Here is a 57,671-nt window from a genome sequence, read left to right as displayed (position 1 = left end):
GGCATCCGCGATCAGCTGCTCGCCTTCACCCTGGTCGGCAGCGGTGGCGCGCTGTGCGGCGCCGCGCTGGCCTGCTTCGTCCCGCTCCCGGCCGCCGGGGCCTGGCCGCCGCTGCTGTTCTCGGCGGCGCTGCACGTCGTCTACCAGGCGCTGCTGATGCGCTCCTTCCGGATGGGCGAGTTCGGGCAGATGTACCCCATCGCGCGGGGTACGGCGCCGCTGGTGGTGACGGTGCTGGCGGCCGTCTTCGTGCACGAGATGCCCGACGGATGGCAACTGGCCGGGGTGCTGCTGGCCTCCGCCGGACTGGTCGGGGTGGCGCTGTGGGGACTGCGCGGCGCGGGGCGCTCTCCGCACGCGGGGTCCGGCTCGGCCGCCGACTCCGGCGGAGCGGCTTCCGACGTCGACGACGCGGTCTCCGACGTCGACGACGCGGTCTCCGGCTCCGGCGATGCCGTCTCCGGCTCCGACGGCGTGCCCTCCGGCTCCGGCACGAGTGCCGGGCCGCAGTGGCCCGCGCTGACCGCCGCGGTGTGCACGGGCCTGGCCATCGCCTCGTACACCGTCGTGGACGGGGTGGGCGTGCGGGCCGCCGGCAGCCCGCTGGGCTACATCGCGTGGCTGATGCTGCTGGAGGGGCTGGCGATCCCGGTCTGGGCCCTGCTCACCCGCCGCCGCGCCCTGGTCGCGGAGCTGCGCCCGATGGCCCTGCGCGGGCTGCTGGGCGGGGCGCTGTCGGTGCTGGCCTACGGACTGGTGCTGTGGGCGCAGACCCGGGCACCGCTGGCACCGGTGGCGGCGCTGCGGGAGTCCTCGATCATCGCCGGGGCCGCGATAGGCGCTCTCTTCTTCAAGGAGCGGTTCGGCTGGCCCAGGACCGCCGCGAGCGTGCTCATGGTGGGCGGCATAGCGCTGATGCTGCACGGCACCTGAGCCTCCCGGGGGACGGCGCGCGGGTCCGTACCCGGCGGTCCGCCCGCGGAGGACCCGGCCGCCGGCCGGCGGCTGCCGGGGCAGAGCTACCCTGGGGGTCGGCCCCCAACAGGAGAGAGATGGCTGGCAACCGCGTCAACCTCGTCAACATGGAAACCGTCGACAAGGTGCACGGCACCCGCGCCCTCCTCGACACCGTCTCGCTGGGCGTCAACGAGGCGGACAAGATCGGAGTCGTGGGCCGCAACGGCGACGGCAAGACCACCCTGATCAAGGTGCTGGCCCGCGAGGAGGAACCGGACGCGGGCCGGGTCACCCATGCGGGAGGGCTGCGTGTCGGCGTGCTGACGCAGCACGACTCCCTCGACCCGCAGGCCACCGTCCGGCACGAAGTGGTCGGCGACCTGGCCGACCACGAGTGGGCGGGTGTCCCGCAGATCCGCGACGTGCTCACCGGGCTGTTCGGCGGCCTGGACCTGCCCGGCTTCCCGCAGGGCCTGGACACCGTGATCGGTCCGCTCTCCGGCGGCGAGCGCCGCCGGATCGCGCTCGCCAAGCTGCTCATCGCCGAGCAGGACCTGATCGTGCTGGACGAGCCGACCAACCACCTCGACGTGGAGGGCATCTCCTGGCTCGCCGGGCACCTGCGCGCCCGCCGCTCCGCGCTGGTGTGCGTCACCCACGACCGCTGGTTCCTCGACCAGGTCGCCACCCGCATGTGGGACGTGCAGCGCGGTGCGGTGCACGAGTACGAGGGCGGCTACTCGGACTACGTCTTCGCCCGCGCCGAGCGGGAGCGCATCGCCGCGCAGGAGGAGTCCAAGCGGCAGAATCTGATGCGCAAGGAACTGGCCTGGCTGCGGCGCGGCGCCCCGGCCCGCACCAGCAAGCCGCGCTTCCGGATCGAGGCGGCGAACGCGCTGATCGAGGGCGAGCCGCCGCCCCGGGACAGCCAGGAGCTGATGCGCTTCGCCAACTCCCGGCTGGGCAAGACGGTCTTCGACCTGGAGGGCGTCACCGTGCAGGCCGGGCCGAAGCTGTTGCTCAAACAGCTCACCTGGCAGCTGGGTCCCGGTGACCGGATCGCCTTGGTGGGCGTCAACGGCGCGGGCAAGACCTCGCTGCTGCGCGCCCTGGCCGACACCGCCGCCACCGGAGGCGAACAGCTCTCGCCGCTGGTCACCGAGGGGCGGATCAAGGTCGGCAGGACGGTGAAGCTGGCCTACCTCTCCCAGGAGGTCGCCGAACTGGGCCCGGCGCTGCGGGTCCTGGAGGCGGTGGAAGCCGTCCGCTCCCGCATCGACCTGGGCAAGGGCCGGGAGATGACGGCCTCGCAGCTGTGCGAGCGGTTCGGCTTCGCCAAGGAGAAGCAGTGGACGCCGGTGGGCGACCTCTCCGGCGGCGAGCGGCGGCGGCTGCAGATCCTGCGGCTGCTGATGGACGAGCCCAACGTCCTCTTCCTGGACGAGCCGACCAACGACCTGGACATCGAGACCCTCACCCAGCTCGAGGACCTGCTGGACGGCTGGCCCGGCTCGCTGGTGGTCATCTCGCACGACCGGTACTTCGTCGAGCGCACCACCGACCGCGTCTACGCGCTGCTGGGCGACGCCACTCTGCGGATGCTGCCGCGGGGCATCGACGAATACCTGGAGCGCCGGGCCCGGATGGAGGCCGCGGCCGCCGCGTCGGCGCCCGCCGCCGCGGCGGACCGGACTGCGGGCGGGTCGGACCGGTCGGCCAAGGAGCCGGCCAAGCCCGCGGCGCTCTCCCGCGCGGCGCACAAGGAGATGCAGCGGATCGAGCGCCAACTGGAGAAGACCGAGCAGCGCGAGGCGACCCTGCACGCCGAAATGGCCGAGCACGCGACCGACTTCGAGCGGGTGGCGGGGCTGGACGGCGAACTGCGCGAGGTGCGCGAGAAGCGCGAGGAGTTGGAGATGCGCTGGCTGGAACTGGCCGATACCGAGGGTGCATGACAACCCCTTCGGGGGTGGTGGTAGAAAGGGGCGCCCTGCTCCTTCCTGAGGAACTGCGATGACACAGCCGCCGCCCCCGCCGCCCGGTCAGCCTCCCCAGGGTGGCTGGAATCCACCCGTGCAGCCGCCACCGCAGCAGCAGGCACCGGCACCGCAGCAGCCGCCGGCACCTCCCGCCGCGCCGCCCTCGGCGCCGCCGTCCGGGCCGGGCTTCGGCCAGGCGCCGTACGGCGGTTACCCGTCCGCTCCGCAACTGCCGCCTCCGCCGTCCGGCGCCGGCGGATCGTTCGCGCCGCGCGGCCGCAGCCCCAAGGCAGTCCGCATCCTCGCGGCGGTGGTCGCCGTGGTGCTGGTCGCGGGCGGCATATGGCTGTTCTCCGTCGGCGGCGAGGACGGCGACGGCCCCCGGGGCTCCGAGGCGGGTGTCCCCGGCGGCAGCCACGCGAAGCAGCTCTTCTCTCTCGAACAGCCGGACACCCATGTCAAGGACGCCCAGGGCGCCGACGGGAGCTGGGCGACCGAGAAGATCTACGCCAAGTCCTCGATCAACGCGATCGAGGGATACCGGATGAACGGCAAACGCGCCTGGCGCATCCCGCTGGGCGGCCCGGTCTGTGCGGCGTCGCCGCACATGACCGACGACCACCGCACGGCCGTCGCCTTCGAGAAGGGGAGCGGCGGTTGCAACTCCGTCGCCGTCTTCGACGTCGACACCGGCAAGAAGCTGTGGGACCAGCCCATCCCCATCGGCAGGACCATCTTCGGCGGCGGCGACGTGAACCTGACCGTCGCCCAGGACACCGTCGCGCTCTCCTGGATCGGCGGCTTCGCCGCCTTCCCGATCGAGGGCGGTGACCCGCTGTGGAAGAGCAAGGAGACCGGGGAGACCTGCGAGCACAGCCGGTACGGCGGTGGCGCCCGGCTGCTGGTGGTCCTGGAGTGCGACGAGTCGCTGACGCTCAACCAGCTCGACCCGAAGACCGGCCACTCCACCTGGGACATGCGGCTGCCCCACAACCTCAAGGACGGGCGTGCCGTCCGCATCGTGGACACCGATCCGATCGTGTTGGTGCTGGGCATCGGCGACGCATCGGAGTCGGAGGTCATGACGATCGACGACGACGGCTCGATCGCCGCCACCTTCAGCCTCGGCGACCGTTACGAACCGGGCTGCGGCATCGGCAATCTGGGCAGTGAGGCGTGCTTCAACGTCGTGGCGACCGAGGACATGGTCTACATCGCGACCAAGGAGCACTCGGGCAAGAGCGACGACTCCCTGTCCCGCACCAACGAGGTCATGGGTTTCGGCTTCCACAGCGGCGAGCCGAAGTGGAAGTCCAGCGCGGGCGAGGGCCGCACGGTGTTCCCCATCGGGACGCAGGGCGACAAGGCGATCGCGTACGTGACCCCCGCCTACGACAAGGGCGGCCAGGTCGTCAGCGTGTCCCCGGGGGACGGGGAGCAGCGCGGGCTGCTGCGGCTGCCGGACAAGACCGCCGAGCAGCAGAGCCGCTTCCGGGTGCCGACGATGAGCGGGAGCGCCCCCGCGCTCTACGTGGGCGGCCGGCTCTTCCTGCAGCGGAGCCTGCTGTACGGGAAGAACGACACCGACGCCAAGGAGAAGGCTCCGTTGGCCATGGGGTTCGGTACCGGACGGTGACGGAACCGGGATCCGGGTCCCGGGAGTCCGGTGGTAGAAAGAATGTCCGCTCAGCAGTCTGCCGATGGTGGGCCATGATGTCCGATTCGCTCGGCCCTACGGGGGTTTGAGGCGCCGGGCGCGCGGTCTGCCCGTATCAAGGGAATGTCATGTCGCAGCCGCCTCCGCCGCCGAGCCAGCCGCCGCCCGGGGGCTACGGCGCACCGCAGGAGCCCCCGCGCGATCCGCAGGGGCAGCCGGCCTACGGCTATCCGCAGCAGCCCGGACAGCCGCCTCAGCAGCCGCCGCAGCCCCCGCAGTCGCCACCGCCGGGCGGCTACGGCTATCCGCAGCAGCAGGGCCCGCCCGGTCCGCCGGGACCGCCGCCGGGGCCTCCCGGGGCCGCCGGTCCGCCGCCCGGCGGCCAGCACAGCGCGCCCACGATGGCCTACGGCCAGCCCGCGGCGCCCTACGGCCAGCCCGCGGCGCCCTACGGTCAGTCCGGCCCCTACGGTCAGCAGCCGCCGCCCGGATACCAGGGGCCTGGGGGTCCCGGAGGCCCCGGTGTTCCCGGAGGTCCCGGGGGCGGCAAGAAGAACACCAAGCTCATGGCCCTGATCGCGGCTGCCGTCGCGGTGGTGCTGGTCGCCGGTGCGGGCGTGTTCCTGCTCACCCGCGGCGACGACGAGGGCGGGAAGAAGGACGAGTCCAAGGGCAGTTCGCAGAAGTCCGAGGGCAACGGCGGTCTGGAGACCAAGCCCAAGAGCACCAAGGGCGACGAACTGTTCAACATCCAGGACCCCAAGGTCAAGGACCACACCACGGTTCCCGGAGCCTGGGCCACGGACAAGGTGTTCGCCAAGGTCTCCGTCAAGGAACTCCTGATCGTGGACCTCAAGACCGACGAGCAGAAGTCGCCGGTCTCGCTGAAGGGCGAGGTGTGCAGCGCCTCGAACGGCATGACGAAGCGCCACGAGGTGGCCATGGTCGTGCGCGAGACGATCTCCAGCAACGCCTCCTGCAACCGGATGGTCGCGGTCGACCTGGACACCGGGAAGATCGTCATGGACGAGAAGATGTCCGGCGCCAAGGACGAGTCGTCCAACGACAACGTGGCCATCAGCGGCGACACCGTGGCCACCGCGTGGATCGGCGGTTCCGCCGCCTACGACATCCCCTCGGGCAAGCAGTTGTGGAAGAGCAAGTCGAGCAACTGCCGCGACGAGGGGTACTCGGGCGGCAAGGAGCTGTACGCGGTCACCGAGTGCGGCAGCTTCTCCGAGCCGCAGATCAGCGTGCAGCGGCTCGATCCGAAGAACAAGGGGAAGGCCACCTGGAAGTTCGACGTGCCCAAGGGCGCGAAGAACGTGCGGATCGCCTCCACCGATCCGCTCGTCCTGGTGGTCGGCGCCGGAAGCGAACTCACCAGCGACGTCATGACGGTCGGTGAGGACAAGAAGCTCAAAGCCCGGATCTCGATCGACGACAACTACGTCCGCCCCTGCGGCGTCGAGGTCGACAGCTGCTACAACATCGCGGTGGGCAAGGACACCGTCTACCTCGCCACGGAGGAGCACAGCGGCAAGGCCGAGTACGGCCGGACGAACGAGATCATGGCGTTCGACTTCGACAGCGGGAACACCAAGTGGAAGGCCGAGGCCGGGGAGAAGCGCAGCTTCGTGCCGATCCGGATGGACGGCCCCAACCTCCTCGCCTACAAGCTGCCGGACTACGACGCGGGCGGCGAGGTCGTCAGCATCGAGCCCGGCAAGGGGAAGCAGACGCTGCTGCTGAAGATGCCGCGGGTCGAGCAGGGCGAGGGCGAGCAGGCGTTCAACATCAGCGCGAGCAGCCTTCGGGAGCCGGTGCGCTTCAAGAACGGCAAGCTCTTCCTGAGCTCCTCGACCGTCTCGAAGCCCGACAGCGACTACGACGACCCCTTCGACAAGCTGGCGGCCGGTTTCGGACCGCAGTGAGCCCGCCGGACCCCCGCGCGGCGGCCCAGCCGCGGTGCGGGGCCGGGGAACCGTCCCCGTCCTGACCGACCCCCGACGGCCCGCCACGGCACACCGTGGCGGGCCGTCGGCCGTTCCGGGGGCCGTCTTCAAGCCCTCCCTTGGGGATTTCAGCCCGTAAGGGGCGCGGAACGCCGAGTGAGCGTGTAGCTTCCCGGGGAACAAGAGACGGGCTGCGCAGGGGGGTGCGGGGCCATCCATAGCGTGTGTGGGGGGAGCGAGCTTGATGAGCGTGCGGCTCATGGTGGTCGACGACCACCGCCTGCTCGCCGAGGCCCTTGCCTCGGCACTGAAGCTGCGCGGGCACCGCGTGCTCGCGGCGGCCGCGCCCAGTGGCGGTGCGGCCGAGTTGGTGATCAGCAGGGCACCGGAGGTGTGTCTGCTGGGTACGGCGACGCCCGCAGAGCCGGGTGCCTTCGATCCGGTGGTGCGGATCAAGAGAGAGAAACCGCAGATCGCGGTGGTGGTGCTCGGCCCGGTGCCGAGCCCGCGCGGGATCGCCTCCGCCTTCGCGGCGGGGGCGTCCGGCTATGTGCGGCACGACGAGCGGATCGAGGGCGTCGAGCGGGCCATGGTCAAGGCGCGGGCCGGTGAGGCGGCCGTGGCGCCGCAGTTGCTGAGCCAGTCGTTCGCCGAGTTGCTCAACCCGGCCGCCGAGCCGGACGACGAGGGGGCCCGGCTGCTGCAGATGCTCACCCCGCGGGAGGTGGAGGTGCTGGTGCGGGTCGCCGAGGGCGAGGACACCCGGCTGATCGCGGCCGGGATGCGGATCGCCCCCAGTACGGCACGCACCCACGTGCAGCGGGTGCTGATGAAGCTGGGCGTCGGTTCGCGCCTGGAGGCCGCCGCGCTCGCCGCCCGCACGGGGCTGCTGGAGCGGGTCGGGGGCGCGGGCGGCTGAACCCGGCGCACGCGCTGCGCACGCCGGGGCCGGGTGCCGCCCGCGCTTCGACGGCCGGCGGCTCCGGTTGTCCGCGGTTCCGGGCCGCCGACGGGACCGGGCGGCCGTCTACTCCTCGTCCTCCGGCGCCGGCGGCGGGATGGTGGGGCTGAGGCGGAGCCAGAGCAGGAAGCCCAGGCCCAGGAGCAGCATGGCGAGTCCGGTCCACAGGTTGATGTTGATGTCCTGGGCCTTCTTCAGGTCCTCGTCCGAGGCGAAGACCCCCGCGAGGGTGACCAGCACGCCGTAGACCACGAACAGGCCGCCGATGATGCGCCGTACGTCGAAGAGGCGGGCCGCGGTGCGGGAGCGCCGCTCCAGCTCCTCGACGTTCGTGGCCACCTGCTGGGCGGCGGGCTTTTCGGTGCTGTTGTCGTTCATTGCGCTTCAGTGTCCTTCGCGTCGGGGCTCAGAAGGAGAAGGGGATGTAGCAGAGGGCCGCGAGGATCACCGCGCCCCAGCCCAGCAGCGCGGGCCTGCGGTACCACGCGTCGTCGCCCTCGCCGGGCGGCTCCTCCGCACCGGGCGACCGGGTGCCGTACACCAGCCCCGCGAGCTCCTCGACCGGCTTGGACCGGGTGAACAGCGTGACCACCACCATCACCGCGGCGCCCAGCACGAAGGCGACGATCGAGGAGACGAAGTTGGCTCCCTGGTCGCTGGGGATGTCGATGACGCCGTGCTTGTAGAACCAGAAGTAGTTCACCATCGCGCCGGCGGTGCCGCTCAGCAGGCCCCAGAACCCGGCGGCCGGCGTGGTCTTCTTCCAGAACATGCCGATGATGAACACGACGAACAGCGGCACGTTGAAGAAGGAGAACAGCGTCTGCAGGTAGTTCATGATGTTGCTGAACGAGGAGGCGATGAACGCGGTCCCCATGCCGATCAGCACGCCGACGACGGTGACCCAGCGGGCCGTCCTGACGTAGTACTCGTCCGGCTGGTCCTTCTTCAGGTACGCGGCCCAGATGTCGTTGGTGAAGACGGTGTTGAAGGAGGAGATGTTGGCGGCCATGCCGGCCATGAACGCCGCCAGCAGACCGGTGACCGCGATGCCCAGCACCCCGTTGGGCAGCAGGTCGCGCATCAGCACCGGGATGGCGTCGTTGTACTGCAGCCCGTCCTCGTGCTTGCCCAGGGTCGGCTCCATCACGAGCGCGATCAGGCCGGGGATGACCACGACCGCCGGGATGAAGATCTTGGGGAAGGCGGCGATCAGCGGGGTGCGCTTGGCGGCCGAGAGGTTCTTGGCGGACAGCGCGCGCTGCACCTCGGCGAAGTTGGTCGTCCAGTAGCCGAAGCTCATCACGAAGCCCAGGCCCAGCACGATGGTCAGCCAGTTGGCGCCCAGCGGGTTGGCGGAGCCGATGCCGGTGCCGTCCCAGGCGGTCATGAAGGCGCCGCCCTTCTCGCCGGAGAGGGTGTCGCTTATGCCGCCCCAGCCGCCGACCCGCTTGAGGCCCACGACGGTGAGCGGGATCAGCGCGGCGAGGATGACGAAGAACTGCAGCACCTCGGTGTAGATCGCCGAGGAGAGGCCGCCGAGCGTGATGTAGGCGAGCACGAAGAAGCCCGCCACCACGATGGAGATCCACAGCTCCCAGCCCAGCAGCGCCTTCAGCACGAGCGCGAGCGCGTAGAGGTTCACGCCCGCGATCAGCACGGAGGAGACCGCGAAGATGATCGAGCTGAGCAGATGCGAGGAGGGGCCGAACCGGTGCAGCAGGAACTCGGGCACCGAGCGGACCTTGGAGCCGTAGTAGAACGGCATCATCACCAGGCCCAGGAAGACCATGGCCGGGATGGCGCCGATCCAGTACCAGTGCACGGTGTAGACGCCGTACTGGGCGCCGTTGGCGGCCATGCCGAGGATCTCGGTGGCGCCGAGGTTGGCCGCCACGAAGGCGAGGCCGGTGATCCACGCGGGGAGCGACCGGCCGGAGAGGAAGAAGTCGAGGCTGGTCTTCACACTGCGCCGGGCGGCGAAGCCGATCCCGAGCACGACGGCGAAGTAGATGCCGAGGAGTGTGTAGTCGAGTCCGTTGGTGGGGAGCCGTAGCCCTTCGGCCAAGTGCAACATGGGTCACTCGCTTCATTGCGCGATCGGAACGCACGTGAACGTACCGCCGAGGTTTCAGTTTTTGAAAGGTCCTGTTGCGGGAGTTTGTTTGATTGTGATGAATCTCGACGGTTGAGCTCGCCGCTTTGTCCTGCTTCGTCTGGCCTGTTCCTCGTCGTCGCCCGCCGTTGCTCGCCGCCGCCCCCGTCGTACGCCCGTCGAGGACGGGCGGGGATCCGACGCTGCTCGGCGTTGAAGGTTCTGTTGGCTCGTGGTTCCTTGTGTGTGATTATGTTTGAGGTCCAGGAACGAGGAGCCACCCGGTGAAGAAGACCTCAGGCCGTCTGGCCGACGGCCGCGAGATCGTTTACTACGACCTCCACGACGACGCCGTCCGCACCACCGCCGACCGGCGCCCGATGCCCGCCATGGAGGCCCACGCCCAGGCCCGGCACGATCCGCTGCTGGACGAATGGGTCGGCGTCACCGCGCACCGCAACGCCCGCACCTACCACCCCCCGGCCGACGAGTGCCCGCTGTGCCCCTCCCGCGACGGGCGGATGAGCGAGATCCCGGAGTCCGACTACGACGTCGCCGTCTTCGAGAACCGCTTCCCCTCCTTCCACGGGGCGCCCGGCCCGCCGCAGGCCGACGGCCCCGCCGGACTCTTCCGGCAGATGCCCGGCGCCGGCCGCTGCGAGGTCGTCAGCTTCACCTCCGACCACCGCGCCTCCTTCGCCGACCTGGACGAGGAGCAGGCCCGCCTCGTCCTGGACGTGTGGACCGACCGCACCGCCGAGCTCTCCCACGTCCCCGGCGTCGAGCAGGTGTACTGCTTCGAGAACCGCGGCGAGGAGATCGGGGTGACCCTCTCCCACCCGCACGGCCAGATCTACGGCTACCCGTTCACCACCCCGCGGACCGCCCGGATGCTGCGCTCCCTGGCCGAACACGCCGCGGGCCCCGGCGGCAACCTCTTCGAGAGCGTGGTGGCCGCCGAACGCGCCGCCGGGGAGCGGATCGTCCTGGAGGGCGAACACTGGATCGCCTTCGTCCCGCACGCCGCGCGCTGGCCCTACGAGGTGCACCTGCACCCCACCTCCCGGGTGCCCGACCTGCTCGGGCTGAGCGAGCCGGCCCGCGCCGAGTTCCCCGGGATCTACCTGGAGCTGCTGCGCCGCTTCGACCGTCTCTTCGGCGAACCCGCGGCCCGCACCCCCTACATCGCCGCCTGGCACCAGGCGCCGTTCGGCACCGACCCGGGCCCGCGGCTGGCGAGCCGCGAGGAGTTCGCCCTCCACCTGGAGCTCTTCACCATCCGCCGGGCCCCGGGGAAGCTGAAGTTCCTCGCCGGGTCCGAGTCCGGGATGGACGTGTTCATCAACGACGTGCCGCCGGAGGCCGCGGCCGAGCGGCTCCGCGAGGTGGCGTCGTGAAGCGCACAGCAAGAGGTGGTTTCGTGTGCGGTGCACCCGGCGCACCCGGCGCCCGCGTGCGCGCGGAAGCGACCCGAGCAAAGGACAGGCGCAATGGCTAAGTACCTGGTGACCGGCGGGGCCGGCTATGTGGGCAGCGTCGTGGCGGCCCACCTGCTGGAGGCGGGGCACACCGTCACGGTCCTGGACGACCTCGACACCGGCTTCGCGCGGGCCGTCCCCGGCGACGCCGAGTTCGTCGACGGCGGCCTGGGTGACGCGGCCCGGGTGCTGGACTCCTCCTACGACGGCGTCCTGCACTTCGCCGCGCACTCCCGGGTGGGCGAGTCGGTCGAGCAGCCCGAGAAGTACTGGCGCAACAACGTCGGCGGCACCGTCGAGCTGCTGGCCGCCATGCGCGCGGCGGGCGTGCGTACGCTCGTCTTCTCCTCCACCGCCGCCGTCTACGGCGAACCCGAGCGCACCCCGATCACCGAGACCGACCCCGCGGCGCCCACCAGCCCCTACGGCGCGTCCAAGCTGGCCGTCGACCACATGATCGGCGGCGAGTGCCGGGCGCACGGCCTGGCCGCGGTCTCGCTGCGCTATTTCAACGTCGCGGGCGCCTACTTCGCCGCCGACGGCACCGCCTACGGCGAGCGCCACGACCCCGAGTCGCACCTGATCCCGCTGGTGCTCCAGGTCGCGCAGGGACGGCGCCCGGCGATCTCGGTGTACGGCGACGACTACCCGACCCCCGACGGCACCTGCGTGCGCGACTACATCCACGTCGCCGATCTCGCCGACGCGCATCTGCTGGCCCTCGACCGGGCCGCACCGGGCGAGCACCTGGTCTGCAACCTCGGCAACGGCAGCGGCTTCTCCGTCCGAGAGGTCGTCCAGACCGTCCGCAAGGTCACCGGGCACGAGGTGACCGAGCAGGTCGCTGCCCGGCGCGGCGGCGACCCGGCGGTGCTGGTCGCCTCCGCCGAGCGGGCCCACCGGGAACTGGGCTGGCAGCCCCGGCGCGCCGGACTGGACGAGATCGTGTCCGACGCCTGGCGGTTCGCGCGGCACACCGAGCGGCAGCGGGCGCCGGAGGCCACGGCGTGAGCGGTGACACCGGTCGGCACACCCGGGACGTGCGGGACGGGTTCCGGGAGATCTACGGCACCGCGCCCGAAGGCGCCTGGGCGGCACCGGGCCGGGTCAACCTCATCGGCGAACACACGGACTACAACGACGGTTTCGTGATGCCGCTCGCCCTCCCGCACACCGTGCACGCCGCCGCCGCGCGGCGCGACGACGGCGTGCTGCGGCTGCACTCGGCCGACGTGCCCGGGGCCGCCTACCGGCTTCGGCCGGACGAACTGACGCCCGGCGCGGACGGCGGCTGGGCCGCCTACCCGGCCGGTGTCGGCTGGGCCCTGCGGGAGGCCGGGCTGCCGGTCGGCGGTGCGGACGTGCACCTGACCAGCACCGTGCCGACCGGTGCCGGGCTCTCCTCGTCGGCCGCCCTGGAGGTGGTCACCGGGCTCGCGCTGACCGAGCTGTACGGACTGGAGCTGTCCCGGCAGCAGTTGGCGCGGCTGTGCCAGCGCGCTGAGAACGACTTCGTGGGCATGCCCTGCGGAATCATGGACCAGACGGCCTCGGCCTGCTGCACCGCGGGCCATGTGCTGCACCTGGACACCCGCACGCAGGACCGGCGGCAGATACCCTTCGACCTCGCCGCCGAGGGGCTGCGGCTGCTCGTCGTCGACACCCGCGTCAAGCACACCCTGGCCGACGGCGCCTACGCGGAACGCCGCCGGGCGTGCGAGACGGGCGCGGCGGCCCTCGGTGTGCGGGCGCTGCGCGACATCCCGCACGGGGAACTCGGCGCCGCGCTCGCCCGGCTGCCCGACCCCGGGGTGCGCGCCTGTGTCCGGCACGTCGTCACCGAGAACCGGCGGGTCGAGGAGGTGGTCGCGCTGCTGGAACAGGGCGACCCGCGTGCGGTGGGCCCGGTGCTGACCGCCGGACACGCCTCCCTGCGGGACGACTTCCGGGTCTCCTGCGCCGAACTGGACCTGGTGGTGGACACCGCACTCGCCGCGGGCGCGCTCGGCGCCCGGATGACCGGCGGCGGCTTCGGCGGCTCGGCGGTCGTCCTGGCCGAGGACTCCCGCAGCGGCGCCGTCGGGGAGGCCGTGACCGCCGCGTTCGAGGCGGCGGGCCATGCGGTGCCGCACCTGTTCGAGGCGGTGCCGAGCGCGGGCGCGCGCCGCCTGTGAGACCGCCGCGCCGGGCCGCAGGCCACCGCGCCGGGCGGAGCCGCGGCCCGGTTTCCCGTGTGCGGCGCGGTCGCGCGGGTGCGCTCCGCACGCGCCCTGGCGCGCCCCGGGGAGGTACGAGTACAACGACTTTTGTCAATTGCCTTCCGTTGTCACAGCTCGCCCGTACTCTGAACCTTGTGCACAGCACCGGTGGGGGCCGGTGCTGATCAGGGGGCGAGTCAGCCGGGTACGACGTCCGGGGGCGGGGTAGACAGCGAACACGGCGGCGGCCGTGTCGATGGCGCGCTTTCCCGCGCATGGGCGCCGTGCCCGCACTGCCAGGGGGTTCCATGCAACGTATTCGCGTGCTGGTGGTCGACGACCACCGCATTTTCGCCGAGTCCTTGGCCGCCGCGCTCGCGGCCGAACAGGATGTCGAAGTCGGCGCGGCGGGCAGCGGACCGGCCGCGCTGCGCCATCTGGAGCGCGGCGCCGCCGAGGGCCGCCGGTTCGACATCCTGCTCGTGGACGCCGATCTGGGCGCACCGCTGAACGGGTCGGCGCAGCCCGGCAACGGCGCGGTGGCCGCTCCGGTCCCGGTCCCGATCCCGGCCCAGGCCGGCCCGCTCGGGCCGGGCACGGCGCGGACCAACGGCGAGAAGCCCGCCTCCGGCGCCCCGCTCGGTGCCCCGGACGAGGCCCCGACGGCTCCGGCCGGCGGCCCGGGCGCCGCCCCCGGCAGCTCCGGCGGCACCGCGGATCCGCCGTCCCCGGCGACCACCGTGGGCGGATTACCCCTGGTGGCACGCGTCCGGGCCGACTACCCGGCGGTGCGCACCGTCGTCCTGGCCGAGCGCGACGACCCCCGGCACGCCGCTGCGGCGCTCCAGGCGGGCGCGGGCGGCTGGGTCGCCAAGGACTGTTCCCTCTCCCGGCTCCTGCAGGTGATCCGCGGCGTCCTCAAGGACGAGACCCATCTGCCGCCCGCCCTCCTCACCGGCGTCCTGCGGGAGTTGACGGCCAGCCGCAAGCACCGCACCGAGAGCGAACGCCTCGTGGAGTCGCTGACCCCGCGCGAGCGGGAGGTGCTGCGGTGCATGGTGGCGGGCCTGGGCCGGAAGGCCGTCGCCGAGCGGCTGTATCTCTCGCCGCACACGGTCCGCACCCATATGCAGAACGTCCTGGGCAAGCTGGGCGTCCATTCCACGCTGCAGGCGGTGGCCCTGGCCCGGCGTGCCGGGGTGGGCCCGGCCGAACTGGAGCCGGCGGGGGCGCGCTGACCCGGCCACGCGCCGTCCGGTCCCGTCCCGTCCGGTCCCGTCCGGTCCCGTCTCGTCCCGCCTCGCCTCGCCTCGCCGAGAAGGTGAGCGGCGGGTCGCTGTCAGTGCCCCGTCCTAGGCTGACGTCCGCTCATCACCCGAGAGCGACGGACGGCTGTGGAGGACGGAAGAATGCAGCGGATGACCGAGGCCCAGTGGCGGGACTTCGTCCTGACCGGCACCCGCACCGGCAAGCTGGCGACCACCCGCAAGGACGGCCGCCCCCATGTCACCCCGGTGTGGTTCCTGCTGGACGACGCGGACCGGCTGCTGTTCACGGTGGACAGCGCCTCGCTCAAGTACCGCTCCCTGCGCCGGGATCCCCGCTTCTCGCTCTGCGTGGACGACCAGGAGCCGCCGTACAACTTCGTGATGCTGGAGTGCGTGGCGGCCGAGTTCCTCGACGACCTCGAACTGATGCGCTCCTGGGCCACCCGGCTCGGCAACCGTTACATGGGGGCCGACCGCGCGGACGAGTACGGCAGGCGCAACGCCGTCCCGGGCGAGTACCTGGTGCGGGCCCGCGTCGAGCGGGCCGTCGCCTTCTCGGGCATCGCCGACTGAGGGACCGCGGGCGCCGGCCGGGGCGGCGAGAAGGCCCGGGGGCCGGCTGCGGGGCTGCGGGCCCGCGCGCTGCCGGAACCCGGTGACGGTGCCGACGAGCGGCGCGGCGGCCGCCGTCGCTCACTCCGCGTTCCTGGCGGCGCTCCAGCCCCCGTCCACCACCAGCTCGGCGCCGGTCACGAAGGACGCGTCCGCCGAGAGCAGGAAGGCGACGGCGGCGGCGACCTCGTCGGGGCGCCCGTGCCGGCCGATCACCGTCTCCCCGGCGGCCTGCCGCCGGTCCTCCTCCTCGACCCCGTCCCAGGCGGGCGTCATGATCGGGCCGGGCAGCACGGAGTTGACCCGCACCCGGGGGCCGAACTCCGCGGCGAGCTGGCGGCCGAGCCCGGTCAGCCCGGCCTTGGCGGCGGCGTAGGCGGGGCGTCCGGGCAGTCCGGCGAGAGCCTGCGCCGAGGAGGTCAGCACCACGGCGCCGGCCTGCTCGCGCAGGTCCGGGAGGCAGGCGCGCACCCCGAGGAAGGCTCCGGTCAGGTTCACCCCGAGCTGGGCCTCCCACACGGGAACGGAGATCCGGTCCGCGGCCCCCTCATGCAGCAGCGACGCGTTGCACACGAGCCCGTCCACCGGGCCGAAGCCCGCGTGCGCGGTCTCCACGGCGCGCCTCCAGGCCGGTTCGTCCGTGACGTCCCCGAGGACGAACGCGGCCCGCCCGCCGGAGGCCGTGATCTCCCGTGCCGTGCGGTGCGCCCCGTCCTCCTCCTTGTCGAGGAGGACCACCGCCGCTCCCTCGTCCGACAGCCGGTGCGCCGTCGCGGCACCGATGCCGCGGCCGCCTCCGGAGATGACGACCGTACGTCCCTCGAACCGCGCGCCCATGGCCATGCGCGTGATCGTACGGGCCGGGTACCCGCGGGGGTAGAGCGCTCGGGAGTGCGCTCAGCCGGGAATGTTGTCGAACGGAGCCGTCAGTTGCCGCAGCAGTGCGGCGAGTTCGCCGCGCTGCAGGGGGGAGAGTTCGGCGAGGATGGCACGCTCCTGGTCGAGCAGTCCGGCCAGGGCGCTGTCGGCCCGGTCCTGCCCCTCGACCGTGAGCCGGACCAGGACGCCGCGCCGGTCGCTCGGGTCGGGCAGCCGTTCGACGAGCCCCTTCTTGGCGAGGCGGTCGATGCGGTTGGTCATCGTGCCCGAAGTGACCAGGGTCTGGGTGAGCAGTTGACCGGGGGAGAGCTGGTAGGGGGTGCCCGCCCGGCGCAGCGCGGTCAGCACGTCGAACTCCCACGGCTCCAGGCCGTGCTCGGAGAAGGCGATACGCCGGGCGCGATCCAGGTGCCGGGCCAGTCTGCTGACCCGGCTGAGCACCTCGAGCGGCTCAACGTCGAGGTCAGGGCGCTCCCGGCGCCAAGCTGCCACCAAACGGTCGACCTCGTCCTCCATGGGATCAGTGTAGAGGTTGTGTCGACGTGAAGTCTCTTGACGTCAAGAGACGGCCGGGGGCACCCTGCTGCCATGTGGGACCCCCAGCAGTATCTCCGGCACTCCGGACCCCGGCTGCGCCCCGTCCGCGATCTCCTGGCCCAGGTACCCGAGCGGCTGCCCGGCCTGCCACACGCCAGGATCGCCGATCTCGGCTGCGGTCCCGGCGGCCCCAGCCTCCCGCTGGCCGAGCGCTGGCCCGAGGCGCACATCACCGGGTACGACAACGCACCCGAGATGCTACGGGAGGCCGGGAAGCACGCCCGCCCCGGCCGCCTCGACTTCGCCCGCGCCGACCTCGCCCACTGGCGCCCCGACCCCGACGCACACTTCGGGCTGCTCTTCTCCAACGCGGCGCTCCAGTGGGTGCCGGGGCACCAGCACGCCTTCCCCGACTGGCTCGCGGCCCTGCCGTCCGGCGGCACCCTGGCCTTCCAGGTGCCCGGCAACGTCGAAGCCCCCAGCCACACCCTGCTGAGCGCACTGCGCAACTCCGCGCGCTGGCGCGACCGGATCGGTACGCAAGCCCGCTCCGGCGCGGTGCTCACCCCCGCCCGGTACGCGGACCTGCTCGCCCCGCTCGGCCCCCGCGGCTGCGCCGTCGACGCCTGGGAGACCACCTACCTGCACCGGCTGACCGGCACCGACCCGGTGCTCGAATGGACCAAGGGCACCGCCCTCCGCCCCGTGCTGGCCGCCCTGGCCGACGACCCCGCCGCGCGGGACGACTTCCTCGCCGAGTACGCGGCGGCGCTCCGCGAGGCGTATCCGCGCGGCGCCGACGGGACGACGGCGTTTCCCTTCCGCCGCGTCTTCGTGGTCGCCGTCAAGCGCTGACGGGGGCCGCCTCCACCGGTTCGGGACCGGTGCCGCGGTCGGACCGCGCCGCCCGCTCGGCGGCCCTGGCGGCCCGCCACTCCGGGGCCAGGACCGACCAGACCTCGATGTCGGTCCGCTCGCCCCGGTACAGGAACATCTCCCGCAGCACGCCCTCCTTCGTCATGCCCAGGCGCCGGGCGACCGCGATGCTGGGCGCGTTCGCCGAGGGCACCTGCCACTCCACGCGGTGGATGCCGCGCTCCTCGACCGCCCAGTCGATCAGGACCCGCACGGCCCGGGTCACCAGTCCGCGGCCCACTGCGGCCGGCTCCAGCCAGCAGCCCGCCTCCGCGGTGCCCTGCACCACGTCCATCGTGCGGAGGAGCACCCCGCCGACCAGCGTGCCCTCCGCCGTCCGGATGCCGAGGATCCGCCCGGTGTCGGTGGCGGCCTTCTGCGCGTACGCCGTGAGGAAGGCGCGGGCCGACTCCACATCCCGGTTGGCGTCCGCGAGTCCCACGTGCCGGCCGATGAACTCCCGCCCGCGCTCGATGTGGGCCAGGAACTCCTCGGCCTGCCACGGCTCGAGCGGGCGCAGCTCGGTGCCGTCGTCGCCCAGCGGTATTCCGAACATCGCCGTCCTCCACGTTCCCGGGTGCGCCCCTTTGGGCGCATCGCGAAGGGAGCTTTGCACATCTCCGCCCCCGGCCCGAACGGATTTCCGGGTGCGCCGCTCTCCGTGCCGGAGCGGCTGCTGTGCGGGAGTGCTTTCGGGCGCCCTGGCGCTCCCGAGCGCTTGCGGGCGGGAGCGGGACGAGTCGTCCGGTGCGGGCTGGTGCGGGGCCGGGCCGGTGCGGGGCGGGCTGGTGCGGGGCCGGTCCGGTGCGGGGCGGTCCGGTGCGGCGCGGCACCTGCTGAGTGCGGTGCCGCGCCGCTCGGGGTCCGGGCCTGTCTGTCCGCGAGGGGTGCGCTGCCGGGGTCTCCCCGCGGGTGTCACCCCCGTGAGCGCGGCCCGCCGGGAGACGCACCCGGGGACGGCGGCCGGCGGTCAGGACCGGCGGTGGCCTATCAGGCGGGGCTTCTGCTCCAGGCCGTCGAGGCCGTGCCAGGCGAGATTGACCAGGTGCGCCGCCACCTCGGCCTTCTTCGGTTTGCGGACGTTGAGCCACCACTGCCCCGTCAGGGCCACCATGCCGACGAGGGCCTGGGCGTAGAGCGGGGAGAGCTTGGCGTCGAAGCCGCGGTTCTTGAACTCGCGGCCGAGGATGTCCTCGACCTGGGTGGCGATGTCGGAGATCAGCGAGGCGAAGGTGCCGGTGGACTGCGGGAGCGGCGAGTCCCGCACCAGGATGCGGAAGCCGTCGGTGTACTGCTCGATGTAGTCGAGCAGCGCGAACGCGGCCTGCTCCAGCAGTTCGCGGGGGTGGCCCCCGGTGAGCGCTCCGGTCACCATGTCCAGCAGGCGCCGCATCTCCCGGTCGACGACGACCGCGTACAGGCCCTCCTTGCCGCCGAAGTGCTCGTAGACCACCGGTTTGGACACCCCGGCCTTGTGCGCGATCTCCTCGACGGACGTGCCCTCGAAGCCGCGGTCGGCGAAGAGGGTGCGGCCGATGTCCAGCAACTGCTCGCGGCGTTCCTTGCCGGTCATCCGGCGGCGGGCGCGCTTCTTGGGGCTGCCGCTGGACGGCGGCGTCTCGTCGGTCGGCACGGGAGGGGCCTTCCCTGTCGGCTGGCTGGCTGGGGCCCCATGGGCCTGGCGTGGCCCCTGGGTCAGCACAGCATCATGCCGCCCTGGCCGGCTGCTCCGGACGGCGGGAGTCCGAGCCGGGGGTGCCCTCCGGCGCCGGGTCCTGCGGGACGCTCTGCTCCGGCTTCCGGCGGCGCGGGCCGTCGTTGCCGCGCTTGGCGTCCAGCCGGTCGCGCTTCGGCCAGCGCACGTCGTACGCCCAGCCGGCCTTCTCGAACCAGCGGATGATGCGGGCGCTGGAGTCGATCTGCCCGCGCTCGACGCCGTGCCGGGCGCAGGTGGGATCGGCGTGGTGCAGATTGTGCCAGGACTCGCCGCAGGAGAGCACCGCGAGCCACCAGACGTTGCCGGACCGGTCCCGGGACTTGAAGGGGCGCTTGCCCACCGCGTGGCAGATGGAGTTGATCGACCACGTGACGTGGTGCAGCAGCGCGACGCGCACCAGCGAGCCCCAGAAGAACGCGGTCACCGCGCCCTGCCACGACCAGGTGGCCAGTCCGCCGACCACCGGCGGGATCAGCAGCGAGACGGCCGTCCACAGCACGAACTGCCGGGAGACGGCACGCAGCGCGGGGTCCTTGACCAGGTCGGGCGCGTACTTGTGCTGCGGCGTCTGCTCCTCGTCGAACATCCATGCGACGTGCGCCCACCACAGGCCCTTCATCAGCGCGGGGATCGTCTCCCCGTACCGCCACGGCGAATGCGGGTCACCCTCGGCATCGGAGAACTTGTGGTGCTTGCGGTGGTCGGCGACCCAGCGCACGAGCGGGCCCTCGACGGCGAGCGAGCCCATCACGGCGAGCGCGATCCGCAGCGGCCGCTTCGCCTTGAACGAACCGTGGGTGAAGTAGCGGTGGAAGCCGATGGTGATGCCGTGGCAGCCGATGAAGTACATCGCGACCAGCAGTCCCAGATCCAGCCAGCTCACCCCCCATCCCCAGGCCAGCGGCACCGCGGCCACCAGCCCGATGAACGGAACGGTGATGAACAGCAGCAGTGCGATCTGTTCGGCCGAGCGCCGCTTCTCGCCGCCCAGCGTCGCGGACAGCAGCGATGCGGAAGCTGCGCTGTCTGCCTGCGGTCCGGTGGTGGGGGAGGCCGCTGCGGCCTCCGGCGAGTCGGCGGGGGCGGGCTGTGGCGAACTGTCGAGCACGTCCGGGCTTGTCGTCATAGATGTCCCTCATTGGACCTCGGCTTGGCTACGGTTCCGTAACCTACGGCGTCGTAAGTATGGCAGCCGTAAGTCACGGGACAAGGGGGGTGCACGCCGGGGCGGGACGCGCCGCTGCGCCCATCCCTCGGACGGCAGTGCTGTGCCGCTCGGCGGTCGACCTATCCTGGTGCCGTCGGACAGCGCGGTCCGCCACCTGCCCGAAGCAACCCCGCAAGGGAAGCAACCCTGCAAGGGAGCCGCACCTGTGAGCAGCGCCGACAGCAACCAGCGAACCCCCGAGCCGTCCCGGAACGCGCCCGGATCGGGTGACCCCGGGACGGCGGGGAACGGCTCCGCGAGGGAGCCCTCCGGCGCGGAGACCCCGGGCGGCCGCAGCGCCGGCACCGGCGGCAGCGCAGCCGGCGCCCCCACCGCAGCCGGCGCCCCCACCGCAGCCGGCGCACTGAGCCCGGACAGCACCGAGAGCGTGGAGACCGCCGAGTCCACCTCGGCGCTGCGGGCCGACATCCGCAGGCTGGGCGATCTGCTGGGCGAGACCCTCGTCCGCCAGGAGGGCGCGGAACTGCTCGACCTCGTCGAGCGGGTACGCGCCCTCACCCGCAGCAACGGCGAGGAAGCCGCCGAGCTGCTGGGCGAGACCGATCTGGAGACCGCCACCAAGCTGGTGCGCGCCTTCTCCACCTACTTCCACCTGGCCAACGTCACCGAGCAGGTGCACCGCGGCCGCGAGCTGCGCCAGCGCCGGGCCGGGGACGGCGGGATGCTCGCCCGCACCGCCGACATGCTCAAGGACGCCGACCCCGCGCACCTGGCGAACACCGCGCGTCACCTCTCCGTACGCCCCGTCTTCACCGCGCACCCCACCGAGGCGGCCCGCCGCTCGGTGCTGACCAAGCTCCGCAAGATCGCCGAGCTGCTGGAGGAGTCCGACGGGGAGCTGGGCGGAGCCGAGCGGCGCCGCACCGACCTGCGGCTCGCCGAGAACGTCGACCTGGTCTGGCAGACCGACGAGCTGCGCGTCGCCCGCCCCGAGCCCGCGGACGAGGCGCGCAACGCCATCTATTACCTGGACGAGCTGCACCGCGGTGCCGTCGGCGACGTGCTGGAGGACCTGGCGGCCGAGCTGGAGCGCGCCGGCGCACCGCTGCCGCCCGGCACCCGCCCGCTGACCTTCGGCACCTGGATCGGCGGCGACCGCGACGGCAACCCCAACGTGACCCCGCAGGTCACCTGGGACGTGCTGCTGCTCCAGCACGAGCACGGCATCGGCGACGCACTCGCACACGTGGACGAGCTGCGCGGCGCCCTCTCCAACTCCATCCGCAACTGCGGTGCCACCCAGCCGATGCTGGACTCACTCGAAAGAGACCTCACCCGGCTCCCGGAGATCAGCCCCCGCTACAAGCGGCTCAACAAGGAGGAGCCCTACCGGCTCAAGGCCACCTGCATCCGGCAGAAGCTGCTCAACACCCGCACCCGGCTGGCCGAGAAGCTCCCGCACACCGAGGGCTGGGACTACCTGGGCACCGGTGAGCTGCTGGAGGACCTCGTCCTCATCCAGGACTCGCTGCGCGAGCACCGCGGCGGCCTGGTCGCCGACGGCCGGCTGGAGCGCGCCATGCGCACCATGGCCGCCTTCGGCCTCCAACTGGCCACGATGGACGTGCGCGAGCACGCCGAGGCGCACCACCACGCGCTCGGACAGCTCTTCGACCGGCTCGGCGAGGAGTCCTGGCGCTACGCGGACATGCCGCGCGACTACCGGCAGCGGCTGCTGGCCAAGGAACTGCGCTCGCGCCGCCCGCTCTCCCCCAGCCCCGCGCCGCTGGACGCGGCCGGAGCCAAGACCCTCGGCGTCTTCGAGACCGTCCGCAAGGCGCTGGAGACCTTCGGCCCCGAGGTCGTCGAGTCGTACATCATCTCCATGTGCCAGGGCGCCGACGACGTGTTCGCCGCCGCCGTCCTCGCCCGCGAGGCCGGGCTGATCGACCTGCACGCCGGCTGGGCCGAGATCGGCATCGTGCCGCTGCTGGAGACCACCGACGAGCTGAAGATCGCCGACGAACTGCTCGACGCGATGCTCTCGGACCCCTCCTACCGCAAGCTGGTCTCGCTGCGCGGCGACCTCCAGGAGGTCATGCTGGGCTACAGCGACTCCTCCAAGTTCGGCGGCATCACCACCAGCCAGTGGGAGATCCACCGCGCCCAGCGCCGGCTGCGCGACGTGGCGCACCGGCACGGGGTACGGCTGCGGCTCTTCCACGGCCGCGGCGGCACCGTCGGCCGCGGCGGCGGCCCCACCCACGACGCGATCCTCGCCCAGCCCTGGGGCACCCTGGAGGGCGAGATCAAGGTCACCGAGCAGGGCGAGGTGATCTCCGACAAGTACCTGGTGCCCTCCCTCGCGCGGGAGAACCTGGAGCTGACCGTCTCCGCCACCCTCCAGGCGTCGGCCCTGCACACCGCGCCCCGCCAGTCCGACGAGGCGCTCGCCCGCTGGGACGCGGCGATGGACACCGTCTCCGACGCGGCGCACCGGGCCTACCGCGACCTGGTGGAGGACCCGGACCTGCCCGCGTACTTCTTCGCCTCCACCCCCGTCGACCAGCTCGCCGAGCTCCACCTGGGCTCCCGCCCCTCCCGCCGCCCCGACACCGGCGCGGGTCTGGACGGGCTGCGCGCCATCCCGTGGGTGTTCGGCTGGACCCAGTCGCGGCAGATCGTCCCCGGCTGGTTCGGCGTCGGTACGGGTCTGAAGGCCGCCCGCGAGGCCGGACTCGACAGCGTGCTGGAAGAAGCCCACACGCACTGGCACTTCTTCCGCAACTTCCTGGCCAACGTCGAGATGACGCTGGCCAAGACCGATCTGCGGATCGCCCGCCACTACATCGAGACGCTCGTCCCGCAGGAGCTGCGGCACGTGTTCGCCACCATCGAGGCCGAACACGCCCGCACGGTGGAGGAAGTGCTGCGTATAACAGGCGAGAGCGAGCTGCTGGAGGCCAACCCGGTGCTCCAGCAGACGCTGAAGATCCGCGACGCCTACCTCGACCCGATCTCCTACCTCCAGGTCTCCCTGCTGCACCGCCAGCGGCAGGCCACGGCCGAGGGCAAGGAGCCGGACGAGAACCTGAGCCGCGCCCTGCTGCTCACCGTCAACGGCGTCGCCGCGGGCCTGCGCAACACGGGCTGACCCGCTCGCGCACGACCCCGGGCCGGGGCCCGGGGGGCCGGGACCTGACGGGCCGGGCCGACTGGCAGGGGCCTGGGTGCCGCTCCCTCAGAAGGTGAGCAGCGCCCAGGCCCCGCCCATGATCAGCGCCCCGCACGCTCCGGTCGCCACCGCGGTCCTGCGCATCCGCAGGCCGCCGGCGAGCACCAGTGAGGCCAGCAGGAGCGCGCCGCCCAGCGGAACCCAGGCGTACAGCACCCCGGCGGGGCCGGTCCGGATGACATGGTCCGTACCGGGCTGCACGGCCACCTCCAGCGTCTGACCCTCGCCTCCCGAGACGAACTCGGAGACGGTCACCTGCTCGGAGCGCGACCTCTTCTCGTTCCGGAACGTCCCCGTGCACTCGTCGTCCTCGCACGACCGCACGGTGACGGTGCCGCGTTCGTCCCCCGCCATGGCGGTGGACGCCGTGTCCCAGGATGTCCACACCCCGGCGACCACCAGCACCAGTGCGACCAGCGCCAGCAACCCGGCGCGCACCAGCAGCAGCATGCCGAAGGCACTCTCGCCGAGCCGCCGCATACGGCCGCGCTTGCTCTTGGTCCGTGCGGAACTCCGGGCGGACGTCCGGACAGAGGTCCGGGCAGGTGCCCGGGCGGGTCTGGAAGACATGGCGGAGATCTTTGGCCACGCGTCGGTGGCCGGTCAACCGGCGCCGGTCGGCTTGTCCGCGCTTGTGGGCCTTTCGGAACGTCATATTCCGCACAAGGCGCGGTCTCGTGTGCCCGCGGTCTCTCGTGCCTGCGTGTCCGCGTACCCGTGGCTCGGGTGCGGGTGCGGGTGCGGGTGCGGGTGCGGGTGGGACGCCGCGCCGGACGTCACCCGGAGTGCCCGGCTCCTCTCCCCATGGAGTGACGGTTCCACTACCCTCGCCGCACATCCTGCTGCGTAACAGTAAAAACACTCGCAGTAGTAGCTGTTGCCCCGGAACCGGACGGAGTCATGGACGGGATGTCCTTCGAGCAGGAGTGGAGCGCCCTCAAGAGCGGTGCGGACGGCACGGACTCGACAGCGATGCGGCTCAACCAGGCCACTTCACCGGACACCGGCCCAGGGGGTGGTAGTCGGATGGACGGATCCGGATGGCTGGTCCTCGAACGGGACGACCTCGGACGCGTGGGGCATGCCGCCTACACACTCTGGCGCAAGCTCCGTACGTCCGCCGACCTCTCCGGCGGGGCGGGAGGCAAGGGCGCCGGCGCGACGGAACGGGCGGCATCGCAGCTCAAGGCCCACTCGTTCCTGCTGGGAGCGGAACTCGCCCGCACGGCGAAGTTCTGGACATCCCAGGTCAACACAGTGCTGCAAGGGTGCGCCCACATCTCCGACCACCTGGACTTCTCCAAGGAGTACCAGGGCGAGGAGGACCGGAAGATCGGCGCGCAGATTCTGGGCGAGGACGGCAAGGAACTGCCGCCCTCACAGATCTCCCGACTGCTGCACTGAGCCGGCCGGGCCGAGAAGAGAGGGCGGGGGATGAAGGAGTCTCAGCTCACCTACAGCGACCTGGTGGCGGTGAACTTCTCCAGCTTCGGGGCGGCGGTGGCGGACTGGAAGCAGATCCAGCGCGAACTGAAGACACGCGCCACCGAGGCCGAGGACGACATGAACGCCAAGGCGCGGAACGCCCGATGGGCGGGGCTGAACGCGGACGCGGTACGCCCCTTCGTGCGGAAGATCGCGGAAGAGGTCCAGGACCTGCGGCGCGAAGCCGAGAGCATCTGGAACCTGATGGACGACGCGCACCGCGAGCTGGCGGACATCCAGAAGGACGTGGAAGCCGAGCGGGAGAAGGCGCACAAGCTGGACGTGCACATCGCGGACAACCGCGACGGCACGGTCAGTTGCCGGTTCCGGTACGGAACGGACGACGCGGTCACGGCCAGCGGCTACTACGTGGGCGGCACCGACGAGAAACGCACCACGAAAGAACGCGAAGCCCGCGACGCCATCGAGTCGCGGCTCAACTACCTCATCGGCAAGGCGCGCGAGATCGACACCTCGGCCGCGCGGTACATCGGCAAGAGCCACGGCAAGGACAAGCACGACGCCGGCCACGCCACGTACTCCTCCCTGGACGACGCCCAGGCGAAAGAGGCCGCCCGGCTCGGTGAGAAGGAGCTGGAGCTGGCCGCGCACGGCAAGGAACTGAGCACCCCCGACCTGCAGCGGCTGCGGGACCTGACCAAGTACAACGCCAAGGACCCGGAGTTCGCCACCGGCTTCTACCGCGAGCTCGGCCCCAAGAAGGCCCTGCAACTGCACGGCCAGTTGGGCATCGACGCCTCCACGGACGGCGGCGACACCCGCCGCGCGCTCTCCCGCACCATCCAGAACTCGATGGACACCGGCCTCGCCCTGGCCACCAGCACAGATGGCGACGGCCCCCGCCTCGACAGCACATGGGTGAAGGAACTGAAGAAAGCCGGCAAGGAACCGATCCTCCTCCACGATCCGCAGAGCAACGAATGGGGCAAGAACTCCATGCCCCAGCAGAAGGTCCTCGGCTACCAGGTCCTGGGCAACATGCTCCGGCACGGCGACTACGGCAGGGATTTCCTCACCTCGGTCGGCAACGACATGGTCGAGACCGAGCGCAAGAACAAGTTCGGCCCGAGAGGTTGGCCCAACCCCCACAACGCCCGCAGCGACGCCGTCCTGAACCTCGACCCCAAGGGCGGCGCCGGATTCGACCCCATGGCGGGCCTGATGACCGGCCTGAGCCACACCCCGGGAGCGGCCACCGAGTTCTTCAATGCGCACACCGGCGACAAGGACGGCCATCCGAAGGCACTGGACAACTTCGACTACTTCTTCGGCGACAAGGCCGCCGAGGACCCCCAGGAACCCCGCCACTGGCCCCATGACGGCGACGACGACGATGCCACCTTCGGCAAGGACGCCCTGGGCGGCGCCCTCGAAGCGGCAACGACGGGCCGGCCCGCGGGAGACGAGGGCCCGCCGGAGAAGAAGCACGGTGAAGAAGAGGCGGCCTTGTTCCGGCGAACCGTGGACCATTTGGGCGACAAAGACAACGCCTCCTTGGTGCAGCACGGAGGAGACCTTGAGCCGCTCCAGTCTCATATGGGAAACATGGCTGCTGATTACATGCGCGATGTTCAGCGGGGGATGGTGAAGGTTCCCGATGGCTTCATAGCGGAGCAGGGGAAAGTGGCGGAGGTGGGGGATTTGGAAGGCGACGTGCTCGCTCGCTTCCTCCGCACGGCTTCCCAGGACCCGGACGGCTATGCGTCAATTACGCACGCTTCTCATGCAGTCTCGGCAGAAGTCCTTCGGAACTCCATGCGTAATTCACCGGAGGGCTACAGCGTTCAGGACGCGGCGATAAAGGGTGCGGAGCCGGGTGCGCTGGTCGCTGCTCAAGCAGCCGAAGGCCGAGTTGACGGTATCGAAGCAGCTGAGGACAAAGTGGGAGCGGCCGAGCGTTACAACGAATCGCTGGATAAAAAGCAAGAGTTGGTCGGGCAGGTCGTGGATATGGGGCTCGGGCGCCTCACCTACGGGAGCGAAGCCGCTGGCCAGGTGGCGGGAGTGGTACAAGAGGCAGTTTTCGATCACTACAGAAAGGATCCCGAGGAGGTGGCCCGACAAGTGGCGGAAGGGCGCAGGGATTTCCTTGCAGATGAGAGAAAGAGGGAGTCAAGTGTTATGGAGGAGATCGCAAAAACTGCAGGTGCGCGCGCAGGGGTAAAAGGCGACACCCTGAAATGGGCGGCTACCGACGTTGCCAACGCTGTGGCTGAAAACTTTCCAAAGAAATGACTGGAAGGTTCATCGAAAGAGGCGCTTTTGGTGAATATGAAGCGAATTTCTGTGTCGTGCGGAGCGTTGCTCTTAGTCGTCGCCGCAGTTTTCTGGTGGCTTCGACCTGTGGATGAAGAGACGCTTTCCGTCCCTGAGCGAGTGTGTGGTGGAATTTTTTCAGGGGAGAAGATTGCACCCCTTCTTCGAGGCGCTGAAGGGGAAATGGAGTCGGAGGTGATTCGCAATTTCCCTGGGAGTCGAAATAGGTCCAACACTCCTGTTTGCGAGTTGAGCGCTGAGGGGGGGAGTGCTGGGTTCCGAGTGATTTACACTGGATACCCGGATGACCCTAGGGAATTGAAGAGGAAATACAGATTCATTGTGGAGTTCGGTCCTTCCTATGGGGCGTACAGCTACCTCAGTGGGACAATCACTCTCGATATTCCTTGCCCCACGTCCAGTGATCCCAAAGCCACGTTGTTCCTGAATATGGGTGCGAGTGCGGCGCGTGAGGGTGACGCGGAGGGCATGACCAGACTCGAAGAAGTTGGCGGCTACGCCGCCCGCACCCTCGCGCAGAAGGTCTACAAATGCAAGGGTGCCGACAAATTGCCGGAGGGGCCGGTCCACATCAAGAAAGGAGAAGGAACGCGGTGAGCTTATTCATGCGTGGGGCGATAGCGACGGTCGCGGTGTCCGGTCTCGTGCTGTTGAGTGCTTGCGGAGGCGGTGACGACGGGTCCGGGAAGGGGGATATCGAGGGGGCGAAGGACAGCGGGAAGTCCGCCTCGGTTTCGCCGAGTGCGAGCGCCAGCGTGTCAGAGGATCCGGACGCGCCGAAATTCGACTTTCCGAAGGGTTTCGACGTCGTCTTCGAGGGAGGCATGACAGGGGATCCGGAGAAGGATGAGGTCTTGCGGGACCACGAATACGCAACCAAAGCCATATCGCTTTCCTATGCAACCGGCGACCCGGATCTCCCTGTTGCCAACAAGTATGTGCAGGATGCGGCGGGGGAGACCTTCCGCTACAACCTCAAGAAGTACCGAAAGTCGGGGAAAGTTTCCACGGGTACCACGCGCTACTACGACCGCAAGGTGGAGCTGGGCAAGAAAAAGGCGGCAGTTACTTTCTGCGAGAGCCAACGAGACGCGTTCGCCAAGATGGTGGACACGGGGAAGGTCATCAGAACAGAGCCCAGTCCGAGTGATTTTACGAGCGTGAAAGACATCTTGGAGAAGCGCGGTGGGACATGGGTGGTCATATCCAGCAGCGCGAAGGGAAGCGATGAGAAGTGCGCTCGCTGAGGTTACGGCGGGAAGCTGCCATCGCGCTGCTCGCCGCAGTGGCACTGGGAGCTCCGATGCCTGCTGTGGCCGGCGGGGGCGGACAAAGAGCGGATTCCGCGAATAAGGCGCCGCCGCAAGGCGAAGACAAGCCCGACGGTATCGCCTCCCGTGTGCAGTTCTCCGTCCATCGCACGCCGTCCTCCGGTGGGGCCGCGATGACTCCTGTTCAGGGGGCGGATTGGGAGCCGCCGGCCTGCTGGTACGAACCGCGGTACTCGCCGGAGGAGTTCTCCGCGTATGCCACCAAGGTGGACGTCCGGCACGGGGAAGGAGCGAACGGGCAGGGTGGCGTGCGGGCGAGGTACCCGGACATGCATATCGGGGACAAGGGCGAGTGGTATGTCATGCGGTACAACACCGGCACCACCAGCGGCACTCCCGAGGAATGCCTCGACCAGGACGGGTTCGTCTTCATCGGGCCCGGTCACCCGGCGCCCGCCGACGCCCCCGTCCTCGATGCCGAAATCCTCGCCGGGCTCGCCTATCAGAGGGCCAGACTGCCCGCTCCGCCGCTGACGCTGTCCCCGAAGGCCGGTCGGCAGGTGGTGAATCTCGCCACCCATGTCCGTTTCGCCAGGACGTTGGGCCGAGTCTGGGTGACCGCCGCCATCGACCGGGCGGGACGGGAACTGGCGGCGACCACGGTCGCTGAGCCCGTGCGGCTGCGGCTGGCCGCGGGCACGACGGACGCGGATCCGGCGTCCTGTACGTACGACCTGGTCAAGGGCGCCGGTGGGGGGTACTCGGTGAACACCGAGGATGCCGAGTGCAACATCGTCTATCGGCGGGCCACGGCCGAGGGAACGCAGCACACCCTGAGGGCGGCTCTGACGTGGCGCGTCTTCTGGTCCGAGGGCCCCGGTCCGGACGGGACGCCGCGGCACGCCATGCCCGAGGGGGAGTCCGTCGGCGATGTCGCCGTCACCGTCAAGGAGATCCAGGCCGTCAACCGCGACTGAGCCCCGTCCGGGGGCGGGGGCTCGACAATGCCGGGCCCGCGGAAGAGGCCGGGCCCGCCGAGGAGCCGGGCCCGCCGAGGAGCCGGGCCCGTCGAGGAGCCGGGCCCGTCGAAAGGGCGGCCCGCGGAGGAGCCCCGGGCCACGGCGTCAGGTGTTGTAGGTGCTCTGGGCGCGTTCCAGGCCGTCGGTGATCAGGCTTTCGCAGGCGTCCGCGGCGCGGTCGACGAAGTAGTCGAGCTCTTTGCGCTCTGTGCTGGAGAAGTCCTTCAGGACGTAGTCGGCGACCTGCATCCGGCCCGGGGGGCGGCCGACGCCGAAGCGGACGCGGTAGTAGTCGCGGCCCAGCAGCTTGGTGAGGGACTTGAGGCCGTTGTGGCCGTTGTCGCCGCCGCCGAACTTGAGGCGGAGGGTGCCGTAGTCGATGTCGAGCTCGTCGTGCACGACGAGCAGCCGGTCGGTCCCGATGCCGTAGAAGTCCAGCAGCGCTTTGACGGGGCCGCCGGAGACGTTCATGTACGACATCGGTTTGGCGAGCACCACGCGGGTGCTGGTGGTGCCGGGGACGCCGATGCGGCCCTCGAGCACCTGGGCGCGGCCCGCCTTGTGCGACTTGAATCTGCCGCCGGTCCGCCCGGCGAGCAGGTCGGCGACCATGAAGCCCACGTTGTGGCGGTTGCCGGAGTAGTCGGGGCCCGGGTTGCCGAGTCCGGCGATGAGCCACGGGGTGGTGGCCGGCATACGTGGTCCTCCGGTCGTGGGATGTCCGCCGGGCACCGGTGGGGCCCGGGAGCCCGGTGATACGGGTGGGACGCGGCCCGGAAGCCGCGTCCCACCCGCACCGACCCGCTGGATGCGGGGCCCCGCGACCCCGCGGGGCCCCGCGACCCCGCAGGGTCGCGGGAAACGGGAGCTTACTCGGCGCTCGTCGCGCCTTCCTCGCCCTCGCCTTCCTCGCCCTCGGCGGCGGGCTCCTCGGCCTGGGCGGCGAGGATCGAGATGACGGTCTCGTCACCCTCGATGGCCAGCGTGGTGTTGCCCGGCAGCTTGATGTCCTTGGCCAGGACCTGGTCGCCGACGTCCATGCCCTCGACGGAGACGGTGACCGACTCGGGGATGTGGGTGGCCTCGGCCTCGACCGGCAGCGTGTTGTACACGTGCTCGATCAGGTTCTGGCCCGGGGCCAGCTCGCCCTCGATGTGGATCGGGACCTCGACCTGGACCTTCTCGCCCTTCTTGACGACCAGCAGGTCGACGTGGACGAGGAACTGGCGGATGGCCTCACGCTGGACGGCCTTGGGGATGACGAGCTGCTTCTTGCCCTCGATGTCCAGGTTGATCAGGACGTTCGGGGTCTTGAGCGCCATCATCATGTCGTAGCTGGGCAGGGCCACGTGGACGGGCTCGGCGCCGTGGCCGTAGATCACGGCCGGGACCCTCTCCTCGCGGCGGAGCCGGCGGGCGGCGCCCTTGCCGAACTCGCTGCGGACGGTCGCGTTGATGCTGACGTCAGCCATGCTGCGCTCCTCGTAAGCGGTGGTACGGATGTCTGCGGTGCCACTCGGTCCCGACGGACCTGCTACGAAGAGCGCGCGTCGATAACGGAGTATCGATCCCCATGAAGCGGACCGGCCTCCCTCGCCGAGCGACTCGTGGAGTCTACGCGGTGCGGGAGGCCGGTCGGAAATCGATCAGCGGAGCGGGCCCGGGAGGGCCGGGCGGCTACGCCTGCTCGTCGAAGAGGCTGGTCACCGAGCCGTCCTCGAACACCTCGCGCACGGCGCGGGCGATCGTCGGCGCCATCGACAGCACCGTGATCTTGTCGAGTTCGAGCTCGCTCGGGGTGGGCAGCGTGTTGGTGAAGATGAACTCGCTGACCTTGGAGTTCTTGAGCCGGTCGGCTGCCGGTCCGGAGAGCACGCCGTGCGTGGCCGTGACGATGACGTCCTCGGCGCCGTTGGCGAACAGCGCGTCGGCGGCCGCGCAGATGGTGCCGCCGGTGTCGATCATGTCGTCGACCAGGACGCAGACCCGGTCCTTCACGTCGCCGACGACCTCGTGCACAGTCACCTGGTTCGCCACGTCCGGGTCGCGCCGCTTGTGGACGATGGCCAGCGGGGCGCCGAGCCGGTCGGCCCAGCGGTCGGCGACCCGGACGCGGCCCGCGTCGGGCGAGACGACCGTGAGCTTGTCGCGGTCGGTCCTGGCCGCCACGTAATCCGCCAGCAGCGGCAGCGCGAACAGGTGGTCGACCGGTCCGTCGAAGAAGCCCTGGATCTGGTCGGTGTGCAGGTCGACGGTGAGGATGCGGTCCGCGCCCGCGGTGCGGAACATGTCCGCCATCAGCCGGGCCGAGATCGGCTCGCGGCCACGGTGCTTCTTGTCCTGCCGCGCGTACCCGTAGAACGGGACGATCACGGTGATGCTCCGTGCCGACGCCCGCTTCAACGCGTCGATCATGATGAGCTGTTCCATGATCCACTTGTTGATCGGCGTGGTGTGGCTCTGGACCAGGAAGCAGTCGGCGCCGCGCGCCGACTCCTGGAAGCGAACGTAGATCTCGCCGTTCGCGAAGTCGAAAGCCTTGGTCGGGACCACGCCGATACCGAGCTGCTTGGCGACTTCCTCGGCGAGTTCGGGGTGGGCGCGGCCGGAGAAGAGCATGAGCTTCTTCTCGCCGGTCGTCTTGATCCCGGTCACTGCTGTTGTCTCCCTGTGTGTGCGCCGCACGGCGGCTCGGTGGGGGGCGGCGTCGGTTGACGGAGGCGGCGTCGGTTTTCAGCCGCGTGGCCCATCGGGCCTCCATAACCGTACGCCCCCCGTCATACAACCGGATACCCGGTCTTAACCCTCTTCCGCGGGAACCTGCCCGCTCGCACCGTTCGCGGAACGGGCGTTCCCGGCGGTCTCAGGGGCTCGCGTGGGCGGACCGGCGGGCTCCTGCGCCACCTCCTGCGCCGCCTGCGCCGAGGCGCTGCCCGGCCGTTTGCGGGCCACCCAGCCCTCGATGTTGCGCTGCTGGCCGCGCGCCACGGCCAGCGAGCCGGGCGGCACATCCTTGGTGATCACGGACCCGGCTGCGCTGTAGGCGCCGTCCCCGATCGTGACGGGGGCCACATACATGTTGTCCGCGCCCATCCGGCAGTGCGAGCCGACCGTCGTGGTGTGCTTGCTCTCACCGTCGTAGTTCACGAAGACGCTCGCCGCGCCGATGTTGCTGTGCTCCCCGATCACCGCGTCGCCCACGTAGGAGAGGTGCGGCACCTTGCTCCCCTCGCCGACCTCGGCGTTCTTCATCTCGACGTAGCTGCCCGCCTTCACCCTCGGGCCCAGCCGGGTGCCGGGCCGCAGATAGGTGTAGGGGCCGACCGCGCACCGCTCGCCGATCTCCGCGCCCTGCGCGACGGTGTTGCCGACCGTGGCCCCCGCTCCCACCCGGGTGTCGGTCAGGCGGGTGTTCGGCCCCACCTCGCTGGCGGGGCCCAGGTGTGTGCTGCCGAGCAACTGGGTGCCCGGGTGGACCGTGGCATCCGGCTCGTAGGTCACGTCCACGTCCATCCACGTGGTGGCCGGGTCCACGACCGTGACCCCCGCCAGCATGGCGTCCTCCAGCAGCCGGCCGTTGAGCATCCGGCGGGCCTCGGAGAGCTGCACGCGGTTGTTGATGCCCGCGATCTCCCGGTGGTCGCCCGCCACCGCGGCGCCCACCCGGTGACCGGCCTCCCGCAGGATGCCGAGCACGTCCGTCAGGTACTCCTCGCCCTGGCTGTTGTCCGTACTGACCTGTGCCAGCGCCTGTGCCAGCAGCCGGCCGTCGAACGCGAACACCCCCGAGTTGATCTCCCGGACGGCGCGCTGCTCCTCGGTCGCGTCCTTGTGCTCCACGATCGCGGTGACCGCCCCGCCGCCGCTCTCGCGCACGATGCGGCCGTAGCCGGTCGCGTCCGGGACCTCCGCGGTCAGCACGGTGACGGCGTTGCCGTCGGCGACGTGGGTGTCCGCAAGCTGCTGCAGCGTCCTGCCGGTCAGCAGCGGGGTGTCGCCGCAGGTCACCAGGACCGTTCCGGCGGGCCCTCCGCCGCCCAGCTCCTCCAGTGCCATCCGGACCGCGTGCCCGGTGCCGTTCTGCTCGTGCTGCACGGCGGTGCGGGCCTCGGCGTCCAGCTTCGACAGGTGCGCGGTGACCTGCTCGCGCGCGTGTCCGACGACCACGACCAACTGCTCCGGATCCAGCGCCCGTGCGGCGCTCACCACATGGCCGACCAGGGAGCGGCCGCAGATCTCGTGCAGGACCTTGGGGGTCGCCGACTTCATGCGGGTGCCCTCACCCGCTGCGAGAACGACGACGGCTGCCGGGCGAGTGACGCTCACGGGTGTGCCCTTCGGCTTCGGGGTTGGGTGCATCCCGCAGGATACCGGGGGGTTCGCCGTGTGCCGGGAGGGCGGGCCCTCGGGCGGCGGAAGAAGGCCGGCCCGGATCGTGCGCGCCGTGAGGACCGGATCGTGTGTGCCGTGACGACCGGGGCGAGCGTGCCGTGAGCTCCCCCGCAAGGATTTGAACCTTGACTACTGGATCCAAAATCCAGGGTGCTGCCCGTTACACCACGGGGGAAGGTGGCTCAGAGCGTACCTGACGCGGCCTCGTTCGTCCGGTGGGTTCACGTCCGTCCGTCCGCCGGGTTCACGGTGCGCGGGGTGCGGCTCGGCCTGCTCCGCGGAAGTGCGGCGGTCCTGGTCCGCGGCGGCGCCGGGGCCGGGGCCCCGGAGGGGGGTCCGGCCGCTTTCCGTGCCCGGCCGTGCCCGGCCGTGCCCGGCCGTGCCCGGCGGCGGCCGTGCCTGGCCGTGCCCGGCGTTGCCCGGTCGCGGGCGGGTGCCCGGCGCGAGCCGTCCGTCGGCGGGGCTGCCGGTCCGGGCTGCCGGTCCGGACCGCCGGGCCGCGGTGGCAGCCGCTCACGAAACCGTCCGGTCGCGGACAGACGACCGGAATGGGATGTTCCGGGGATCGGCGGGGCAAGGCGGCGAGGGGCGGCCGTAGGGTGGTCGGTATGACCGAGACGGGGGAAAACCGTACGCGGGGCGGGCCGTGGTGGTGGGAGAAACCACGGAGTGCGGTACTCGACATCGCCCTGGCCGCGGCCTCCGCCGCGGAGTGCGCCCTGCAGGGGCGGGGCTTCGCCGAGGAGACGGGGATCCCGGAGGTCCTCGCGGTGCTCCTGGGCGCCGTCGCGGGGGCCACGCTGGTGCTGCGCCGCCGCTGGCCGATAGCGGTCGTGCTGGTCGCCATCGCCGTCATACCGGCCGAGATGGGCACCTTCCTCGGGGTCGTCGGCCTCTACACGCTCGCCGCCACCGACGTGCCGCGCCGGATCACCGGACTGCTGGCCGGGATGGCCGCCGCCGGGATGCTGGTGATGACCGCCTACCGGCTGGACCAGAACATCGGGCAGGACCCCGACTTCAACCCCCAGGGCTGGTTCGTCCCGCTGGTCTCGATCCTCATGTCGATCGGGGTGACGGCGCCGCCCGTACTGCTCGGACTGTACGTCGGAGCGCGGCGGCGGCTCGTGGAGTCGCTGCGCGAGCGCGCGGACGGCCTGGAGCGCGAGCTCTCGCTGCTGGCCGACCGGGCGGAGGAGCGGGCCGAGTGGGCACGGAACGAGGAGCGCACCCGGATCGCCCGGGAGATGCACGACGTGGTCGCCCACCGGGTGAGCCTGATGGTGGTGCACGCGGCGGCGCTGCAGGCGGTGGCGCTGAAGGATCCGGAGAAGGCGGCGAAGAACGCTGCGCTGGTGGGTGACATGGGGCGGCAGGCCCTCGACGAGCTGCGCACCATGCTGGGCGTGCTGCGCTCGGGTGAGTCGGAGCGAACCGAGCGGACCGACCCCGCCGACCCCGCCGGGGCCACCGGGGCCTCGTCCGGCCCGGCTGACTCTCCTGCCCCCGACGCCTCCGCCTCGGATGCTCCGTCGGGCGACTCCGCCGCTCCCGGGCACGGCGCGGTGTCGCCGGTGGCCGGGGCGTCCGGAGCCGCAGCGGCCGAGGCGCCCTCACGGCTGGCCGCCTTCGCGTCCGCCGTCGCCGGACACGCGGCGGGACCGGCGGCTGCCCGAGGCGCGGAGCGCGGCACGGACGCCCGGACGGCGGCGGTGCGGGGCGCGGTGCAGGCCGGTGCGCCGCTCCCGGATGCCGGAGCCCCGCACCCGGGCGCGCCCTCGCTCGCCCATCTCGACTCGCTGGTCGGCCAGTCGCGCGCCGCGGGGATGGCCGTGGAACTCAGCGTCGAGGGCAGCCCGGACGGCGCCTGCCCGCCGCCGGTCCAGCAGACCGCGTACCGGGTGGTGCAGGAGGCGCTGACCAATGTGCACAAGCATGCGGCCGGAGCCGCGACCCGGGTCCGGGTCGCGCACCGCGTGGCGGAGGTCGCGCTGCAGGTCGAGAACGACCCGGCCGCCGACGGTGCGGCCGACGCGGGGCTGCCCAGCGGCGGCAACGGCCTGGTGGGGATGCGGGAGCGGGTGACCGCACTCGGCGGCGGCTTCGTCTCCGGACCGACGGACGCGGGCGGCTTCCGGGTCTCGGCGATCATCCCGTACGCGGGTGCGTGAGCGACCGCCCGCGCCCCGGCCCGTACGCCGTCATCCCGGATGCCCTCCAGTCGTACGCCGTCATCCCGTGCGGGTGTCCGTGAGCCCGTCCGGTCCGGCGCTCTCCGGAGGGGGGACGACGGGGGGCGGGCCCGCGCTCAGCTTGGCCGGTACCAGTCCCATGAGCAGCGCCGAGAGCGCGGCGTCGAAGTCGGCGCCCAGATACCAGTCGCCCGTCGCGTCGATGCTGTAGACGCGGCGCTCGGCGTCGATGGCCAGCAGCGCCTCGTCCTCGCCCTCGGTGCCGATCGGGCAGACCTGGGTGCCCAGCGCCCGGCCCAGGTCGTTGAAGGTGCGGGCCGCGTGCAGTCCGGGGAGCGGGTCGATGTGCACCGGCGACGGCGCGAGGTGGCGGCCGGGTCCGGTGGGGGTGATGCGGAGCGTGCCGAACTCGGCCCACACCTCGACGGCCGCCGGGAAGACCGCGTGCCGGTGGCCGCCGGGCGAGACGTGGCCGCGCAGTGCGTCGGCCCACTGCTCGGCCTGCCGGATGTCCCATCGGCCCGGCTGCCACCCGGCGTTGCGCAGCGGATCGTCGACGGCGACGGGGAAGCGCGTGGTCATGGCGCGCTCTCCCGCGCCGGGTCGACGGCCCGCACCCCGAAGTGGGCCAGCAGTGCCCCGCAGGACCGGCACGGAGGCGCGTAGCTGCCGTGCAGCGGGTCGCCGTCCTCGCGGATACGGCGGGCAGTGAGCTTGGCCTGCTTGAGCGCGCGTCTGGCCTCGCCGAGCGTGAGCGGCTTGGGCGCCTTGGGGGTGCGGGAGCCCTTGCCCACGGTGCCCCTGCCGGTCCGGCTGCTCTTGGCGGGACGGCGGCGCTTGTCCGCGCGGGCCACCTCGGCGGCGGTCAGATAGCGCGACAGCAGGACCGCCTCGGGGCAGCGGCCGGTCTGGCGGGAGCGCCGCTCGGTGGTGAGGGTGTCGAGGAAGTCCTGCACGAGCGGGTGGTGGGTGGGCGCGCGTTCTCCCTTGCTGCCGGTGCAGGTGAGGGTCTCGCCCCGGATCGACAGTGCGGCGGCGACGGCGGGCAGGATGCCGTCACGGCGCTGGAGCAGGACCGGTGCGGTGGCGCTGAGGGAGTCGACAGCGGCTATCCAGCCGATGCGCGGGTCGCCGCCGCTGTACGAGCCGTGCTGCGCCTGCGGCGCTTCCGGCTGCTGCGGTGTGTGCGCCTGTGGTGCCGTGTGCAATGGAGCTTCCTCCCAGAGTGTCCCCTCTGTGCCGGGGCTCGCCCAAGTATGCAGTGTGGCGTACGAGTCGATCATTCCGCCGCGATGTCAGGGAATTGTGGCGGTGGTGGTGACGGTGTGAAGGAGGGGCGGGTGGGTCCGGGACGATGCCGGGCGGGGTGAAGTCCGCGCGGCACCCCGGCGAGGAGCGCGTGCGGCGAACGGTCCGCCGGGAAGGTGCGGTCCGCCGCCGTCCGCCGGGTGCCCGCAGGGGGCGGTGTCTGCACGGCGGCGTACCGCATAGGCTGTTCGGTACCAGTCGGAAGCAGCAGGGAGCCAACGCGATGACGACAGGTCGGCTCGGGGTGGGGGCGCCTACCGGCCCCGAGGGCCAGGGGAACGCCGCCGCACCGCCGAACCGGGCGTACGCCGGGCAGGTCGTGTACTTCCCGGATCCGGTCAGAGCGGCCCGCTACCCCCAGGGGGTGCGCGTCGACCACGGCGGATTTCCGGACTTCTCCCCGTACGCGCGTGCGGCGGCGGAGATCGCGGAGCCCCCGGAGGGCTTCGGCGGCGACGAACTGCGGCTGACGGACTACGTGTCGGCCAACGCCGCGCTGCACGCCGAGGAGCACGAGCTGTGGGCGGATCTGCCGTCCGTGGCGACCCCGCACGGCTGGACGTGGCACCACGTGCCGCACAGCCGCCGGATGGAACTCGTCCCCGTCGAGGTCAAGGCGCTGCTGCGGCACCACGCCGGGCTGGCGACGGCCGCCGTCGACCACGCCAAGACCGGTACCCGCCCCCTCCAGGAGACCCGGCCCGCGCACTTCGCCGTCCCGCACGGCATGGAGCCGGCGGTGACCGAACGGCAGGTCGTGGACGTCGAGGAGCGGCTGGGCTACCGGCTGCCCGGCGCCTACCGGACGTTCCTGAAGGCCGCGGGCGGCTGCGCCCCGCAGGGCGTCGCGCTCGACGCGGAGCTGGGACTGCTGGTGGACCAGCCGTTCTTCACGGTGCGCGACGACGCCGCCGTCAACGACCTCGTCTACGTCAACAAGTGCCTGCGCGACCACCTCACCAAGGACTACCTGGGGGTGGGGTTCGTGCAGGGCGGCCTGGTCGCGGTGAAGGTCAAGGGCGAGGCACCCGGTTCGGTGTGGTTCTGCGCCTACGACGACGCCCGGGACGCCGACGGCCTGCAGGTCCAGGAGCGGGTGGAGCGGCTGCTGCGGCCGTGCGGCACGGACTTCGACGAGTTCCTGCTGCGGCTGGCGGGCAACCCGCCGGAGTTGGAGACGGTGGCGAACCTGATGGTGGACGGCGGCTTCGCCCGCGCCGTCCCTGTGGAGAGGTGAGAGCGCGATGGTGACCTTGGCGCAAGCCCAGGAGCGTGCCGAGCGCTGGGTCAACGGTGAGGTACCCGCCTACGAGCAGCGCGAGGTGCGGGTCCGCGAGTTCGACCTGGGCTTCGTCGCCTGGGCCGAGGACCGCGCGGGGGCACCGGCCTCGGACAGTGGCAACGTCCGGCTGGTCATCGCCCGCGACAGCGGGGAGACCACGCTGTGGCCCGCACTGCCGGTGGGCGAGGTCATCCGCCGCTACGAGGAGGAGTACGGCGAGGAACCGGCCGCCCCGGCCGCGCCGCCGCAGCAGCGGCTCGACCTCGAGGCCACCTCGTTCCTGCTGACGCCCCCCGAGTGGCTCCAGCAGGCGGCCGACAAGATGGGCATCCCCGACCGGCGCGCCGACGGCACCCCCGCACGCGCCGAGGGCACCCCCGCGCAGGGGACGCCGGGACCCGCCGTGCCGCACCCGCCGCCGCCCGCCCCCGCCTTCACCGGCGACACCTCGGGCGGCGCCCCCTCCGGGCCCAGCCCCTGGGACGGCGCCGACACCGGCGGTGCGGGCAGCGGAGAGGCGCAGGCGCCGCCGGCGACCGTGTTCGCGCCGCCGCTGATGGGCAGCGACGAGGAGGACACCCCGCCGCCGTCCGGCTCGGAGGCGCGTACCGCACTGCTGCCCGAGGGCAGCGGGCTGCCCAGGACCACCGTGTCCCCCGCGCTGGAGGAGCCGCACGACCCGCAGTCCGGTCACGGACCCGTCGACCAGCACTCCGCTCCGGGCGGGCCCCGGCCGGGGCCGCCGCAGGGACCGGCCGCCCCGTACCCGGACCAGGCCCCGCAGGGCGGTGCGGCCGACGGCGGCACCGGGAACGGCGCAGGGCCCGACAGCGGCACCGGCGGTGGCGGCACCGGCGGCGTGCACCATGCCGCGACCATGCTGGCCGACCCCTCCCAGGGCGGCCTCCGGACGCCGGATGCTCCCGACGCGTCCGGAGCCGACGACATCGCGGACGCCGCCACGAGCCGCGCCCCGCAGGGCGCCGTCCCCGGCAAACAGCCGCGCGGCACGGGCCCGTCGGTGCCCCCGCCCCCGGGTGCGCCGGGGGCTCCCGGTGCCCGCTCCGGCGGCCCCGCGACCCCGCCGCCGCCCTCCCCGCCCGGCCCTCCCGGCGGCTCCGGCGGCGGCTACGTGCCCACGCAGATGGTCTCGTCCGACGACCTCGCCGAGCAGATCAGCCAGAGCGGGCAGCAGCCGAGGGCGGACATGCCCGGTGACCCGGCGACGCCGCCGCCCGGCGGCGGCCCGGGCGGCGGAGTGCACCAGGCGGCGACGATGCTCGCCGGCCCCGCCCCCGGCGGCCCCACCCCGCCCGGCCCTCCCGGCGCACCGGCCCCCGGCGCGCCCGCGATGGGGCCCGGCCCCGGCGGACCGCCGCCCGGTGCCCCGCAGCCGCAGCCGGGCACGCCCACGGTCGGGCCCGGCTACATGGCCGTGCTCCGCTACCGCGCGCCCGACGGCTCCGAGCAGCAGCTCATCCGCCGCTCCGCGCCGGGGACCCCGCACCCGGAGTGGCAACTGCTGCACGAGCTGCGGGCCATGAACGTGCCCCCGCAGCAGGTCGTCGAGCTCCATACCGAACTGGAGTCCTGCGACCTGCCCGGCGGCTACTGCGCCCGCATGGTCCGCGAGAGCTGGCCGCAGGTGCGGATCAGCCACACCGCCTCCTACGGCACCGACCACGCCTCGCGGCAGCAGGGCATGCGGCACCTCGTCGAGCACCAGGGCGAGCTGCACCAGGTCGCCGACGGGCCCGCGCGGCCCGCTCCGCAGCGGGTACCGCTGCCGCCGCCCGGCCAGATCCCGCCCGCACCGCCCATCCCGCCCGACGCCATCGGGCAGGAGCTCATGCAGGCGTTCGGACCGCAGGGCGTCTTCCGCTTCGACCAGCGGGCCGTCTCCCGCCAGGGCGTGCCCGACATCGTGGCGCAGACCCTGGTGTGGGCGGGCGTGCCCATCGACATGGGCCCGTTCTTCTGGGGCCAGGCCCAGCCCGGCCGCCCGGTGCCGACGCTGGCCGAGCTGGCCCAGGAACGCGGGGTGCAGCCGGCTTCCGACGCGGGCTCGTACCTGGTGATGGGGACCGACTTCGGACGGCAACTGTGTGTGCAGTACGGCTCGGCGAACATCGTGGCCGTGCCGCTGGAGGCGGGGCCCGGCGGGCAGCCCGCGCCCCCGCAGTTCGTGAACACGGGCCTGCCGGAGTTCGTCCGGTGCATGGCCATGCTGGGGCGGATGTGGCGGCTGCGGTTCGGGCTGACGCCGGACCAGGCCGGTCGCTGGACGGTCGACTTCCAGGCCCAGCTCGCCGCCCTGGACGCCGCGGCACTCGCCTCCCCGGAGAACTGGTGGTCCGTGCTGCTCGAGCAGATGTGGGACGGCCTTTTCTGAGTGCCCGCACCACGCTGCGGGGTTCCGCGCCGCGGGGCGCCCCGTTGCTGGGGGCACGCCCCCTCGCGTTTCCGGCTGCCGCCGGTGTGGGGTCGCCGTGTGGTGGGGGCACGCCCCCTCGCGTTTCCGGCTGCCGCCGACGGGTCGTGTCGGGGGGCTCCGCCCCCCAACGGCCCCCCGCTAGTGGGCTTCGCCCCCTAGGACCCCCAGCCGCATCTGCGGCGCTCTCCGGCTCCGGGCACCCGGCGAGGGGCCTGCGCCCCGGGTGCGGCCGGTGACAACCCTGCGGGTCGCCGGAGAGAAGGACAGCCCGCCTTTCGTCCTCGTAGAAGAACAAGCCGCAGGGTTGTCACCGGCCGGATCGGGGACCCTGCCTCCGCGCCGCTGACACGCGTTCGCAGCGGTGACCCTTGGCGGCCGGGGGTTCTAGGGGGCGAAGCCACCTAGCGGGGGGCGTCGGGGGGCGGAGCCCCCCGACACGGCCTGTCGGCGGCAGCCGAGAACAACGGGGGCGTGCCCCCGACCACGCGGGAGCCCCGCACCGGCGGGGGCCGGAAACGCGAGGGGGCGTGCCCCCAGCAAACAAGGCGCCCCGCGACGCGGGAGCCCCGCACGGGCGGCAGCCGAAAACGCGTGCCCTCGAACAGCGGCGCGCCCCGCGGGAGGCGCTCGCTCTGTCGGCCCAGTGCGGCGGGCGCCGCCCCGCGGAGTGCGGGACGCTCGGCTCATGTACGGGGAGAGCAGCACCCTCTACCACGCGGGTGACCCGCCCGGCGGCGGCCGCGGCGGCCGCGGGCGGCGCCGCTGGTGGCGGGTCGTCCTGCTGGTGCTGCTCGTGCTGGTGCTGGCCTGCGCGGTGGCGCTCGCGGGGACCTGGGTGTGGGCGGACGGCCGGGTGCGGCAGACCGGGGCGCTGGCCGACTATCCGGGCCGCCCGCCGCCCGGCCGGGGCACCAACTGGCTGATCATCGGTACCGACACCCGCGCCGACCTCACCCGCGAGCAGCGGGCGGAGCTGCATGTGGGCGGCGGGGGCGAGCGCAACACGGACACGGTGATGGTGCTGCACTACGGCGCGGCGGGCCCGTATCTGGTGAGCATTCCGCGGGACTCCTACGTCCCGGTTCCGGGCCATGGCCGCGACAAGATCAACTCGGCGTACGCGCGGGGCGGTCCCCGGCTGCTCACCCGCACCGTCGAGCAGGCGACGGGGCTGCGCCTGGACCACTACGCCGAGATCGACTTCCTCGGCTTCACCCGCGTCGTCGACGCGCTCGACGGGGTGCGGGTCTGTCTGAAGGAGCCGCTGCGCGACGAGAAGGCGGGCGCCGATCTGCCCGCCGGCTGCCGCACGCTCGACGGCAGGCAGGCGCTGGCCTACGTACGGGCGCGCTACAGCGATCCGGAGGGGGACCTGGGGCGGGTCAAGCGGCAGCGCCGGCTGCTGAGCGCGCTCGTCCGGGAGGGGACGGGGCCGGCCACGGTGGGGAACCCGTTCCGGTTCTATCCGTTCCTCGGTTCGGCGCTGGGGGCGGTCACCGTCGACGAGGGGAGCTCCGTCCTGTCACTCACACGAATGGGCTGGAGGATCAGGCGGCTGACGGAGGGCGACGGGGGGACGACGACCGTGCCGGTGGCGAACCCCGGGCTCAACGTGCCTGGTACCGGAAGCGTGGTCGTGTGGGAGCCATCCGGGTCACGTTCTCTTTTTCATCAGTTGCGACAGGATGTGCCGATTACGGCAACCGCGGTGAAGTAGCGCATCCTGGGCCGGGCCGGTCTCGTACGTGACTGTCGGGATCGTCGGATCGCCAGAGAGTGACGGGACAGCCGAGATAAGGGGCTCGATATGAGTGCGTCGTCGCCGCACGGCTTCACTGTTGTCCGGGGCCGCGGGTACCGGTCCGAACAGGTCGACGGCCGCGTGACCGAGCTGAACGCGGAACGCGAGGCCGCCTGGCACCGCACCGCGCAGCTCACCCAGCTCGCCCAGGAGCTGGCCGAGGAGGCGGAGCGGCTCCGCGGTGTCGCCGCCGCACTGCCCCCGCAGACCTTCGAGGCGCTGGGCGCCCGCGCCCAGGGCATCCTCGCGACCACCGAGTCGGAGGCGGCCGATCTCAGGGCGGCGGCCGACACCGCGGCGCAGCAGTTGACCGAGCGCGCCGAGGAGGAGGCCCGCTCGGTACGGGACACCGCCCGCGAAGCGGCAGCCCGCCGCCGCGCGGATGCCGAGGCCGCCGCTGCCAGAACGCTGGACGCCGCCCAGGACCGCGCCGACGGGCTGCGCTCCGAGGCCCGGACGCAGGCCGAGAAGATCGGCCAGGACGCGTCCGAGGCGCTGCAGGAGATGTCCCGCAGGTGCGCGGCGCTCCTCACCGAGCAGGAGAAGGAGCATGCGGCCCAGGCGGACGCCTTCGACCGGGAGCTGGCCGAGAAGGAGGCCGAGTTCCAGGCGTGGGCGGCCGATCTGGAGGAGCGCGGGGAGCGGGCGCTCGCCGACGCCAGGCGGGAGCACGCCGAGGCCGAGGAGGCGGCGCGGCACCGGCAGGAGGACGCGGAGGCGCGCGGTGCCGAGCTGGTCGCGGAGGCGCGGGTCCGGGCGGAGGGGATCGAGCGGGAGACCGAGCGGGTGCTGCGGGAGCACGCCGAGCGGTCCGAGGAGCTGCGGGAGCACATGGCGCACGTCCGCTCCTCGCTTGCGACGCTGACCGGCCGGGCCCCGGACGACCCCGCGCTTCCGGCGCAGCAGTCGGCCCCGGCCGCCGACTGAGCGGCCGTACCCCGGTGGGGCGGGGAGCCGGGTGGTCCGGCCCCTGCCGCACCGGCGCGTGCCCGAGGTCGGCGGTACGGCAGCAGTGCGACGGCGCGGGGCTGTCACCGGTGCGGCGTACGCTGGGAGTGTCCCGGTTCGCTTGCGAGCCGGGCTCTTCGTCGTGCGCGCCCCGCGGAAGGATCGCGTACGAGGACCCCGCGCCCCCGGACGGAAAGCCGAAAGCGAAGCCCTCATGAGCCTGCACGGTCTGCTCGACGCCGTCACCAAGGACCCCGCGCTGGAGGAGGCTGTCGCTGCCGCCGCCGACGGCAACCGGCACCACGTCGATCTCGTCGGCCCCGCGGCGGCCCGCCCCTTCGCCGTCGCGGCCCTGGCCCGGTCCGCCGGGCGGCCGGTGCTGGCGGTCACGGCGACCGGCCGGGAGGCGGAGGACCTGGGAGCCGCGCTGCGCTCCCTCCTCCCGGAGGAGGGCGTCGTCGAGTACCCCTCCTGGGAGACGCTGCCGCACGAGCGGCTCAGCCCGCGGTCGGACACGGTGGGGCGGCGCCTCGCGGTGCTGCGCCGGCTGGCGCACCCGGACCCGGACGACCCGGCCACCGGGCCGGTCTCGGTCGTCGTCGCGCCGATCCGCTCGGTGCTGCAACCCCAGGTCAAGGGGTTGGGCGAGCTGGTGCCCGTGGCGCTGAAGCAGGGGCAGAGCGCCGATCTGGACGAGGTCGTGGACGCGCTGTCGGCCGCCGCGTACGCGCGCGTGGAGCTGGTGGAGAAGCGCGGCGACTTCGCGGTCCGCGGCGGCATCCTGGATGTCTTCCCGCCCACTGAGGAGCACCCGATCCGGGTGGAGTTCTGGGGCGACGAAGTGGAGGAGGTCCGCTACTTCAAGGTGGCCGACCAGCGCTCGCTGGAGATCGCGGAGCACGGGCTGTGGGCTCCGCCGTGCCGCGAACTGCTGCTGACCCCCGAGGTGCGGCGGCGCGCGGCCGAGCTGGCCGAGGACCATCCGGAGCTGCACGAACTCCTCGGCAAGATCGCCGAGGGGATCGCGGTGGACGGCATGGAGTCGCTGGCGCCGGTGCTGGTGGACGAGATGGAGCTGCTGCTGGACGTGCTGCCCGCGGGCAGCATGACGGTGGTGTGCGACCCGGAGCGGGTGCGCACCCGGGCCGCGGACCTGGTGGCGACCAGCCAGGAGTTCCTGCAGGCGTCCTGGGCGGCCACCGCCGGTGCCGGGGACGGCGACGGCGCGCAGGCCCCCATCGACGTCGGCGCCGCCTCGCTGCGCGGGATCGCCGAGGTGCGGGAGCATGCCCGTGAACTGGGCATGATGTGGTGGACGGTCAGCCAGTTCGCCGCGGACACCGAGCTGACCGGCGCGGACACGGAGGACGGCGACGTGCTCCAGCTCGGCATGCACGCCCCGGAGACCTACCGGGGCGACACCGCGCGGGCGCTCGCCGACACCAAGGACTGGCTGTCGCGGGGCTGGCAGTGCGTCTACGTCACCGAGGCGCACGGCACGGCCGCCCGCACCGTGGAGGTGCTGGGTGCGGAGGGCGTCCCGGCGCGGCAGGCGGGCGCGGAGCCGGAGCCCGTCCCGTCGGTGGTGACCGTGGCGTGCGGGTCCCTGGACAACGGCTTCATCGCGCCGGGGCTCGAACTGGCGGTGCTGACCGAGACGGATCTGTCCGGTCAGAAGGCCGCGGGCAAGGACGGCGCCCGGATGCCGGCGCGCCGCCGCAAGCAGATCGACCCGCTGACGCTGCAGCCGGGCGACTTCATCGTGCACGAGCAGCACGGGGTGGGCCGCTACATCGAGATGGTGCAGCGCACGGTGCAGGGCGCCACCCGCGAGTACCTGCTGGTGGAGTACGCGCCCGCCAAGCGCGGCCAGCCCGGCGACCGGCTGTTCGTGCCGACCGACCAGTTGGAGCAGATCACCAAGTACGTGGGCGGCGAGCAGCCCACCCTGCACCGGCTGGGCGGCGCCGACTGGACGAAGACCAAGGCGCGGGCCAAGAAGGCGGTCAAGGAGATCGCCGCCGATCTGATCAAGCTCTACAGCGCGCGGATGGCCGCGCCGGGGCACGCGTTCGGCGCGGACTCACCCTGGCAGCGGGAGCTGGAGGACGCGTTCCCGTACGCGGAGACGCCGGATCAGCTCACCACCATCGGCGAGGTCAAGGAGGACATGGAGAAGTCGGTCCCGATGGACCGGCTGATCTGCGGCGACGTCGGGTACGGCAAGACGGAGATCGCCGTGCGGGCCGCGTTCAAGGCGGTGCAGGACGGCAAGCAGGTGGCCGTCCTGGTGCCGACGACGCTGCTGGTGCAGCAGCACTTCTCCACGTTCTCCGAGCGCTACGGCCAGTTCCCGGTCAACGTGCGCGCGCTCTCCCGGTTCCAGACCGACACCGAGGCGCGGGCCACGCTGGACGGGCTGCGGGACGGCACCGTCGACGTCGTCATCGGCACCCACCGGCTCTTCTCCTCGGAGACGAAGTTCAAGGAGCTGGGCCTGGTCATCGTCGACGAGGAGCAGCGGTTCGGTGTGGAGCACAAGGAGCAGCTGAAGAAGCTGCGGGCCAATGTGGACGTGCTGACGATGTCCGCGACGCCGATTCCGCGCACCCTGGAGATGGCGGTCACCGGCATCCGCGAGATGTCCACCATCACCACGCCGCCCGAGGAGCGGCATCCGGTGCTCACCTTCGTCGGCCCGTTCGAGGAGAAGCAGATCGGCGCGGCGATCCGCCGCGAGCTGCTGCGCGAGGGGCAGGTCTTCTACATCCACAACCGGGTCGAGTCCATCGACCGGGCCGCGGCCCGGCTGCGGCAGATCGTCCCGGAGGCCCGGATCGCCACCGCGCACGGGCAGATGACCGAACAGGCGCTGGAACAGGTGGTCGTCGACTTCTGGGAGAAGAAGTTCGACGTGCTCGTCTCCACCACCATCGTGGAGAACGGCATCGACATCTCCAACGCCAACACCCTCATCGTCGAACGCGGCGACACCTTCGGCCTCAGCCAGCTGCACCAGTTGCGGGGCCGGGTGGGCCGCGGGCGGGACCGCGGCTACTCCTACTTCCTCTACCCGCCGGAGAAGCCGCTGACGGAGACCGCCCACGAGCGGCTGGCCACCATCGCCCAGCACACCGAGATGGGCGCGGGCATGTACGTGGCGATGAAGGACCTGGAGATCCGCGGCGCGGGCAACCTGCTCGGCGGCGAGCAGTCCGGGCACATCGCGGGGGTCGGCTTCGACCTGTACGTGCGGATGGTCGGCGAGGCGGTGGCCGACTACCGCGCGGCGCTGGAGGCCGGGGAGGCGGGCCCGGTGGAGGAGGCGCCGCTGGAGGTCAAGATCGAGCTGCCGGTCGACGCGCACGTCCCGCACGACTACGCGCCGGGGGAGCGGCTGCGGCTGCAGGCGTACCGCGCGATCGCGTCGGCGAACACCGAGGAGGACATCGCCGCCGTCCGCGAGGAGCTGACCGACCGCTACGGGCCGCTGCCCGAGCCGGTGGAGAACCTGCTGCTCGTCGCGGGGCTGCGGATGCTGGCCCGGTCGGCGGGCGTCACCGACATCACCCTCCAGGGCGACAAGGTGCGGTTCGGCCCGGTCGAGCTGCGGGAGTCGCAGGAGCTGCGGCTCAAGCGGGTCTACCCGGGCTCGGTCCTCAAGCAGGCCACCCGGCAGGTGCTGGTGCCGCGCCCCAAGCCCGGCACCATCGGCGCCAAGCCCCTCGCGGGCCGCGATCTGCTGGCCTGGGCGGGCGAGTTCCTCGCCACCGTGCCGGCTTCCTGACGGCCTGGGGACGCCTGGCCCCGGTCTCCCGGGCCCCTGGCCCACGGCCCTGGTCTCCCGGGGCCCGGTCTCCCGGTCCTGACCGGGGCCCGAAGCCGGGCGCCGCTCGCTCGTGCGGCGTCCGGCCCGTGCGGCTGCGCGGTCGGGGTCCCGCGGGGCGGCATCAGCGGACCGACACCACCGCGGGCGGGGCGCCCTGGTCGAGTTCCTTGTCGATCTCGTCGGCGGCGTCGCCGAACGCGGTGACGACGGTGATCAGCCCCCAGATGCCGAGCGCGAACGCCGCGAGCGAGAGCAGCACTCCGGCCAGCGCCGTCTTCCCGTTGTTCGCCAGGCCCTTCTTGGCGCGGGAGCGGCCGACCAGGCCCAGGATGAGGCCGATCAGGCCGAGGGTGCCGGAGAGCCAGAAGAGGATGGGCACGAGTCCGGAGAGCGCTCCGACCAGGCCGAGGATGAGCGCGGCGAGGCCGAGCCCGTTGCGGGGCGCGGCGGCGGGCGGGGTCGGGTGGCCGGAGGCGTGGTGTGCGTGCGACATGAGTGTCCCCCCAGGGAGCGGTGGTGTCGGATGGGTTGGTGGGGTGCGGCGCGGCGGGTGCCGGTGCGCGGTCAGAGGGAGAGGCTCCACTGCGCGGGCTCGGTCTCGAAGTCGTTCACGCTGACCTCGATGTCGAGCGTCTTGGCGGCGGGTGCCGCGTCGAAGCCGAAGGTGGCGGTGGCGCGCTTGCCGGGCAGCAGTTGCCCGGTGAAGCCGTTGCCGACGGTCTCGCCGTCGAAGATCCCCGCGGTCGTCTCGCCGTCCTTGCCCTCGCGGGCGCCGACGCTGACCAGCGCGGTGTCGATCTTGGCGTCGCCGGTGTTCTCCAGCGTCACGCGCACCTTGTAGGCGTGCTTTCCGGACTTGTGGCCCGCCGCGTACGCGGAGGGTGTGAACCGTGCGGGTGCCGCGACGGTCACTTCGAGGCCCTTGTCGCGGTAGACGGCGGATTCGCCCGCGGCGCGCGGACCGGACTCGCCGCCGGAGCCGCCCGAGGTGCCGGCCTGCTTGTCCGTCCCTTTCCCGTGCTTGCTCTTCCCGGTGGCCTTGGCGGCACGGGACTTGCCGGTGGTGGGTTCCTCCAGGGAGCAGGCGCCGAGGGCGCCGAGCGCGAGCACCGTCGTGGCGGTGACGGCGGCGGTGAACAGCGGGTGCCTGCGGGGCAGTGCGCGTGCGGGCATGACGCGACCTCCGGTCGAAAGGTGTGAGCGGACCGGTTCGCCGTGCTGTGAACCGGTGGACTAATCACAGCATCGCTTGTGAACCGAGTCAACAGAACTTCTCCCACTCACGAAAATTCACGTCGTGAACGGAGAGGGTTGCCGGGGTGATGGGTATGCTCGTGCGGACCACCACGGTCCACGGCGGTATGTGAACGGGGCGGCCGAACAGTTGAACGGGAGGAATCCGGTGTCGGACGGCGCGGAAGTGACAGCAGCGGCCATCGCCCGGCTCGCCGGTGTCGGCAGAGCCGCGGTCAGCAACTGGCGGCGGCGCTACACCGATTTCCCCCGCCCCGTCGGTGGCACCGAGGCCAGCCCGGCCTTCTCCCTCGCCGACGTCGAGAGCTGGCTCCGCGACCACGGCAAGCTCGCCGAAGCGCCGCTGCGGGAGCAGGTGCGCCGCCGGCTGGAGAGCGCCCCGGAGGGACACGGCCCGGCCCTGGTGCGCGCCGGTGAGCATCTGGCCGGACTCCGCGAGCTGCTGAACACCGACCCCCTCGCCGAGGCCCGCGGCGCACTCGACCGGATGATGCGCGAGACCGGCCCCGCCGCCGCGTTCGAGCAGCTTCTCGCCGACTACTTCGAAGCCAACCCGCGCCAGCACACCCTCACCCCGGAGCCGACGGCCGCGCTCATGGCCCGCCTCGCCGGCCCGGGGGAGTCCGTGCTCGACCCGGCGTGCGGTTCAGCCGAACTGCTGGCCGCCTCCGCTGCGGGTGCGGCGGACGCCTCGGACGGCACCGGTGCGTCCGGTGGCACCGGCGCGTCCGGCGGCACCGGCGCGTCCGGCGGCCCCGCCGCGCTGTACGGCCAGGAGACCGACCCGCTTCTCGCCCGGCTGGCCGCCCTCCGCCTCACCCTGCGGACCGCCTCCGCTCCGGGCCGCTGCGCCGTCGACGTCCGCACCGAGGACGCCCTGCGCACCGAACCCCCCGCCGACGCGCCGCTGGTGGCCGCCGTGCTGTGCCACCCGCCGTACAACGAGCGCAACTGGGGCCACGACGAACTGGCCTACGACCCCCGCTGGGCCTACGGGCTGCCCGCCCGCACCGAATCCGAACTGGCCTGGGTGCAGCACGCGCTGGCCCGACTGCGTCCCGGGGGGACGGCGGTGCTGCTGCTGCCGCCCGCGGTCGCCGCCCGCCGCACGGGCCGCCGGGTACGCGCGGCGCTGCTGCGCAAGGGTGCGCTGCGCGCGCTCCTCGCCCTGCCGCCGGGTGCCGCCGCGCCGCACAGCCTGCCCCTCCACCTGTGGGTGCTGCGCAAGCCGGACGGCGCCGCGGATGCCGCTTCCCGGCTGCTGCTGATGGACGCCGCGGGGGGCCGCACGGAGGGGGCGGAACCGCCGCCCTGGGAGCGGACGGCCGCCGCCGTGCTGGCCGCTTGGCGGGCGCACGACGCCGGGGAGAGCGTCCCCGAACAGCCAGGGGTGTGCGCCACCCTGCCGGTGATCGACCTGCTGGACGAGGAGGTCGACCTCAGTCCGGCCCGCCATCTGCTGCCGAGCGGTACCGGCACGGACGCCGCGGCGCTGGCCTCCGTCCGCGCCGAACTGAAGCGCACCCTGCGCCGGACCCTCGATCTGACCGCCACCGACGACCCGGCCCTGCCGGACCGGCAGCCCGCGGCACCCGGTTCCGCGGCACTGCCCGAGGCCACCGTCGGCGAACTCGCCCGCACCGGGGCCCTGGAGGTCCACCTCGCGACGGCCGATCCCGTCACCACCGTGCCGGGCGACGTCGTCATCCCGGTACAGGGCCGGGGCGCCGCCTATGTCGTCGCCGAGGGGGAGGGCGGCGTCCGGCTGGGCAAGCCGCTGTGCCTGCTGCGGCCCGACCCGGCGGCGCTGGACGCCTGGTTCGTCGCCGGGTTCCTGCGCTCGACGGCCAACACCCGGCAGGCCAGCAGCTACGCCTCCAGCTCCTCCCGGATCGACGTGCGCCGGCTCCGGCTGCCCCGGCTGCCCCTGGAGCGGCAGCGGGCGTACGGGGAGCACTTCCGGCTGCTCGCCGAGTTCGAGGCCGCGCTGCGCCGGGTGGGCGAGCTGGGCGGGGAGTTCGTCCAGGGCATGTTCGACGGACTCGCCGACGGCACGGTGCCACCGGCCTGAACGCCGGTCCGGTCCGAACGCCGGTCCGGCCTGAACGCCGGTCCGGTCCGAACGCCGGTCCGGCCTGAACGCTGGTCCGGTCCGAACGCCGGTCCGGACCGAACGCCGGTCCGGACCGAAGGCCACCGGGCCTGACCGCCACCGGTCCGAACGGCGTCCGAACAGCGTCCGGCCGACGGCCTCGGAGCGCGCCGGACCGCGGTGCGTGCCCGTCCCGGCCCCGGTGCGAACGAAAGTCGCCGACCGGGGGAGTTGACAACGATTCTGCTTCCCTGGGCCGCCGCGTATCCGCGAGTCCGTACCGGTGTATACGCTCACCTCCTGCCTTGTCCGCTGCTGTCCCACGCAGGAGGAAAGATGTACGGCCCGGCCGCGTCCCAGCCACCGCAGCCGCCGCAGCAGCCGCCCTATCCCGGTACGGGGGGCGCTGGTGCGCGTCCCGGGGGCACACGCGCCCTCCTGGTGCGGATCGCCTTCGCGTCGTTCCCCGTCTGGTCCCTGGGGCTGCTGGCCTGGGTGCCGTCGCTGCGGTTCGCGATCCTGCGGCGGCGGCCGCTGGACTGGGCGGTGTTCGCGGGGGCCTGCGTGCTGACGGCGGTCTACATCCTGCTGCTCTTCGTGGTGCCGGAGACGAAGCCCGGCGAGGAGGGCAACGCGCAGTTGGGCGCCGGGGTGTACATCGTGCTGCTGATCGGCGGTGCCGTCGTGCACGCCGTACTCGCCGGCCGCGCCCCGCGTGCGCCCCGGGCGGCACCCGCGCCCACCGTGTACGCGCCCGCGCCGACGGCGGGACCGTACGCCACCCCGGCGCAACCGGCGCCCGGGCAACCGGCGCCCGCACCGGCCACCCGGTACGGCGGCGCCGCACCGTACGCGCCCACCGTCTCCGCGCACCCGAACCCGCACCAGGCCCCCCACCAGAACCCGCACCAGAACCCGCACCAGAACCTGAACCATCCGTACCCGGGCTCCGTGCCGCCCGCCTCCCCGCGGATGCGGCAGGTCGCCTCCGAACTCGACGAACTCGGCGAGCTGCTGCGCCGCAACCAGCCCGGCCCCGGTTCCGGCGGCCCCGGCACCGAGCACCGGCCCGGGGACCAGAACCCCCGGCAGCAGTCCGGCCCCTGGGACCGGGCGTGAGGCCCGGACGGCTGATCGCGGGCCGGTACGAGCTGTCCGAACCGCTCGGCAAGGGCGGCATGGGCCAGGTGTGGGGCGCTCACGACACCGGGCTCGGCGGCCGCCCCGTCGCGGTCAAGCTGGCGCACTCCGAGCGGATGGCCTCCCTCGTGCGCAGCGCCGACCCGGAGGAGCTGCGGCGCCGCTTCGCGCGCGAGTGCCAGGTGACCGCGCAGCTCGACCATCCGGGGCTGGTGACCGTCTACGACGCGGGCCAGGACGGCGAGGAGCTGTATCTGGTGATGCAGCGGCTGGACGGCAGCGACCTGGCCGACCACCTGGCCGAGCACGAGCCGTACCCGTGGCAGTGGGCCGTCGCGGTCGCCGCGCAGTTGTGCTCCGCGCTCGCGGCCGTGCACGCCGTGGGCATCGTCCACCGCGATCTGAAGCCCGGCAACGTGATGGTGCGGCCGGACGGCCGGGTCGTCATCCTCGACCTGGGCATCGCCTCGGTCGGCGCCCCCGACGTCACCCGGCTGACGCGGACCGGCGCGCTGGTGGGCACCCCCGTCTACATGGCGCCGGAGCAGGCCACCGGCGGGTCGGCCGTCGGCCCGGCGGCCGACCTGTACGCGCTGGGCGTGGTGCTGTACGAACTCCTCGCCCGCCGCACCCCGTTCGAGGCGCCCGAGGCCGCCGGGCTGCTCTACAAGAAGCTGCACGAGGAGCCGGACGCGCTGGAGCTGCTGTGCCCTCACGTCCCCGCGCCGCTGCCCGGCCTCGTCAGCCGGCTGCTCGACCGCGACCCCGCCCGGCGGCCCGCCGACGCGCACGAGGTGCACGCCGCTCTCGCCCCGCTCCTGCCCCGCCCCGGGGAGCGCGCTCCCGGACCGCCGCTCGATCCCACCCGCCCGTTTCTGGCCCCGGCGGCGCCGTGGCCGCCGCGCCGGCCGACGGGTCCGGGGCCCGGCCCGGAGCGGGATCTGAACACGGTGCTGGAGGACATCCGCCGGCTGCTGGGCGCGGGCCGCTACGCGGAGGTCGCCGCGCTGCTGGGCCGCGCCCTTCCGGCGGCGGTCACCACCTACGGCGAGGGCTCGCCCATCGTCCGCACCCTGCGCAAGCAGTACGCCACCGTCCTGGTGGACACCGGGCGGTATGCGCAGGCGCTGCCCGAACTCTCCGCGCTGCTGCGTGACCTGATCGGCGAACGCGGCATGCATGACCCCGCGGTGGCCCAGCTCCTGCAGGACGAAGCACACTGCCGCCACCAACTGGCGTCCCCGGCGGGCCGCACCCCGTACTGATCCCCGTCAGCCGCCGCGGGCCGCCCGGCACCGCCGTCCCCGACCGCCGTCCCGGGCCGCCGCCCGCGGAGGCGGCCCGCCGGGTGGCTGCTCAGCTCTCCTCCTCCCACTCCAGCTCCCGCTCCTCCTCCTGCTCGCGTTCGCGGGCGCGCTCCCGGCTGCGGAACTGGCGGATGCGGCGCAGCACGGGGTTCTTCTCGCGCTGCTCGCGGGACTGCCGGTCCAGCTCCTCCCACAGGCGCTGGGAGCGCTTCTCCACGTCCAGCTCGTCCAGCAGGCGGTCGGCCTCGGCGAGCAGGGCGCCGTGCAGCTGCCACTGGCGAGGGTGCTCGCGCACCTTGTCCAGGAGCTGGAAGGCGATGACGTCCCGGCTGGCACGGCTGGCCTCCAGCTCCCGCACCAGCCGGTCCTCGGCCTCCTCCGCGCTGGCGCTGACCGGGGTGGTGATCAGCAGCGCGAACGCCTCGACCGCGCCCGCCATGTGCACATACAGCTCCTGCAGGCCCTCGGCGATCTCCTCGCTGAACAGCGGCTCGTCCAGGCGCTTCTTCGCCAGGTCGGTCACCGTCCGCGCGGTGGTCCGCAGCACGACCGCGCAGATCTCCAGGGCGTCCAGGCCGGTGCGCAGCACGACGCGGGAGAGCAGCCCCTCTCTTACGCGCGGATTGAGGCGCAGGCTGTCCTCGGCGCGCCGCAGTTCGACGTCGACCTCCACGATGTCGTGGTCGAGCCGGCGGGCCTGGTGCAGCCGGTCGGCCGCCTGGCTGACCGGGGTGAAGCCGCGCACGTCCTCGCCGAGGCCCACCAGCAGCCGGTTCATCCGGCCGGAGAGGTCCAGGACGGCGTCCCCGGCGGGCTGCACCCACACCGGTGGGACGAACAGCACATTGAAGGCCAGTCCGACGATCGCACCGATCAGCGTCTCCAGGATCCGGTCCCAGGCCATGGCTGCGACCTGACTCTGGGTCACCCCCAGCACCAGCATGGCGCTGATCGCCGTCTCCGGGACGAACTCGCCCGCCTTGACGAACCGGCCGACGATCAGCGCGGCGAGGATCACCACGCCCAGGCTCCACCACGTCAGGCCGACCAGTGCGCTGAAACCGCTGGAGACGAGGACGCCGGCGACCACGGCGTTGACGCGGCGCACGCCGGTCCGCAGGGTCGTGTAGAGCGTCACCTGGGTGACCAGCAGCGCGGTGAGCGGCGCGGTGAGGGGCGCGGCTTCGCTGCTGAGCTGCAGTGCGACGGCGTAACTCATCACGGCGGCGACGGTCGAGCGGGCCGTCTGGGCGACGACGGGCTCACGGTGCCGCCGCACCAGATTGAGCAGGGGATCGGTGACTGCTTGACGCACCCTGCGTCCCTCCCCGCTTTCCCGCCGGTTGCCACAGGGACAGCTCCGTCGGGGTGACGCACCGGTCTATGCTCGCCCGATGACTGCCGCGACAGCTCCTCCCCGCCCCGCCTCCGCCTCCGTGCCGCGCCCCGGGCTGCGTTCCGTGCGGCGTTCCGTGCGGCGGGGCGCCGCCGCCGTCCTCGCCGCCGCGGCCGCCACCGCGCTGCTGGCCGGGTGCGACGGGCTGCCGCAGCAGGAGGACGGCGGCACCGGAGGCGGCGGCTCGGACGCCTCCGCGACTCCGACCGGCACCCCGGCCCCGGGCGGTGCGGGAAAGCAGACCAGCCCGCTGAAGAACCCGGACGGGACCGAACCCGGACTGGCCCCGCTCACCTCGGACACCGACAAGGTCCAGGCCCGGCGGCTGATCAACCAGGTGCGCACCAAGGGCCGCGGCCCGCGCACGGGCTACGAGCGGGAGAAGTTCGGCCGCGCCTGGCTGGACACCGCCGAGGGCATACCGCTGGCCCGCAACGGCTGCGACACCCGCAACGACGTGCTCAAGCGTGATGGCCGCAAGGTCACCCTCCGCTCCGGCTCGGACTGCGTGGTCGTCTCGATGACCCTGGCCGACCCCTACACCGGCAAGGACATCGCCTGGAAGAAGGCGAAGGCCACCGAGGTCCAGATAGACCATGTGGTGCCGCTGTCGTACGCCTGGCAGATGGGGGCCGCGCAGTGGGACGAGGAGAAGCGCAAGCGGCTGGCCAACGACGTGCTCAACCTGCTGCCCGTCTCGGGTTCCCCCAACGCCTCGAAGGGCGACTCCGGGCCCGCCTCCTGGCTGCCCCCGAACAAGAGGATCCGCTGCTCGTACGCGGTGCGGTTCACACAGGTGGCCCTGGAGTACGACCTGCCCGTCACGGCTCCCGACAAGCGCATGATGCTCCAGCAGTGCGAGGGCTGAGTGCGGAGTGCGCCCGGGTGCTGAGAGCCCGTCACCCGCGTCTCGTCCGACGGTGGGCCGCCGCCGACCCTGAGCGTGTCGTACTGCTGAACGGGCAGCTACCCAACTGCTCCCGAATCGTTGGTCGATTTGATGTCGAACCGGTGGTCATGGACCCGTTCGACTCCCTACCATCGATCATCGCCAGGTCGTGCGAGGACGCGCGACCCTCGCCGCCGCCGGGAGGCCCCATGGAAAGCCGTCACCGCAGGTCCGCGCTCACCCTCTCCGCCGCAGCGGCGCTCGTCGCCGCGGCCCCGCTGCTCACCGCGTGCGGCGACGACGCGCACCCGGGCGCGGCGGCCCTGGTGAAGGGCGACCGGATCAGCATGGGGCAGCTCCAGTCCCGGGTGGGGGCCGTGCGGGACGCGCAGCGGGCCACGCCGCAGGGCGAACAGATGATCAAGCAGAGCGGCAAGCTGACCCGGGCCACCCTCGACGGCATGATCCGCGAGCGGATCGTCGCGCAGGCCGCCCGCGACGCGAAGGTGGGTGTCAGCCGCCGCGAGGTCCAGCGGGTCCGCGGGCAGCTCGAGGTGCAGGCGGGCGGCAGCAAGCAGCTCAAGGCGGTACTGCTGCGCCAGCAGAGCGTCGCACCGGACGAGATCGACGACCGCATCCGCATGCAGCTCCTCGTAGAGAAGATCGCCAAGGCCAAGGGCATCGACCCGACGTCGCCGGACGGGAACCAGCGACTCACCAAGGAGCTGTCCGCGACGTCCAAGAGCATGAACATCGACGTGAACCCGCGCTACGGCACGTGGGACACCGACCGCTCCACCCTCACCGGCGCGAAGACCCCGTGGCTGCGGGACCTGAGCGGCGAGGCGGCGCAGCGCGCGCAGCAGATGTGACGCTGTTCCGCTGTTCCGCTGTGACGGGTGCGCGGCGGCGGAGGCGACGAGGCGACGCCGTCGCGGGACCGGAGGCCGGGCCGGACGCCGTCCGGGTTACGTTCGTAGGGTGAACGAGATCCCCGAGACCGGCCGCGTCGTCCTGCTCACCACCACCCACCGGGTGGCGCCCGGACTGCTCTCCTGGCCCGCCTGGGAGGCCCTGCGCGGCGCCGACCTGGTGCTGTGCGCCGACCCGGCGCACCCGCAGCTCCCCTATGTGCGGGACGCCGGGGTCACGGCCGAGTCGGGCGTCGAGCTGGACGCACGGGAGCTGGTCGCCGAGTGCGCACAGGGCGGCGGCCGGTCGGTCGTCGTACTGGCCACCGCCGAAGGGGAGCCCGCGCTCACCGACGGCCTCGCCCGGCTGGCCGGCTCCGGCCGGCAGGCCATGCCCGATCTGGAGCTGCTGCCCGGCTCCTACGACCTGCCCGGCGCCCGGCTGCTGGACGCCGTCCAGGTGATGGACCGGATCCGGCGCGACTGCCCGTGGAGCGCGCTGCGCACCCACGAGGACCTGCTCAAGTACGGCGTCGAGGAGGTCTACGAACTGATCGACGCCATCGAACGCGGCGACCGCGCCGAGCTGCGCGAGGAACTCGGCGACGTCCTGCTCCAGGTCGTCTTCCACGCCCGTATCGCCCAGGACGACCCCGAAGAGCCGTTCGGCATCGACGACGTGGCCGCCACCCTGGTGGACAAGCTGGTGCACCGCCACCCGCACGTCTTCGGCGACGACGTCGCCGAGACCGCGGCGGAGGTCGAGTCGCACTGGCAGCGCCGCAAGGCTCTGGAGAAGACCGAGCGGACCT

The 57,671-nt window shown here is 72.5% G+C and carries 46 protein-coding genes and 1 tRNA gene (2 of these 47 cut by a window edge); 29 read left to right on the top strand and 18 right to left on the bottom strand.

Annotated features, from left to right (window positions below):
• The 5 genes from BMX65_RS23575 to BMX65_RS23555 form a co-directional block, all read left to right on the top strand.
• A protein-coding gene (locus tag BMX65_RS23575; RefSeq protein WP_075002350.1) for a DMT family transporter crosses the window boundary here: on the top strand, positions 1-933 show its 3' portion. The gene continues 72 nt to the left of window position 1, outside the view; 933 of the gene's 1,005 nt are visible here — the last part of the coding sequence; the start codon falls outside the window, past its left edge; it ends in the stop codon at positions 931-933.
• A 119-nt stretch (positions 934-1,052) separates the two neighbouring features.
• Complete coding sequence (locus BMX65_RS23570; protein WP_075002349.1) at positions 1,053-2,912, top strand: ABC-F family ATP-binding cassette domain-containing protein; 1,860 nt, start codon at positions 1,053-1,055, stop codon at positions 2,910-2,912.
• A gap of 118 nt (positions 2,913-3,030) precedes the next feature.
• Complete coding sequence (locus BMX65_RS23565) at positions 3,031-4,572, top strand: outer membrane protein assembly factor BamB family protein (RefSeq protein WP_075002348.1); 1,542 nt, start codon at positions 3,031-3,033, stop codon at positions 4,570-4,572.
• A 149-nt stretch (positions 4,573-4,721) separates the two neighbouring features.
• Entirely contained in the window at positions 4,722-6,527 is a 1,806-nt protein-coding gene (locus tag BMX65_RS23560) for a PQQ-binding-like beta-propeller repeat protein (protein WP_075002347.1), read from the top strand.
• 265 nt (positions 6,528-6,792) lie between these two features.
• On the top strand, positions 6,793-7,467 hold the full coding sequence (locus tag BMX65_RS23555) for a response regulator transcription factor (RefSeq protein WP_075002346.1): 675 nt from the start codon (positions 6,793-6,795) through the stop codon (positions 7,465-7,467).
• Between the two features lie 108 nt (positions 7,468-7,575).
• Here the strand turns inward: BMX65_RS23555 and BMX65_RS23550 are convergent, their stop codons facing one another.
• Together BMX65_RS23550 and BMX65_RS23545 are read right to left on the bottom strand one after the other, a co-directional pair.
• Complete coding sequence (locus tag BMX65_RS23550; protein WP_075002345.1) at positions 7,576-7,887, bottom strand: hypothetical protein; 312 nt, start codon at positions 7,885-7,887, stop codon at positions 7,576-7,578.
• Between the two features lie 28 nt (positions 7,888-7,915).
• Positions 7,916-9,586, bottom strand: coding sequence for a sodium:solute symporter family protein (locus tag BMX65_RS23545; RefSeq protein WP_075002344.1), 1,671 nt, complete (start codon positions 9,584-9,586; stop codon positions 7,916-7,918).
• Between the two features lie 302 nt (positions 9,587-9,888).
• On the opposite strand from BMX65_RS23545, the gene galT reads away from it, so the two are divergent.
• The 5 genes from galT to BMX65_RS23520 all read left to right on the top strand — a co-directional run bounded on the left by galT (position 9,889) and on the right by BMX65_RS23520 (position 15,121).
• Positions 9,889-11,001: a galactose-1-phosphate uridylyltransferase gene (galT, locus tag BMX65_RS23540; protein WP_075002343.1), complete on the top strand. Its 1,113-nt coding sequence runs from the start codon at positions 9,889-9,891 to the stop codon at positions 10,999-11,001.
• Between the two features lie 93 nt (positions 11,002-11,094).
• Complete coding sequence (galE, locus tag BMX65_RS23535) at positions 11,095-12,093, top strand: UDP-glucose 4-epimerase GalE (protein WP_075002342.1); 999 nt, start codon at positions 11,095-11,097, stop codon at positions 12,091-12,093.
• Positions 12,090-13,256, top strand: a complete 1,167-nt coding sequence (galK, locus tag BMX65_RS23530; RefSeq protein WP_075002341.1) for a galactokinase — start codon at positions 12,090-12,092, stop codon at positions 13,254-13,256. Before galE ends, galK begins: the two co-directional genes overlap by 4 nt.
• Positions 13,257-13,588: 332 nt before the next feature.
• Positions 13,589-14,518, top strand: coding sequence for a response regulator transcription factor (locus tag BMX65_RS23525; RefSeq protein ID WP_075002340.1), 930 nt, complete (start codon positions 13,589-13,591; stop codon positions 14,516-14,518).
• Between the two features lie 180 nt (positions 14,519-14,698).
• Positions 14,699-15,121 (top strand): PPOX class F420-dependent oxidoreductase, encoded by a 423-nt coding sequence (locus tag BMX65_RS23520; RefSeq protein ID WP_204357588.1) that lies wholly within the window; start codon positions 14,699-14,701, stop codon positions 15,119-15,121.
• Between the two features lie 120 nt (positions 15,122-15,241).
• Here the strand turns inward: BMX65_RS23520 and BMX65_RS23515 are convergent, their stop codons facing one another.
• Both BMX65_RS23515 and BMX65_RS23510 read right to left on the bottom strand, forming a co-directional pair.
• Complete coding sequence (locus BMX65_RS23515; protein ID WP_177214334.1) at positions 15,242-16,003, bottom strand: SDR family NAD(P)-dependent oxidoreductase; 762 nt, start codon at positions 16,001-16,003, stop codon at positions 15,242-15,244.
• Between the two features lie 54 nt (positions 16,004-16,057).
• Positions 16,058-16,555 carry a MarR family winged helix-turn-helix transcriptional regulator gene (locus tag BMX65_RS23510; RefSeq protein WP_075002338.1) on the bottom strand — a complete coding sequence of 166 codons (498 nt, stop codon included), beginning with the start codon at positions 16,553-16,555 and terminating at the stop codon, positions 16,058-16,060.
• Between the two features lie 72 nt (positions 16,556-16,627).
• Between BMX65_RS23510 and BMX65_RS23505 the strand changes: the two genes are divergently transcribed.
• Positions 16,628-17,431 (top strand): trans-aconitate 2-methyltransferase, encoded by an 804-nt coding sequence (locus BMX65_RS23505; RefSeq protein ID WP_075002337.1) that lies wholly within the window; start codon positions 16,628-16,630, stop codon positions 17,429-17,431.
• Here BMX65_RS23505 and BMX65_RS23500 read toward each other — a convergent pair.
• From BMX65_RS23500 to BMX65_RS23490, 3 genes are all read right to left on the bottom strand, one after another.
• Complete coding sequence (locus BMX65_RS23500) at positions 17,421-18,047, bottom strand: GNAT family N-acetyltransferase (RefSeq protein WP_075002336.1); 627 nt, start codon at positions 18,045-18,047, stop codon at positions 17,421-17,423. The genes BMX65_RS23505 and BMX65_RS23500 overlap by 11 nt on opposite strands.
• Positions 18,048-18,461: 414 nt before the next feature.
• Positions 18,462-19,064 carry a TetR/AcrR family transcriptional regulator gene (locus BMX65_RS23495; protein WP_239502263.1) on the bottom strand — a complete coding sequence of 201 codons (603 nt, stop codon included), beginning with the start codon at positions 19,062-19,064 and terminating at the stop codon, positions 18,462-18,464.
• Between the two features lie 133 nt (positions 19,065-19,197).
• Positions 19,198-20,334 (bottom strand): acyl-CoA desaturase, encoded by a 1,137-nt coding sequence (locus BMX65_RS23490; protein ID WP_075002334.1) that lies wholly within the window; start codon positions 20,332-20,334, stop codon positions 19,198-19,200.
• A gap of 445 nt (positions 20,335-20,779) precedes the next feature.
• Here BMX65_RS23490 and ppc point away from each other — a divergent pair, with 445 nt between their 5' ends.
• The gene (ppc, locus tag BMX65_RS23485) at positions 20,780-23,530 is read left to right on the top strand and encodes a phosphoenolpyruvate carboxylase (RefSeq protein ID WP_075002418.1); all 2,751 of its coding nucleotides are present in this window, start codon (positions 20,780-20,782) and stop codon (positions 23,528-23,530) included.
• 87 nt (positions 23,531-23,617) lie between these two features.
• Here the strand turns inward: ppc and BMX65_RS23480 are convergent, their stop codons facing one another.
• Positions 23,618-24,091, bottom strand: a complete 474-nt coding sequence (locus tag BMX65_RS23480; RefSeq protein ID WP_075002333.1) for a hypothetical protein — start codon at positions 24,089-24,091, stop codon at positions 23,618-23,620.
• A 420-nt stretch (positions 24,092-24,511) separates the two neighbouring features.
• Here BMX65_RS23480 and BMX65_RS23475 point away from each other — a divergent pair, with 420 nt between their 5' ends.
• The 5 genes from BMX65_RS23475 (at position 24,512) to BMX65_RS23460 (ending at position 29,642) form a co-directional block, all read left to right on the top strand.
• Positions 24,512-25,015, top strand: a complete 504-nt coding sequence (locus BMX65_RS23475) for a hypothetical protein (protein WP_239502256.1) — start codon at positions 24,512-24,514, stop codon at positions 25,013-25,015.
• 30 nt (positions 25,016-25,045) lie between these two features.
• Positions 25,046-27,352: a hypothetical protein gene (locus tag BMX65_RS23470; RefSeq protein WP_075002332.1), complete on the top strand. Its 2,307-nt coding sequence runs from the start codon at positions 25,046-25,048 to the stop codon at positions 27,350-27,352.
• A gap of 510 nt (positions 27,353-27,862) precedes the next feature.
• Complete coding sequence (locus BMX65_RS34000; protein WP_275435243.1) at positions 27,863-27,991, top strand: hypothetical protein; 129 nt, start codon at positions 27,863-27,865, stop codon at positions 27,989-27,991.
• Entirely contained in the window at positions 27,988-28,641 is a 654-nt protein-coding gene (locus tag BMX65_RS23465; protein ID WP_075002331.1) for a hypothetical protein, read from the top strand. Before BMX65_RS34000 ends, BMX65_RS23465 begins: the two co-directional genes overlap by 4 nt.
• A 353-nt stretch (positions 28,642-28,994) precedes the next feature.
• Positions 28,995-29,642, top strand: coding sequence for a hypothetical protein (locus BMX65_RS23460; RefSeq protein ID WP_143081883.1), 648 nt, complete (start codon positions 28,995-28,997; stop codon positions 29,640-29,642).
• Between the two features lie 147 nt (positions 29,643-29,789).
• Here the strand turns inward: BMX65_RS23460 and pth are convergent, their stop codons facing one another.
• The 5 genes from pth to BMX65_RS23435 form a co-directional block, all read right to left on the bottom strand.
• Positions 29,790-30,380 (bottom strand): aminoacyl-tRNA hydrolase, encoded by a 591-nt coding sequence (pth, locus tag BMX65_RS23455; protein WP_075002329.1) that lies wholly within the window; start codon positions 30,378-30,380, stop codon positions 29,790-29,792.
• A 173-nt stretch (positions 30,381-30,553) separates the two neighbouring features.
• On the bottom strand, positions 30,554-31,156 hold the full coding sequence (locus BMX65_RS23450) for a 50S ribosomal protein L25/general stress protein Ctc (protein ID WP_075002328.1): 603 nt from the start codon (positions 31,154-31,156) through the stop codon (positions 30,554-30,556).
• A gap of 205 nt (positions 31,157-31,361) precedes the next feature.
• A complete protein-coding gene (locus BMX65_RS23445) occupies positions 31,362-32,339 on the bottom strand; it encodes a ribose-phosphate diphosphokinase (protein WP_019356982.1) in 978 nt (325 codons plus the stop codon).
• Positions 32,340-32,483: 144 nt separating this feature from the next.
• Positions 32,484-34,010 (bottom strand): bifunctional UDP-N-acetylglucosamine diphosphorylase/glucosamine-1-phosphate N-acetyltransferase GlmU, encoded by a 1,527-nt coding sequence (gene glmU, locus BMX65_RS23440; protein ID WP_075002327.1) that lies wholly within the window; start codon positions 34,008-34,010, stop codon positions 32,484-32,486.
• A gap of 169 nt (positions 34,011-34,179) precedes the next feature.
• Positions 34,180-34,251, bottom strand: a tRNA-Gln gene (locus BMX65_RS23435).
• Positions 34,252-34,684: 433 nt separating this feature from the next.
• Between BMX65_RS23435 and BMX65_RS23430 the strand changes: the two genes are divergently transcribed.
• Positions 34,685-36,247: a histidine kinase gene (locus BMX65_RS23430; RefSeq protein WP_075002326.1), complete on the top strand. Its 1,563-nt coding sequence runs from the start codon at positions 34,685-34,687 to the stop codon at positions 36,245-36,247.
• A 60-nt stretch (positions 36,248-36,307) separates the two neighbouring features.
• Here BMX65_RS23430 and BMX65_RS23425 read toward each other — a convergent pair whose 3' ends face one another.
• Complete coding sequence (locus BMX65_RS23425; RefSeq protein WP_075002325.1) at positions 36,308-36,850, bottom strand: SUKH-3 domain-containing protein; 543 nt, start codon at positions 36,848-36,850, stop codon at positions 36,308-36,310.
• The gene (locus BMX65_RS23420; protein WP_420856841.1) at positions 36,847-37,476 is read right to left on the bottom strand and encodes a YwqJ-related putative deaminase; all 630 of its coding nucleotides are present in this window, start codon (positions 37,474-37,476) and stop codon (positions 36,847-36,849) included. Before BMX65_RS23420 ends, BMX65_RS23425 begins: the two co-directional genes overlap by 4 nt.
• A 323-nt stretch (positions 37,477-37,799) precedes the next feature.
• Here BMX65_RS23420 and BMX65_RS23415 point away from each other — a divergent pair, with 323 nt between their 5' ends.
• The 5 genes from BMX65_RS23415 (at position 37,800) to mfd (ending at position 47,828) form a co-directional block, all read left to right on the top strand.
• Positions 37,800-38,813 carry an SMI1/KNR4 family protein gene (locus BMX65_RS23415; RefSeq protein WP_075002324.1) on the top strand — a complete coding sequence of 338 codons (1,014 nt, stop codon included), beginning with the start codon at positions 37,800-37,802 and terminating at the stop codon, positions 38,811-38,813.
• Positions 38,814-38,820: 7 nt separating this feature from the next.
• The gene (locus BMX65_RS23410) at positions 38,821-41,250 is read left to right on the top strand and encodes an SUKH-4 family immunity protein (protein ID WP_075002323.1); all 2,430 of its coding nucleotides are present in this window, start codon (positions 38,821-38,823) and stop codon (positions 41,248-41,250) included.
• A 727-nt stretch (positions 41,251-41,977) separates the two neighbouring features.
• Positions 41,978-43,009 carry an LCP family protein gene (locus BMX65_RS23405; RefSeq protein ID WP_239502257.1) on the top strand — a complete coding sequence of 344 codons (1,032 nt, stop codon included), beginning with the start codon at positions 41,978-41,980 and terminating at the stop codon, positions 43,007-43,009.
• Between the two features lie 90 nt (positions 43,010-43,099).
• Positions 43,100-44,020: a coiled-coil domain-containing protein gene (locus tag BMX65_RS23400; RefSeq protein ID WP_075002322.1), complete on the top strand. Its 921-nt coding sequence runs from the start codon at positions 43,100-43,102 to the stop codon at positions 44,018-44,020.
• A gap of 235 nt (positions 44,021-44,255) precedes the next feature.
• A complete protein-coding gene (mfd, locus tag BMX65_RS23395) occupies positions 44,256-47,828 on the top strand; it encodes a transcription-repair coupling factor (RefSeq protein WP_075002321.1) in 3,573 nt (1,190 codons plus the stop codon).
• A 163-nt stretch (positions 47,829-47,991) separates the two neighbouring features.
• Here mfd and BMX65_RS23390 read toward each other — a convergent pair whose 3' ends face one another.
• Together BMX65_RS23390 and BMX65_RS23385 are read right to left on the bottom strand one after the other, a co-directional pair.
• Positions 47,992-48,363, bottom strand: a complete 372-nt coding sequence (locus tag BMX65_RS23390) for a hypothetical protein (RefSeq protein WP_075002320.1) — start codon at positions 48,361-48,363, stop codon at positions 47,992-47,994.
• A 71-nt stretch (positions 48,364-48,434) separates the two neighbouring features.
• Positions 48,435-49,043 carry a DUF4352 domain-containing protein gene (locus BMX65_RS23385; RefSeq protein ID WP_075002319.1) on the bottom strand — a complete coding sequence of 203 codons (609 nt, stop codon included), beginning with the start codon at positions 49,041-49,043 and terminating at the stop codon, positions 48,435-48,437.
• Between the two features lie 229 nt (positions 49,044-49,272).
• Here BMX65_RS23385 and BMX65_RS23380 point away from each other — a divergent pair, with 229 nt between their 5' ends.
• The 3 genes from BMX65_RS23380 (at position 49,273) to BMX65_RS23370 (ending at position 53,621) form a co-directional block, all read left to right on the top strand.
• Positions 49,273-51,195 (top strand): N-6 DNA methylase, encoded by a 1,923-nt coding sequence (locus BMX65_RS23380; protein ID WP_075002318.1) that lies wholly within the window; start codon positions 49,273-49,275, stop codon positions 51,193-51,195.
• Between the two features lie 357 nt (positions 51,196-51,552).
• The gene (locus tag BMX65_RS23375) at positions 51,553-52,335 is read left to right on the top strand and encodes a hypothetical protein (RefSeq protein WP_075002317.1); all 783 of its coding nucleotides are present in this window, start codon (positions 51,553-51,555) and stop codon (positions 52,333-52,335) included.
• Positions 52,332-53,621 (top strand): serine/threonine-protein kinase, encoded by a 1,290-nt coding sequence (locus tag BMX65_RS23370; protein ID WP_075002316.1) that lies wholly within the window; start codon positions 52,332-52,334, stop codon positions 53,619-53,621. The genes BMX65_RS23375 and BMX65_RS23370 overlap by 4 nt, the downstream gene beginning before the upstream one ends.
• Positions 53,622-53,712: 91 nt before the next feature.
• Here the strand turns inward: BMX65_RS23370 and BMX65_RS23365 are convergent, their stop codons facing one another.
• Complete coding sequence (locus BMX65_RS23365; protein WP_075002315.1) at positions 53,713-54,978, bottom strand: FUSC family protein; 1,266 nt, start codon at positions 54,976-54,978, stop codon at positions 53,713-53,715.
• A 79-nt stretch (positions 54,979-55,057) separates the two neighbouring features.
• On the opposite strand from BMX65_RS23365, the gene BMX65_RS23360 reads away from it, so the two are divergent.
• The 3 genes from BMX65_RS23360 to BMX65_RS23350 all read left to right on the top strand — a co-directional run.
• Complete coding sequence (locus BMX65_RS23360; protein WP_420856842.1) at positions 55,058-55,927, top strand: HNH endonuclease family protein; 870 nt, start codon at positions 55,058-55,060, stop codon at positions 55,925-55,927.
• A gap of 230 nt (positions 55,928-56,157) precedes the next feature.
• Positions 56,158-56,820, top strand: a complete 663-nt coding sequence (locus BMX65_RS23355; protein WP_075002314.1) for a SurA N-terminal domain-containing protein — start codon at positions 56,158-56,160, stop codon at positions 56,818-56,820.
• 109 nt (positions 56,821-56,929) lie between these two features.
• Positions 56,930-57,671, top strand: the 5' portion of a protein-coding gene (locus BMX65_RS23350; RefSeq protein WP_075002313.1) for a nucleoside triphosphate pyrophosphohydrolase. The gene runs 245 nt beyond the window's last position; only the first 742 of its 987 coding nucleotides appear in the window; it begins with the start codon at positions 56,930-56,932; the stop codon falls past the right edge of the window.

The sequence above is a fragment of the Streptomyces qinglanensis genome (genome assembly GCF_900111245.1).
Lineage (GTDB): Bacteria > Actinomycetota > Actinomycetes > Streptomycetales > Streptomycetaceae > Streptomyces > Streptomyces qinglanensis.
Note: the sequence above shows the minus strand (reverse complement) of the source record. Positions and strands in the feature narration are given on the sequence as shown.

Coding starts and splice junctions, on each gene's coding strand:
- BMX65_RS23570 (WP_075002349.1), top strand. CDS start 1,053: ATGGCTGGCAACCGCGTCAACCTCGTCAACATGGAAACCGTCGACAAG.
- BMX65_RS23560 (WP_075002347.1), top strand. CDS start 4,722: ATGTCGCAGCCGCCTCCGCCGCCGAGCCAGCCGCCGCCCGGGGGCTAC.
- BMX65_RS23555 (WP_075002346.1), top strand. CDS start 6,793: ATGAGCGTGCGGCTCATGGTGGTCGACGACCACCGCCTGCTCGCCGAG.
- BMX65_RS23550 (WP_075002345.1), bottom strand. CDS start 7,887: ATGAACGACAACAGCACCGAAAAGCCCGCCGCCCAGCAGGTGGCCACG.
- BMX65_RS23545 (WP_075002344.1), bottom strand. CDS start 9,586: ATGTTGCACTTGGCCGAAGGGCTACGGCTCCCCACCAACGGACTCGAC.
- galE (WP_075002342.1), top strand. CDS start 11,095: ATGGCTAAGTACCTGGTGACCGGCGGGGCCGGCTATGTGGGCAGCGTC.
- BMX65_RS23525 (WP_075002340.1), top strand. CDS start 13,589: ATGCAACGTATTCGCGTGCTGGTGGTCGACGACCACCGCATTTTCGCC.
- BMX65_RS23520 (WP_204357588.1), top strand. CDS start 14,699: ATGACCGAGGCCCAGTGGCGGGACTTCGTCCTGACCGGCACCCGCACC.
- BMX65_RS23515 (WP_177214334.1), bottom strand. CDS start 16,003: ATGGCCATGGGCGCGCGGTTCGAGGGACGTACGGTCGTCATCTCCGGA.
- BMX65_RS23510 (WP_075002338.1), bottom strand. CDS start 16,555: ATGGAGGACGAGGTCGACCGTTTGGTGGCAGCTTGGCGCCGGGAGCGC.
- BMX65_RS23505 (WP_075002337.1), top strand. CDS start 16,628: ATGTGGGACCCCCAGCAGTATCTCCGGCACTCCGGACCCCGGCTGCGC.
- BMX65_RS23500 (WP_075002336.1), bottom strand. CDS start 18,047: ATGTTCGGAATACCGCTGGGCGACGACGGCACCGAGCTGCGCCCGCTC.
- BMX65_RS23495 (WP_239502263.1), bottom strand. CDS start 19,064: ATGACCGGCAAGGAACGCCGCGAGCAGTTGCTGGACATCGGCCGCACC.
- BMX65_RS23490 (WP_075002334.1), bottom strand. CDS start 20,334: ATGACGACAAGCCCGGACGTGCTCGACAGTTCGCCACAGCCCGCCCCC.
- BMX65_RS23480 (WP_075002333.1), bottom strand. CDS start 24,091: ATGCGGCGGCTCGGCGAGAGTGCCTTCGGCATGCTGCTGCTGGTGCGC.
- BMX65_RS23475 (WP_239502256.1), top strand. CDS start 24,512: ATGGACGGGATGTCCTTCGAGCAGGAGTGGAGCGCCCTCAAGAGCGGT.
- BMX65_RS23470 (WP_075002332.1), top strand. CDS start 25,046: ATGAAGGAGTCTCAGCTCACCTACAGCGACCTGGTGGCGGTGAACTTC.
- BMX65_RS34000 (WP_275435243.1), top strand. CDS start 27,863: ATGACCAGACTCGAAGAAGTTGGCGGCTACGCCGCCCGCACCCTCGCG.
- BMX65_RS23460 (WP_143081883.1), top strand. CDS start 28,995: ATGCATATCGGGGACAAGGGCGAGTGGTATGTCATGCGGTACAACACC.
- pth (WP_075002329.1), bottom strand. CDS start 30,380: ATGCCGGCCACCACCCCGTGGCTCATCGCCGGACTCGGCAACCCGGGC.
- BMX65_RS23450 (WP_075002328.1), bottom strand. CDS start 31,156: ATGGCTGACGTCAGCATCAACGCGACCGTCCGCAGCGAGTTCGGCAAG.
- BMX65_RS23430 (WP_075002326.1), top strand. CDS start 34,685: ATGACCGAGACGGGGGAAAACCGTACGCGGGGCGGGCCGTGGTGGTGG.
- BMX65_RS23425 (WP_075002325.1), bottom strand. CDS start 36,850: ATGACCACGCGCTTCCCCGTCGCCGTCGACGATCCGCTGCGCAACGCC.
- BMX65_RS23415 (WP_075002324.1), top strand. CDS start 37,800: ATGACGACAGGTCGGCTCGGGGTGGGGGCGCCTACCGGCCCCGAGGGC.
- BMX65_RS23410 (WP_075002323.1), top strand. CDS start 38,821: ATGGTGACCTTGGCGCAAGCCCAGGAGCGTGCCGAGCGCTGGGTCAAC.
- BMX65_RS23405 (WP_239502257.1), top strand. CDS start 41,978: ATGTACGGGGAGAGCAGCACCCTCTACCACGCGGGTGACCCGCCCGGC.
- BMX65_RS23400 (WP_075002322.1), top strand. CDS start 43,100: ATGAGTGCGTCGTCGCCGCACGGCTTCACTGTTGTCCGGGGCCGCGGG.
- mfd (WP_075002321.1), top strand. CDS start 44,256: ATGAGCCTGCACGGTCTGCTCGACGCCGTCACCAAGGACCCCGCGCTG.
- BMX65_RS23390 (WP_075002320.1), bottom strand. CDS start 48,363: ATGTCGCACGCACACCACGCCTCCGGCCACCCGACCCCGCCCGCCGCC.
- BMX65_RS23385 (WP_075002319.1), bottom strand. CDS start 49,043: ATGCCCGCACGCGCACTGCCCCGCAGGCACCCGCTGTTCACCGCCGCC.
- BMX65_RS23375 (WP_075002317.1), top strand. CDS start 51,553: ATGTACGGCCCGGCCGCGTCCCAGCCACCGCAGCCGCCGCAGCAGCCG.
- BMX65_RS23360 (WP_420856842.1), top strand. CDS start 55,058: ATGACTGCCGCGACAGCTCCTCCCCGCCCCGCCTCCGCCTCCGTGCCG.
- BMX65_RS23355 (WP_075002314.1), top strand. CDS start 56,158: ATGGAAAGCCGTCACCGCAGGTCCGCGCTCACCCTCTCCGCCGCAGCG.